At 43.3% G+C, this 56,460-nt stretch carries 49 protein-coding genes; 36 read left to right on the top strand and 13 right to left on the bottom strand.

Features of this window, described 5'->3' with window-relative positions; genetic code table 11:
- Positions 1-183: 183 nt before the first annotated feature.
- The gene (locus IEY42_RS13975) at positions 184-1,485 is read right to left on the bottom strand and encodes a DEAD/DEAH box helicase (protein ID WP_188925817.1); all 1,302 of its coding nucleotides are present in this window, start codon (positions 1,483-1,485) and stop codon (positions 184-186) included.
- 494 nt (positions 1,486-1,979) lie between these two features.
- Here IEY42_RS13975 and IEY42_RS13970 point away from each other — a divergent pair, with 494 nt between their 5' ends.
- The 4 genes from IEY42_RS13970 (at position 1,980) to IEY42_RS13955 (ending at position 5,797) form a co-directional block, all read left to right on the top strand.
- The gene (locus tag IEY42_RS13970) at positions 1,980-2,894 is read left to right on the top strand and encodes a LysR family transcriptional regulator (RefSeq protein ID WP_188925816.1); all 915 of its coding nucleotides are present in this window, start codon (positions 1,980-1,982) and stop codon (positions 2,892-2,894) included.
- 61 nt (positions 2,895-2,955) lie between these two features.
- Positions 2,956-4,953 (top strand): TonB-dependent receptor domain-containing protein, encoded by a 1,998-nt coding sequence (locus IEY42_RS13965; RefSeq protein WP_188925815.1) that lies wholly within the window; start codon positions 2,956-2,958, stop codon positions 4,951-4,953.
- Between the two features lie 104 nt (positions 4,954-5,057).
- Positions 5,058-5,522 (top strand): DUF4405 domain-containing protein, encoded by a 465-nt coding sequence (locus IEY42_RS13960; RefSeq protein WP_188925814.1) that lies wholly within the window; start codon positions 5,058-5,060, stop codon positions 5,520-5,522.
- A gap of 2 nt (positions 5,523-5,524) precedes the next feature.
- Complete coding sequence (locus IEY42_RS13955; RefSeq protein ID WP_188925813.1) at positions 5,525-5,797, top strand: hypothetical protein; 273 nt, start codon at positions 5,525-5,527, stop codon at positions 5,795-5,797.
- A 91-nt stretch (positions 5,798-5,888) separates the two neighbouring features.
- Here IEY42_RS13955 and IEY42_RS13950 read toward each other — a convergent pair whose 3' ends face one another.
- Positions 5,889-7,676 carry an aminopeptidase P family protein gene (locus IEY42_RS13950; RefSeq protein WP_188925812.1) on the bottom strand — a complete coding sequence of 596 codons (1,788 nt, stop codon included), beginning with the start codon at positions 7,674-7,676 and terminating at the stop codon, positions 5,889-5,891.
- Positions 7,677-7,907: 231 nt separating this feature from the next.
- On the opposite strand from IEY42_RS13950, the gene IEY42_RS13945 reads away from it, so the two are divergent.
- Positions 7,908-9,122, top strand: a complete 1,215-nt coding sequence (locus tag IEY42_RS13945) for a M24 family metallopeptidase (RefSeq protein ID WP_188925811.1) — start codon at positions 7,908-7,910, stop codon at positions 9,120-9,122.
- A 287-nt stretch (positions 9,123-9,409) separates the two neighbouring features.
- On the opposite strand, the gene bamJ is transcribed toward IEY42_RS13945, so the two are convergent.
- The 3 genes from bamJ to IEY42_RS13930 form a co-directional block, all read right to left on the bottom strand.
- Positions 9,410-9,880, bottom strand: coding sequence for a BamJ family beta-barrel-assembly machinery protein (bamJ, locus tag IEY42_RS13940; RefSeq protein ID WP_188925810.1), 471 nt, complete (start codon positions 9,878-9,880; stop codon positions 9,410-9,412).
- A gap of 121 nt (positions 9,881-10,001) precedes the next feature.
- Positions 10,002-10,352, bottom strand: coding sequence for a DUF1294 domain-containing protein (locus tag IEY42_RS13935; protein ID WP_188925809.1), 351 nt, complete (start codon positions 10,350-10,352; stop codon positions 10,002-10,004).
- 73 nt (positions 10,353-10,425) lie between these two features.
- Positions 10,426-11,568, bottom strand: a complete 1,143-nt coding sequence (locus tag IEY42_RS13930) for a DUF418 domain-containing protein (protein WP_188925808.1) — start codon at positions 11,566-11,568, stop codon at positions 10,426-10,428.
- Between the two features lie 330 nt (positions 11,569-11,898).
- Here IEY42_RS13930 and IEY42_RS13925 point away from each other — a divergent pair, with 330 nt between their 5' ends.
- The gene (locus IEY42_RS13925; protein WP_188925807.1) at positions 11,899-13,803 is read left to right on the top strand and encodes a methyl-accepting chemotaxis protein; all 1,905 of its coding nucleotides are present in this window, start codon (positions 11,899-11,901) and stop codon (positions 13,801-13,803) included.
- 186 nt (positions 13,804-13,989) lie between these two features.
- Here the strand turns inward: IEY42_RS13925 and IEY42_RS13920 are convergent, their stop codons facing one another.
- Entirely contained in the window at positions 13,990-14,874 is an 885-nt protein-coding gene (locus IEY42_RS13920) for a prohibitin family protein (RefSeq protein ID WP_160054124.1), read from the bottom strand.
- A gap of 66 nt (positions 14,875-14,940) precedes the next feature.
- On the bottom strand, positions 14,941-15,423 hold the full coding sequence (locus IEY42_RS13915) for a hotdog fold domain-containing protein (RefSeq protein ID WP_188925819.1): 483 nt from the start codon (positions 15,421-15,423) through the stop codon (positions 14,941-14,943).
- A gap of 153 nt (positions 15,424-15,576) precedes the next feature.
- Between IEY42_RS13915 and IEY42_RS13910 the strand changes: the two genes are divergently transcribed.
- The 13 genes from IEY42_RS13910 (at position 15,577) to IEY42_RS13850 (ending at position 28,744) form a co-directional block, all read left to right on the top strand.
- Positions 15,577-16,512, top strand: a complete 936-nt coding sequence (locus IEY42_RS13910) for a polyprenyl-phosphate transporter (protein ID WP_478013461.1) — start codon at positions 15,577-15,579, stop codon at positions 16,510-16,512.
- 208 nt (positions 16,513-16,720) lie between these two features.
- On the top strand, positions 16,721-17,683 hold the full coding sequence (locus tag IEY42_RS13905; protein WP_188925806.1) for a YbgA family protein: 963 nt from the start codon (positions 16,721-16,723) through the stop codon (positions 17,681-17,683).
- Positions 17,684-17,694: 11 nt separating this feature from the next.
- Positions 17,695-19,128, top strand: coding sequence for a deoxyribodipyrimidine photo-lyase (gene phrB / locus IEY42_RS13900; protein WP_188925805.1), 1,434 nt, complete (start codon positions 17,695-17,697; stop codon positions 19,126-19,128).
- A 215-nt stretch (positions 19,129-19,343) separates the two neighbouring features.
- Positions 19,344-20,555: an NnrS family protein gene (locus IEY42_RS13895; RefSeq protein WP_188925804.1), complete on the top strand. Its 1,212-nt coding sequence runs from the start codon at positions 19,344-19,346 to the stop codon at positions 20,553-20,555.
- 41 nt (positions 20,556-20,596) lie between these two features.
- The gene (locus IEY42_RS13890; RefSeq protein ID WP_188925803.1) at positions 20,597-22,006 is read left to right on the top strand and encodes an ammonia-forming cytochrome c nitrite reductase subunit c552; all 1,410 of its coding nucleotides are present in this window, start codon (positions 20,597-20,599) and stop codon (positions 22,004-22,006) included.
- Between the two features lie 318 nt (positions 22,007-22,324).
- Complete coding sequence (locus tag IEY42_RS13885; RefSeq protein WP_229780061.1) at positions 22,325-22,723, top strand: nuclear transport factor 2 family protein; 399 nt, start codon at positions 22,325-22,327, stop codon at positions 22,721-22,723.
- Complete coding sequence (locus IEY42_RS13880) at positions 22,723-23,478, top strand: SDR family NAD(P)-dependent oxidoreductase (protein WP_188925801.1); 756 nt, start codon at positions 22,723-22,725, stop codon at positions 23,476-23,478. The genes IEY42_RS13885 and IEY42_RS13880 overlap by 1 nt, the downstream gene beginning before the upstream one ends.
- 25 nt (positions 23,479-23,503) lie before the next feature.
- Entirely contained in the window at positions 23,504-24,772 is a 1,269-nt protein-coding gene (locus IEY42_RS13875) for an NAD(P)/FAD-dependent oxidoreductase (protein ID WP_188925800.1), read from the top strand.
- Positions 24,769-25,593: a DUF1365 domain-containing protein gene (locus IEY42_RS13870; RefSeq protein WP_188925799.1), complete on the top strand. Its 825-nt coding sequence runs from the start codon at positions 24,769-24,771 to the stop codon at positions 25,591-25,593. The genes IEY42_RS13875 and IEY42_RS13870 overlap by 4 nt, the downstream gene beginning before the upstream one ends.
- Before the next feature lie 99 nt (positions 25,594-25,692).
- Complete coding sequence (locus IEY42_RS13865) at positions 25,693-26,928, top strand: SAM-dependent methyltransferase (protein ID WP_188925798.1); 1,236 nt, start codon at positions 25,693-25,695, stop codon at positions 26,926-26,928.
- Between the two features lie 49 nt (positions 26,929-26,977).
- Positions 26,978-27,496 carry a DUF2878 domain-containing protein gene (locus IEY42_RS13860; RefSeq protein ID WP_188925797.1) on the top strand — a complete coding sequence of 173 codons (519 nt, stop codon included), beginning with the start codon at positions 26,978-26,980 and terminating at the stop codon, positions 27,494-27,496.
- Positions 27,493-28,119, top strand: a complete 627-nt coding sequence (locus tag IEY42_RS13855) for a chalcone isomerase family protein (protein WP_188925796.1) — start codon at positions 27,493-27,495, stop codon at positions 28,117-28,119. Before IEY42_RS13860 ends, IEY42_RS13855 begins: the two co-directional genes overlap by 4 nt.
- 124 nt (positions 28,120-28,243) lie before the next feature.
- On the top strand, positions 28,244-28,744 hold the full coding sequence (locus IEY42_RS13850; RefSeq protein WP_229780060.1) for a DUF3833 domain-containing protein: 501 nt from the start codon (positions 28,244-28,246) through the stop codon (positions 28,742-28,744).
- A 62-nt stretch (positions 28,745-28,806) separates the two neighbouring features.
- On the opposite strand, the gene IEY42_RS13845 is transcribed toward IEY42_RS13850, so the two are convergent.
- From IEY42_RS13845 to aptA, 5 genes are all read right to left on the bottom strand, one after another.
- Positions 28,807-29,151: a DUF3634 family protein gene (locus IEY42_RS13845; protein ID WP_188925794.1), complete on the bottom strand. Its 345-nt coding sequence runs from the start codon at positions 29,149-29,151 to the stop codon at positions 28,807-28,809.
- A 261-nt stretch (positions 29,152-29,412) separates the two neighbouring features.
- A complete protein-coding gene (locus tag IEY42_RS13840; protein ID WP_188925793.1) occupies positions 29,413-30,153 on the bottom strand; it encodes a TorF family putative porin in 741 nt (246 codons plus the stop codon).
- A 130-nt stretch (positions 30,154-30,283) separates the two neighbouring features.
- A complete protein-coding gene (locus IEY42_RS13835; RefSeq protein WP_188925792.1) occupies positions 30,284-30,652 on the bottom strand; it encodes a cupin domain-containing protein in 369 nt (122 codons plus the stop codon).
- Positions 30,653-30,661: 9 nt separating this feature from the next.
- Complete coding sequence (locus IEY42_RS13830) at positions 30,662-32,161, bottom strand: CoA-acylating methylmalonate-semialdehyde dehydrogenase (RefSeq protein WP_188925791.1); 1,500 nt, start codon at positions 32,159-32,161, stop codon at positions 30,662-30,664.
- A gap of 33 nt (positions 32,162-32,194) precedes the next feature.
- Complete coding sequence (gene aptA, locus IEY42_RS13825) at positions 32,195-33,547, bottom strand: omega-aminotransferase AptA (protein WP_188925790.1); 1,353 nt, start codon at positions 33,545-33,547, stop codon at positions 32,195-32,197.
- Between the two features lie 291 nt (positions 33,548-33,838).
- On the opposite strand from aptA, the gene IEY42_RS13820 reads away from it, so the two are divergent.
- The 4 genes from IEY42_RS13820 (at position 33,839) to IEY42_RS13805 (ending at position 38,560) form a co-directional block, all read left to right on the top strand.
- On the top strand, positions 33,839-35,335 hold the full coding sequence (locus IEY42_RS13820; RefSeq protein ID WP_188925789.1) for an aldehyde dehydrogenase: 1,497 nt from the start codon (positions 33,839-33,841) through the stop codon (positions 35,333-35,335).
- 350 nt (positions 35,336-35,685) lie between these two features.
- Complete coding sequence (locus IEY42_RS13815; protein WP_188925788.1) at positions 35,686-36,102, top strand: VanZ family protein; 417 nt, start codon at positions 35,686-35,688, stop codon at positions 36,100-36,102.
- A 50-nt stretch (positions 36,103-36,152) separates the two neighbouring features.
- The gene (locus tag IEY42_RS13810; protein WP_188925787.1) at positions 36,153-36,986 is read left to right on the top strand and encodes a sulfurtransferase; all 834 of its coding nucleotides are present in this window, start codon (positions 36,153-36,155) and stop codon (positions 36,984-36,986) included.
- Between the two features lie 365 nt (positions 36,987-37,351).
- On the top strand, positions 37,352-38,560 hold the full coding sequence (locus IEY42_RS13805; protein ID WP_188925786.1) for a sensor domain-containing diguanylate cyclase: 1,209 nt from the start codon (positions 37,352-37,354) through the stop codon (positions 38,558-38,560).
- Positions 38,561-39,234: 674 nt separating this feature from the next.
- On the opposite strand, the gene IEY42_RS13800 is transcribed toward IEY42_RS13805, so the two are convergent.
- Positions 39,235-40,542: an NAD(P)/FAD-dependent oxidoreductase gene (locus IEY42_RS13800; protein WP_188925785.1), complete on the bottom strand. Its 1,308-nt coding sequence runs from the start codon at positions 40,540-40,542 to the stop codon at positions 39,235-39,237.
- Positions 40,543-40,788: 246 nt separating this feature from the next.
- On the opposite strand from IEY42_RS13800, the gene IEY42_RS13795 reads away from it, so the two are divergent.
- From IEY42_RS13795 to IEY42_RS13735, 13 genes are all read left to right on the top strand, one after another.
- Positions 40,789-41,337: a cupin domain-containing protein gene (locus IEY42_RS13795; RefSeq protein WP_188916927.1), complete on the top strand. Its 549-nt coding sequence runs from the start codon at positions 40,789-40,791 to the stop codon at positions 41,335-41,337.
- 453 nt (positions 41,338-41,790) lie between these two features.
- Positions 41,791-42,555, top strand: a complete 765-nt coding sequence (locus tag IEY42_RS13790; protein ID WP_188925784.1) for a gamma-glutamyl-gamma-aminobutyrate hydrolase family protein — start codon at positions 41,791-41,793, stop codon at positions 42,553-42,555.
- A 2-nt stretch (positions 42,556-42,557) separates the two neighbouring features.
- Complete coding sequence (locus IEY42_RS13785) at positions 42,558-43,913, top strand: glutamine synthetase family protein (RefSeq protein ID WP_188925783.1); 1,356 nt, start codon at positions 42,558-42,560, stop codon at positions 43,911-43,913.
- Positions 43,914-44,033: 120 nt separating this feature from the next.
- Positions 44,034-45,419 carry an aspartate aminotransferase family protein gene (locus IEY42_RS13780; RefSeq protein ID WP_188925782.1) on the top strand — a complete coding sequence of 462 codons (1,386 nt, stop codon included), beginning with the start codon at positions 44,034-44,036 and terminating at the stop codon, positions 45,417-45,419.
- Positions 45,420-45,683: 264 nt separating this feature from the next.
- Positions 45,684-46,784 (top strand): polyamine ABC transporter substrate-binding protein, encoded by a 1,101-nt coding sequence (locus tag IEY42_RS13775; RefSeq protein WP_188925781.1) that lies wholly within the window; start codon positions 45,684-45,686, stop codon positions 46,782-46,784.
- A 148-nt stretch (positions 46,785-46,932) separates the two neighbouring features.
- Positions 46,933-48,069: a polyamine ABC transporter ATP-binding protein gene (gene potA / locus IEY42_RS13770; RefSeq protein ID WP_188925780.1), complete on the top strand. Its 1,137-nt coding sequence runs from the start codon at positions 46,933-46,935 to the stop codon at positions 48,067-48,069.
- On the top strand, positions 48,066-48,965 hold the full coding sequence (locus tag IEY42_RS13765) for an ABC transporter permease subunit (RefSeq protein ID WP_188925779.1): 900 nt from the start codon (positions 48,066-48,068) through the stop codon (positions 48,963-48,965). Before potA ends, IEY42_RS13765 begins: the two co-directional genes overlap by 4 nt.
- Complete coding sequence (locus tag IEY42_RS13760; protein WP_188916912.1) at positions 48,962-49,777, top strand: ABC transporter permease subunit; 816 nt, start codon at positions 48,962-48,964, stop codon at positions 49,775-49,777. The genes IEY42_RS13765 and IEY42_RS13760 overlap by 4 nt, the downstream gene beginning before the upstream one ends.
- A 183-nt stretch (positions 49,778-49,960) precedes the next feature.
- Entirely contained in the window at positions 49,961-51,247 is a 1,287-nt protein-coding gene (locus IEY42_RS13755) for an NAD(P)/FAD-dependent oxidoreductase (RefSeq protein WP_188925778.1), read from the top strand.
- A 72-nt stretch (positions 51,248-51,319) separates the two neighbouring features.
- Positions 51,320-52,768, top strand: a complete 1,449-nt coding sequence (gene gabD / locus IEY42_RS13750) for an NADP-dependent succinate-semialdehyde dehydrogenase (protein ID WP_188925777.1) — start codon at positions 51,320-51,322, stop codon at positions 52,766-52,768.
- Positions 52,769-52,779: 11 nt separating this feature from the next.
- Entirely contained in the window at positions 52,780-54,060 is a 1,281-nt protein-coding gene (gabT, locus tag IEY42_RS13745; RefSeq protein WP_188925776.1) for a 4-aminobutyrate--2-oxoglutarate transaminase, read from the top strand.
- A gap of 225 nt (positions 54,061-54,285) precedes the next feature.
- Positions 54,286-54,945 carry an RluA family pseudouridine synthase gene (locus IEY42_RS13740; protein WP_188925775.1) on the top strand — a complete coding sequence of 220 codons (660 nt, stop codon included), beginning with the start codon at positions 54,286-54,288 and terminating at the stop codon, positions 54,943-54,945.
- Positions 54,946-55,060: 115 nt separating this feature from the next.
- Positions 55,061-55,780, top strand: coding sequence for a DUF599 domain-containing protein (locus tag IEY42_RS13735; RefSeq protein ID WP_188925774.1), 720 nt, complete (start codon positions 55,061-55,063; stop codon positions 55,778-55,780).
- The last annotated feature ends 680 nt before the right edge of the window (positions 55,781-56,460 follow it).

Raw genomic sequence — 56,460 nt, 5'->3', positions numbered from 1 at the left:
CGGATCAAGGAACGAGCATTTAGTTCCTTTGGGGAGCTAATTTCTTATCCGAAGCTCAGGTAAGTTACAAAAACAGACCTGTAATGAACAACAATAATTTCATTCACAAGCAAAAAAGACGCCGGAGCGTCTTTTTGTTTGCTGCCCCTTTGCTGCGGGCAGATAAAATATATCGAGTTGAGGTTACTTAATCTTTTTGTATTTTACAGCGCTACTGGTTTTGCCAACTTTAACACGGCGGCCATCCATGTTTTTCTCTGCAATCATTTGTGCACCAACGTTGTCGCTACGCTGTTGCTTTTTAGCAAAGCTACGGCGCTTTTCAATTTGCTTAAGCAACATTTCACGGCTGCCCACTTCATATCCTGGCACTGTCACGCGGCGAATAGGCTGACCGATTAATTTTTCAATGTCAGCTAACGTGCGCTCTTCTTCACGGCTTACAAACGAGATGGCTACACCGGTTTTACCTGCACGGCCTGTACGGCCAATACGGTGAACATAATCTTCAGCCAAAAAAGGTAAGTCATAGTTAACCACGTATTCAAGGCTTGGAATATCAAGACCTCGTGCGGCTACTTCAGTGGCAACTAATACCCGGATTTTACCCTCAACAAACTCACGTAATGCACGGCGACGACTGCCCTGGGCTTTCTCGCCATGCACAACACCCGACGGAATACCGTCTAGGTTTAACTCTTTCACTAACTTATCAGCTGCATCACGAGTAGCGGTAAATACCAATACTTGTTGCCAGTTTTTAGTACCAATCAGTTCAGACAGTAATTCACGTTTACGGCGTTGTTCAACTGGGTAAATAACTTGGCTAATGGTTGCCGCAGTGGTGTTTTGTTTATCTGCGCTGATTACTTTAGGCTTTTCTAGCATGTCGTTAGCCAGTTTTTTCACTTCATTTGAGAAGGTGGCTGAGAACAACATGTTTTGACGTTTTTTGTTTACGGCTTGTAAGATTTTTTTAATGTCAGCACTAAAGCCCATATCTAGCATACGGTCTGCTTCATCAAGTACTAAAAAGTCAACGTTAGACAAGCTTAAGTTACAAGCCACAATGTGCTCAAGTAAACGACCAGGGGTGGCCACAATGACATCGGCACCGCGTTTAAGCTTTTGCGATTGCGTGTCCATTTTTACACCGCCGTAAATGGTTAATACGGTAAAGTTGAGATGTTTGCTGTAGGCGCTGATATTGTCAGCAACCTGTGCTGCGAGCTCGCGAGTCGGCGTCAGAATTAACGTACGAGTATTCGACGGCATTGTCTCTCTTGGGGTTTCGCACATTCTTTGCAATATTGGTAATGCGAACGCTGCGGTTTTACCTGTACCCGTTTGCGCACTAGCTAATACATCTTCACCACGACGAATGGCCGGGATCGCTTGTTGTTGAACTGGTGTCATAGATTGATAACCGCACTCAGCGATCGCGCGTAATATTTCTGGGGCGAAGCTAAAAGATTCGAATTTCATGGTGCAGTTCCTGTATGTACATCAAAACAAGCGATTTAGTTGCGACAAGCTGAATGAGCCGCACAAGGTCAATCTGGATAATTTGGCCTACTAAATTTGGCCTACTACTAGCTAATAACTTGATCAAAATGGCTTATTCATGCTTAACCGCGCTATTAACCACTTAGGATAGTTGAAAAACGTTAAGCCTGAATGATATCCCAAATAAGGCGCCATCGATAAGCGGTCGCGGAGTATAACAAACTTTCGTATAAATCCTGAACTTTATCTGTGTTTAGACATAAGATTTTTTCGGTGAGGGATTTTGTTACTTTGTAGGCATTAAGTCGTTTTTTTCGCATTGTAATAGGCTGGAAAAATCACTTAAAAAAACGAGTCAGTCGAGCGTATTGTGCTCAAAACACTCAGGATAAAAGTGGTTGATAATTTTATAGGGCTATTCAATGATAGAATAATAAATTGACGACGTAATCGACCTAGTTAACAATCCTTTTATGAATATAAATCAACTCGATCTCAATCTTCTGATCATTTTAAAACAGTTACTCGAAGAAAAACATGTCAGTAACACAGCTTTAACGCTAGGCATCAGTCAGCCGTCAATCAGTCGTTCTTTGGCAAAGTTGCGAGCTATTTTTGATGATCCGCTGTTAATTAGAATGTCTGGTGGTTATGAGTTGACCCCCAAGGCTGAGTCGATTTATCACGACTTAAATAGCATTTTAAGCAACGTTGAACGGCTAGTGAACAAGCAAGACTTTGATCCTCTAACCAATGAGGCCACAATTAAAGTGTTTGGCTTACCACCGCAAATGAATCTATTAGTACAAGCTATCATTGGGGCGTTTAGGCATGAAGCACCTAATATGACACTTGATATTGATACCAGCCCTAAACCACAATTTGCCGATTTATTAAAAGGTGATGTGCATTTTGTGGTAACAGGGCATCAACCATCGGTTGCAGAAGATAAACTGTACCGTATCCCTTTATTTAAAAGAGAATTTGTTTTATTGATGGCGAAAACCCATCAACTGGCTAACGGACCATTAACTATTGCACGGTTAAGTCAGTGTCATTTTGGGAAAATTTCGGTTCAGGGTGAAAAATCGTTATCGATTGCCCATTGTTTTGAAGCTCTTGGATTTGACAATATCTCCACGCCAATACGTCTAAAGAACTTTGATAATATCGGTACTATTACCGAAAACAGCGATGTAATTTTTTATGTGCCTAACCATTTTGCTGATGAACTATGTCAACATTATTCACTCATATCACGTCCTGCACCCAATGAGCTTAAAATCAACCAATCACAAGTTTGCTTATATTGGCATCAACGCTATCACAACGACCCTGTATGCAAATGGTTCAGGAGTTTAATAAGTGAACAGTTATTCAATAATTAAATAGTAATTATGCAGTCAGGGTATTCGTTCTTGATTGCATAACACCTCAATGATAAGTCTAATGGCAACCATTCTCATTAAGGTTGGTGTTGTTAAACTAATGCAAACGACTTATTCTTTTCCTTTAGCTCGAACTCATTTAGCCATTGTCATCAGTACCTTGTTAACTGGTTTTTCCTTTAATGCTATTGCTGCCGATACCACTGACGATATAGAAAAAATTGAAGTGTGGGGCACCACCATTACCAATGGTTCTTTATTACAAGATGATATTGAAAAAAGGCAAGCAGACCATTTAAGTGATTTATTACGCGACCAAGCTGGTATTGATGTCGGCGGCTCACATTCAATGGTGCAAGGCATCAATATTCGTGGCGTTGATGAATTAGATTTAAATATCACTGTTGATGGTGTTACTCAAAACAACAACATGTTTCATCATTCAGGAAACCTGTTAATCAATGCAGATATTTTAAAAGCGGTCGATATCAACGTTGGTACCAATTCGGTACTCACTGGCGGTTTATCTGGTGGTGTGGCGTTTGAAACCAAAGATGCAGCCGATTTACTTGATCCGCAACAAGACTTTGGTGCCCGTTTACATGCTGATTATTCAAGCAATGATTCCGTCGGCGGTTCTGCGACTGTTTACGCTCAGCTAACCGACAGTATCGACGCCTTAGGTTATCTTACTTATACCGATCGCCATAACTTTGATGATGGTGATGGAAACGAAGTTCAAGGAAACGAAGGGGAAATCACTAACGGTATAATGAAATTAGGCTGGGATGTCGATGACCATAATCGTTTTGAGTTGTCTTACGACAAGTATACTGATGAAGGTGATTACTACATCAAAACTAACTTTGGTAGTAACTATAACGAAAGTCATGAACTCGAAACCCAAGAGATTGAATATACCCGTACCACAGTATCATTAGCCTATGAGCTTGACCTAGGTGACATGTTAAATCTTCGCTCCAGCATATATCAAAATGAACTCAGCTACATGCCAACAGATAAGGAAGGGCAGTCTAAGCATACAGGTTATACCGTGCTGGCAGAATCGGTTGTACAGGGCGATTTAGTTCACACACTGCGTTATGGCGCGGAAGGTTACGAGCAAACATCAAAGCTTATTGAACAAGGTATTACCAGCAACGAAGAAACTGCAGACTCTCATGCCATTTACCTTGAAGATGAAATTGCATTAACCAACAAGTTGTCGGTCACCCCAGGGATTAGATATAACCACTACAAAGTCGATATGTTCTCGCCGGGCACGGGTGATTCTCTTGATAAAACATGGACCGACTTCACTTTTGGCTTGGCTACAAAATACTTAGTTAACGATCAATGGACCGTGACAGCCGCTGCCACTGAGTTATTTCAAGGCCCAGGCCTACGTGAAACATACACGGATTACGACACCACTTTTGACAAAGATTTAAAAGCCGAAACGGGTGTCAACTATACGGTTGGCGCAGCGTATCAACAATACAATGTGTTCGGGCTAGACCGCTTAGGTTTTTCTGTTGATGTATTTAGAACTGAAATAAACGATTACATTGATAATTGGTCAGTGGGTAAAGGGAGACCGATAGGCGAATATGTCAATTCAGGTGACTATGTCATTAAGGGTGTTGAATCAACGCTAACCATGCGCAAAGATGATTTTAATGCGCGTTTAACTTACTCAAGTTCAAACTCTGAAAGCCAAGAAACCGGTGAAGTATTACGCTACGAAGTGGGTGATAGCTTGTCACTCGGCCTAGGTTATGAATTTACTGAATACGACGTTAATGTTAACTGGACAACCCTCGTGACCTTAAGTGATGACGTGGTGTACGGCGGTGCTGACATTAATAAAAAAGGTTACGACGTTCACAACATCAGTGCTCAGTGGCTTCCTGCTAGCGCGCCAGACTTAACCTTAACTTTTGGTATCGAAAACTTGTTGGATGAGCAATATTACTCACATGCTTCATACACCAGTGATACGGTTCAAGATTATGAGTCGGGTCGTAATTTTAAAATTAGTGCGTCTTATATTTTCTAGCCAAAACTATTGCTAATGGCAGCAAATTTACAACCGACTCTAGGGTAGTTTATTTGCTGTCTAATCGGCTCAATAAATATAAGTGATTTAAAGGTTATAAAATCATGTCGGATTGGAAACAAAACTTACAGAAAACCCGCTATGTAATGGATGCCCTGTTACTGGTGAGCTTTATGATTGTGTCAGCCCCTCAAGCTACCGGCGTGCCATTACATGAATGGTTAAGCTTGTTGTTTATTGTGCCATTTGCAATCCATTTATTGTTGCATTGGGACTGGATAAAACACAGCTTTAAGCGATTGTTTTCAAAAATTTCCGCTAAAGAACGCTTTAATACCGTGTGGAATTACCTGCTGTACTTAATGATGTTGCTAGCAACTGTCAGTGGTTTTCTGGTGTCGGTAGCGCTGTTACCCACACTGCAAATTGACATTAATATTCAAGACTTTTGGTCTAAAGTACATCATGACTCCGCGACGCTAATTATGCCAATGATTGGCATTCACCTCGCGTTACACTGGAACTGGATGGTGCAACTGACTAAGCGCATGGTAAGCAAAAAGGCATAACGATGAAATACCTACAATATCAATGGAAGCCACGTTTATTTTATGTGTTAGCCATATCCATTTTAGTGAGCGTGATGCTGGTATCACTTGAGTGGACCAGTTGGGCAGAGCAGATAAACTCGCAGGGTTATACCCATGGCGAGGGTGAAGGTAAAATGCCCTCTATACTGATGTACATATTGCCCTTTGTGAAAGAGCTGATTTTGATTGGTGTGCCTATGTTAATCACGGTAGCGCTAGCAAAATTAATCGGACGCTTTAAAAAACGTAAATAAGCGGATTGGTATTATTTATTAAACCGATAATAAAAAGGCTTAGTGTGATCATCTCACCTAAGCCTTTTATGCCTTTATTGAATGCTAGCGCTTAAATAGCCACTGTGACTTTATTTAACCAGGCTAGCTCGTCGCCTTGCATTAATGGCGCAAGGGTTTGACGCACTTTTTGCTGGTATTGATTAAACCAATTCACTTCAAAATCAGTTAATAATGACTTGTCGATTAAGCGGGCATCCATTGGGATGTGAGTTAATGCATCAAACTCATACATTTCACGTTCAGCACCTTGCAATGCGAGGCATGGTTGTACCGCCACTAAGTTTTCAATACGAATACCAAAACCGTTGGCGCGGTAATAACCCGGCTCGTTTGACAACACCATGCCAGGCAATAAGGCGACGCCATTGACGTTTTTACCAATACGCTGCGGGCCTTCATGGACACTTAAAAAATGGCCCACGCCATGGCCAGTGCCGTGGTCATAGTCAAAACCATGTTGCCATAAGTATTGGCGTGCAAAAGCATCGAGTTGCTGACCAGAAGTGCCCTTAGGAAAGCGTGCAGTATCTAATGCAATATGGCCTTTTAATACTAAGGTCACCATTTTTTTCTGCTCATCTGTCACTTTGCCAATGGCGATAGTGCGGGTCACATCGGTAGTACCATCGATATATTGTGCGCCAGAGTCAACCAAATAAATACTGTCCATGGTCATGGTGCTTGGGGTGCCATTATTGTGATTGTAATGACACATGGCAGCATTGGCACCTGTGGCTGAGATAGTGTCAAAACTTGGTTCGCGATACAGTGGGTCTTGCAGTCTAAAACTCTCTAATTTGTCTGCCAGTTGCGCTTCATCGTGCATGATGTGTTGCTCAACTTGGTTGTCTAACCAGGCTAAAAATCGGCTAACGGCAACACCATCACGGATATGACAGGCGCGCATACCCGCAAGTTCTGCGCTATTTTTTTGCGCCTTAGGTAAGGCAACTGGATCGGTACCAACAATCAGCTTAGCACCACTTTTTTGTGCCAGTAATTGTGAGAATGCATTGGCTGAATGCGGGTCGGCTAATAACTTAACGCCTTCCATTTGGGTTAACACAGTGGCTAATTCAGCTTCATCTTTAAAGCTCACACCAGCGCCCACATGCTCTGTTACGTTTTGCGGTACTTTGGCCAAATCGGTAAAAAAGGTCATGTCGCCATTGGCCGATAATAGGCCACAGCCCAGTATGACGGGGAAGCGTGGCACATCGTTTCCGCGGATGTTCAATAACCAGCAACATGAATCTAATGCCGCGATAAGTGCCACGTCAGCACCTTGTTTTTTAACTAAGGCCCCAATTTGTTGGCGCTTCTCAATACTATTGCGCCCAGCACCCTCATGGCTAAATAAAGTCATGGTCGTTGCAGATGCTGCAGGGCGATCTAACCAACTCACATCAATGGGGTTGTCATTCACTTCAACCAGGTTGATTTGGGCTTTATCAAACTGCGCTTTAGCCTGTTGATACCAGGCAAGAGTGTGTAAACGGCTATCGATACCGACGCTAGCGCCAGCGGGTAATGTGTCAATGAGCCAGTCAATTTGCGGGTCGTCATACAGGCTTAAATACTCAAATAAATTGCCATCAACTTGCTGGCGAACCTGCACCGTGTAACGCCCGTCGGTAAAAATAGCGGCACGGTCTTTTAATACAATCGCCATACCAGCAGAACCGGTAAAGCCAGTAGCCCAATGTAAACGCTCATTACGCGCAGGCACGTATTCACCTAAGTATTCATCGGCACGGGGAATGATAAAGGCATCTATGTGGTTCACTTCAAGTTGTTGGCGAATGGCATTGAGGCGCGTAGCAATAATATTGGACATGGTTTCTCCGTGGGAGGCGACTGATGAACTCAGCTCTGTAAATGAAGTGCAATTATCGCAAGGGCAACACAAGCCTTGCAAGCGAAGTCGTTAAGATTAGGCAAGCTAAAATTGTAAACTTATATTGTAAACAGATATTGTATGCATGGTAACAATGACAAACAGACGGTATCCTAGCCCGGAGTAAATGCTTTATTTAAACGTAATAATAACAATAATCAAGGAAACGTTATGACAATCGGTGTTGGTGGCGTGAGTCCACAGCAAGCGTTAGCTAAATTAACCCACATGGCTGACGGTGTGGCAACAATAAGCGATGATGAATTTACGCTGCGTATTTCGCGCGCGCAGCAATTAATGGCGCAACATGGTTTAGATGCCATTTATGTTAATGCAGGCACAAACTTGTACTATTTTAGTGGCACGCGTTGGTTTTCAAGTGAGCGCATGGTGGGCGCGATTATTCCTGCCGTGGGCGCGATTGAGTACATTGCACCAGCATTTGAACTCGATACCTTGCATGGGTATATGGCCATTAAAGGCCAAGTAAACACCTGGCACGAAGACCAAAGCCCTTATCAATTATTTGCCGATGTTGTTGATAAAATGGGCCTTAAGCAAGCCAAGATTGGCATTGATGAATCGACGCCCTTTTTTATTAGCGACGGCATCGCTCAAGCGGCATCTCAGCATCGCTTTACCAGTGCAACAACCGTGACTGCGGGTTGTCGTATGATTAAATCCACTGCCGAAATCGCTTTAATGCAACGCGCTAAAGACATGACGCTTGAAGTGCATAAAGCCGCTGCGAGTATATTACGTGAAGGTATCACCACGGCAGAGGTCGAAAGCTTTATCGATCAGGCACATTATGCCGTTGGCGCGGCACAAGGTTCATATTTTTGCATTGTGTTATTTGGCGAAGACACCGCCTATCCGCATGGGGTTAAGTCGCCAAAATCATTGGCGATTAACGACACAGTGCTGATTGATACCGGCTGTCAGTTGCACGGCTATAACTCAGACATTACCCGTACTTATGTATTTGGTGAGCCCAATGAGCGTCAACGCCAGTTATGGCAGTTAGAGCAAGATGCACAAATTGCCGCCTTTAATGCCGCGCAAATAGGCACGCCATGTTGTGATGTTGATATCGCGGCGCGCAAAGTATTACAAGATGCAGGCTTTGGCCCAGGTTACCAGGTACCAGGCTTACCGCATCGTACCGGACATGGCATAGGGTTAGACATTCATGAATGGCCGTATTTAGTCGGTAATGACGCAACGTTACTGGCCTGTGGCATGTGTTTTAGTAACGAGCCTATGTTGTGCGTGCCGGGTGAGTTTGGTATTCGTCATGAAGATCATTTTTACATGACCACCGAAGGGCCTAAATGGTTTACCCAACCAGCCAAATCGATTGATGATCCGTTTTACTTAACCTGAGTTCGGGATAAGGGATAAACTTATGCTGTTTAAAATCAACAGATTACCAATTTCTCACTTTCAAGCTTGTCATTTGTTCTGCTAAAAAAGGTGAATTGACGCGTCAATAGCTAACCTATTGCAAGTCGATTTAACGCAGTTAGCAGGGCAAAGGACTGTTTGAAAGGCGTTTATTATCCCGAAATCGGGTTACTTAGGCTGAGCATAGTCTGAAGCTGATTCATTAAAACCAAAAGGCCTCCGTGATGGAGGCTTTTTAGATTAATAGCTGTTTATCTGCACTGAGGCTAGTTAATCGCAAACAACTCAACATCAAATATCAGTACTGAACCACCCACGATTTTACCGGTTGAGCGGTTACCGTAGGCAAGCTGGCTTGGGACATAAAAACGGAACTTATCGCCAACACTCATTAATTGCACACCTTCAGTCCAGCCTTTAATCACCTGGTTTAAGCCAAAGCTAATGGTCTCGCCACGCTCAACCGAGCTGTCAAATACAGTGCCGTCGATTAAGGTGCCATGGTAATGCACTGTCACTTTGCTGTTGGCTTTTGGGTGTTCAGTATTGTCGCCTTTGGTGAGGATTTCATACTGCAGGCCTGACAAGGTTTGTACTACACCTTCGCGCTTAACGTTCTCGGCTAAAAACAGTTTGCCTTTTTCGATGTTTTCTTTTGCTGCCTTGGAGTTATTCATCTGGCTAAAAAAATAAAATATTACTCCAGCAATGACCACAACGGCCAAAATCATACGCATAATTGTTCTCAATAAAATAGGTTTAGTGGCATGAGTTTACCGCAAAATGATAAACGCTATCAAACAACGCCAAATCTATTTTGCCAACGGGTTATTGTTTGGCGACAGGCGGTTTAACACCTTATGACATTTGCACTGTAGTCCAATCAAAATAGACATAGCCCGCAGCGCTTATCACGGCAATATTAACCACAATGCAGCACCACAGTAACCGAATAAAAGGTTTCTTTTGGGTCTTATGACGAAAATGAAATTGACCTAACAGTGCCGCAGGCCAACCGCCCAATAACGCACACAGTTGTAAGGTTTTTTCACTGATGCGACGAGCGCTATTGATTGCCGCACGTTTATCGAGGTAATACAAACTGATGGTCAGCAAGTTAAGGGCTAAAAAAACTGCGGTTATCCAGGGGTGAATCAATGCGCTCACCGTGGTGAACACGGTTAACATTAGCCAAGCAAATTTATTCATATGGGCGTTTTTCACTTTTCAGATGATGTGGTTATAGATGACGAGGTGTTGTTTCTCTCAATGCCTACACCGATTAGCCACGTCTTAGTACTAAATAACGCCACAGCTTTTCCAATGGGCCTTGTTTAAAATAACGTAAATACCAATGCGCGAGCAATAGTTGCACTATGGTGTAAAAGACTGCGATAGACATATAGCCCGTTCTATCAAGCTGTTGCTGCCATTCAGGGGCAAGGTAGCGTAGCAGTATAATCCCGACAATGGACTGAAGAATATATAAACTAAACGCCAACTTACCGACGTTTTGTAGTGCGGTAAAACGCTGTGAGCTGTTTTGACATAATAAGCAAATGATATGGATATACACCAAAGCACAGGCGAGGGCACTTAACAGTAATACCACGTCCGAGAGCGCCACTAATATTGTATTACCGCTAAAGCTCAATACTGAATCGACTAATGATAACGTCAGAGCCCAAAATAGGCTTTGTTTGAGTGTATTGGCGTCTAATCCCTTGCTAAATACCTCGCGTTTATACAGCGCCATACCGATTAACATTAGCCCGGCAATAAACCACATCAGCGTCAGTGGGATCACCAAAATCATGTAACCAAACATCGTCAGGTGCATTATTAATTGATCTGAATAACTGCCAGTCCAAGCTGATAGTTGCTCCATAAATAACGTTGAGTCACGCAAGTATACTTGGTCGCCTGGCGAGAGCGATATCAAGGTGATTGGAATAAGCGACATAAAAATAAACCATTTTGCCTGCCTAATTAACGCATCAGCATCGAGGTAGCGATACTTAAAAGCCAGCAATCCACTGACGCCATACGACAGTAAAATATCGCCCGGGAAGATAAAAACTCCATGAATAATCCCAAATAAAATCAGCCAATATAAGCGCCACTTTTGTTGTTTGAGGTGCTTCTGTGATGATGGCTGTGCTAACTGAGATTGGTATTTTTGAAATTGAATGAACATACCCGCGCCAAACAACATTGCGAATAAGCTAAAGAAACGGCCTTCCAGGAAAAAGTTACTTAACAGCTCAATCGTAATGTCGCTAATCGGCTGCACAGCATGCGGCGCATAGCCAAAAAAGCTATTGCCCATAAAGTAGATGTTTAAAAAGAAAATACCCAGCACGCCAACACCACGAATGGCGTCAAGATTGGCTAAGCGTCGAATTGGAGTTACGTGTTCATCCATGAGTTTTGCGCTGTTAATGGTTGAAATCCTTTTTATGTGCTGTTTAAAAAGCATCTATATAAGCAGAAATTACTCTTACTGCGGATAGTGCAAATAAATATTCTATTATTCAACCATAACTAACTATTGTGTTGTGTCACATTTATACTAATAAGTTGAGATAATTTAAGTTTGCTAATGTTCGATGTGTGTTGATGTAACATATTGTTTCTTTTGTTTAGAAAGTATTTAACCATCCAAATTTTCTTGTGAATTCATCGTTTCATAAACGAGTACAGTATTTTTTACATGTTATCATTAAAATAACGTTAACTTGGTGGGTGGTAAAGCATGAAAAATTTGGGCCTTAAAAAATTATTATTATTTTCAATAATATTATTAGTGGGATCATCGGTTTCCATTTCAAGTTGCATCCTCTATTTACAAGAGAAAGGCACCCTCACAGAAAATATTATGCGTGAAAGTAACAATTACGTAGCAGCTAAAGCTGCGAATATTGAAACGCTAATTAATGAAAAAGTAGGGGGGATAAACAAACTTGCTGACCTGTATAAGACAAATAAAATTGAAGGGACAGAGCAAGAAATTATCGCCCAGACTAAATTTTTAGCCAGTGCAATGAACCTAAACAGTGCTGTGTTAGCTTTTGAAACTGGTGATGCTTATTGGAGTAAAAGCACACCCACCTGGCCTGATCATAAATATGATACTGATGTGACTACTGCATCTTGGTATCAAGATGGCCGTAAAGGCAATGATGTTACCATGACAAACCCTTATATCGGTTCAGATGGTGGTTACTATATTACCATTATTGAAAAAATAAAGGGCGGCACCATATCTGTCGATATGACGCTTGATTTTCTTAACAAAATGGTCAATGAGTCTAATGATATTCCTGGTTCAATAGCCGTAATCCTTAATCACGACACCACCATTCTTGCTTCGTCTTCTAAAGTCGTCAAACTTGGTGAGAAAGCAACCAAGTTTCCATGGTTTAAAAATGCTGTTCAGGAGGCTGTGAGTAAGGAAAGTAATGTTGTTGATTATTCTGTTGATGGTCAAAATAAGATATTTTTCTCCCATATCATCAACGCTGGTGATAAAAATTGGTACTTCGCGATTGGTTTAGATAAAGAGGTCGCATTCGCCAAATTAAAGGAATCTCGTAATGTTGCTATTTTTATTACGCTTATTGCCACACTAGTGAGTGTGCTTATTGCCTTTATGTTAATTCAAATACTCTACCGTCCTATATTAGCGCTTAAAGACACGGTGCTTGGTTTATCAAATGGTGATGGCGATCTAACCCAACGTCTACAGGTTGATACCAATGATGATTTAGGACAAATAGCACAAGGCGTAAATCAGTTTATTGAAAACCTCCAAAATATGATGTTGGAAATTCAGAACGCCAGTACTACCCTTCAATCTAACATCAATCGAATGCGTGAACATTCACAAAGAAATAGCACCATTATACAAAATCATGTTTGTGAAACTGAACAGGTGGTTACCGCTATTGAAGAGATGAATTCAACTGCAGAGTCAATGGCAAAAGATGCTGCAAACACTGCGAACCTCACTCAACAAGCGAATGAAACCAGTAAAGAGTCTCGAGAAAAAGTACATAAATCTCAAGTCACTGTCTCAGCCCTTGTTGGCGATGTTAATAAAACCACTGACGATATTGCAAAAATGACAGAAGTGACCCAAAGCATAAATGGCATTCTGAGTGTGATTGGTGAAATAGCTGGACAAACAAACCTGTTAGCGTTGAATGCGGCAATTGAAGCCGCAAGAGCGGGTGAGCAAGGTCGAGGGTTCGCTGTTGTTGCCGATGAAGTGAGAAACTTGGCGAGTCGGACTATGTCGAGTACCGAAGAAGTTGAATCCGCCCTTGAGCGTTTATTAACAGGCACTCAGGTTGTGGTTGATTCAATGGATAATACTAAAGCACGCTGTCAAGAAACTGCTGTCGATACCAGTAATGTTGAAGCTAGCCTAGATACCATGACTCAATATGTAAATGACATTAATGATTTAAGCACTCAAATTGCAACGGCTGCCGAAGAACAAAGTTGTGTCACTCAGGAGTTGAGTCGCAATATGTCTGCAATTAACGAGATTGTCCGGGAGTTAGATGCGAATGGGCAACAAGCATTAACAGAGGCGGATGATATTAATATTATTAATAATCAACTAGCTGATATCGTTGGTCGCTTTAAATTATAGTGTTGTTGGCTGTATTAAGTATGACGGTTTAAATAAGCTTAGTAGGATTATTTGAATTGAAAATGGGTTAAATTGAGTTGAAGTTAAGCCATAAAAAAACCAAGCATTGTGCTTGGTTTTTTTATTGTTAATCAATTTGTTGCTACACACACCTATGACGCCTTTAACAAGGTGTGATGTGATTGATTATTTTTTCTGTACTTCTAAAAACGGAATGGTCCCTGTCGGTAGCATGGTGGTTGGCAGCTTACCGTCCCAGCGCTCAGCTTTGGTTAATTCAACCAGGTTTTGGTTTTGTGCTAAAGCTTCGGCACGGATTTTAATTGCCGAGGCTTCAGCATTACCTTTAATTCGAATACTTTCGGCTTCTGCAATAGCACGCGCTAACTGTGAGTCAGCTTCTGCTTGTGCTTGAGTCACCGCAATTTGCGCGCTAACACGTTCTTTTTCAAGATTTTGCAATTGGGTTTGCACTTCAACTTCGGCGCGCATTCTGTCTTCTACCGATTTCTCATAAGCATTAGAAAAATCGATATTTTCTATCTGTACCGAGGTAATCGTTACTGGGCCTTTAATTGACTTGGTAATGGCATCTGTCACGTCAATACCAAACTTAATACGCTCTTGTACTGCCGAGATAGCAGTGTATTTACCAAAAATATTCTCTACTTGAGTCGGCACCTGGCGGTCGAGCAAGCGTGAAACCATAGAGTCGATACCTTTAAACTTGGCATACACTTCTTCAACGCGATCGGGCGGCACGCTAAAGGTCACTGATGCGCGCAAGGTTGCTGGTTGTTGATCGCGGCTATAGGCTTGCAGCGCCTGATAACTTGCGGTGTGTGTTTGAGTTGAGATTTTAACCACGGTATCCATTAATGGAATTTTAAACCCAAGCCCGGGTTCTGCGGTATCGATGATTTTACCATTACGTAATAACACGCCGCGTTCACCCTGATCGACGGTATACCAGCTGCCATATAAGCTGATGAGAATAATCAGTAATATCGATACCGGAATAATTTTACCTAGGTGATTGTTGCTTGCGTTTGCGAGATCGTTTTTTAACATTATGCTTCCCTAGCAAAAAATAAAATAAAGATAATCCTATGATTATCTTACGATTGTTTTATGATTTTATGACTGCTTTTTTGGTTTTTCAGAAATCCACAGCTTAATGTGGCCTTGTACCACTACCACACCATTAGTATCGTAGGCTTTAACGTCGACTAACATATCACCGACTTGCCACTGCTCTGGTGTTACCTCTGCAACACACAGAATATCAGTCCCTGCTTTAGCGGTATAGTCAACCGACATGCCTTTAGGGATCCAGCGTAAATGAGCTGGGATAGAGGCCTCTGCCATGGTACCCATTGCCATTTCTAATCCATTACAAATCGCAATCACATGCACGGTACCAATATGGTTTTGCACTTTTTTACGTTTTTTAATTAAACACTCGCAACGATTCACCTTTAGCTCGTTAATGTAAGGATGAACCGTGCCAAAATAGGGCGCCATGCGGGCGACCATTTTAGAAAATATATGTTTGCCAAATGGATATGAGGTCACTTTTTTATACAGTGACATGACTTTATTAGGTTTTGTAGGTGTCATATGAAAACTCGGGTTATGGTATAAATGATTTGTCTGGTCGGATGAGATTAACATTGTTGCAACCTTGGGTGAAGTGCTGGCCACTCTTTTTGATCGCTCATTTGCGCCGTGACAGGTATAATTTTGTCCGTGATGAATATTTAAGGATAAATTTTGAAATCGAACTTGTTGTTGAATTATATCAAAGGTATGGCCATGGGCGCGGCAGATGTTGTCCCGGGTGTATCTGGTGGAACCATTGCCTTTATTACCGGAATTTTAGACCCACTATTAGACGGTATCCGCAAAATCAATTTATCTTTGTTTGGCATGATTAAGCAGCAAGGGGTTAAGGCGGCCTTTATGCACATTAATGGGCCTTTTTTGTTGTGCGTGTTTGGCGGCATATTAACCAGTATTTTTACTTTGGCTAAATTGATTTCGTGGTTATTAGCAACCCATCCTATCCCGGTATGGTCGTTCTTTTTTGGCTTAATTATTTACTCTGTGGTGCACATGGTAAAACAGGTCGAAAAGTTTACCGCGTTAAGAATATTGATGTTTATTGGCGGCGTGGCCTTTGCGTGGGCCATTACTGTATTGCACCCCATTGAACTGCAGATTACCTATCTTAACTTCTTTTTTTGCGGCGCCATTGCAATATGCGCGATGATTTTACCGGGGATTTCTGGCAGCTTTATTCTGCTTCTACTAGGCATGTATCCAGCGGTATTGGCGGCAGCAAAAGGGTTCGATATTGTCTATTTAGCGTGTTTTGCCATCGGCGCAGCTATCGGTTTACTCAGCTTTAGCCATGTGTTGTCGGCCTTGCTGCGTAAGTTTCACGATGCCACAGTGCTATTTTTAACCGGATTAATGCTTGGCACATTAGGTAAAATTTGGCCCTGGAAAGAAGTGATTAGCTGGCGCGAAAACAGTAAAGGCGAGCAAGTGCCTTTGTTGGAGCAAAACTTATCGCCGTTTCAGTTTGAGCAAGTCACTGGTGAGTCGTCGCAAATTGTTATGGCGATAGTATGTGCACTTGTTGGAATTGGGCTCGTGTGGACCTTAGAGTACGTTGGCCGAAACGCCAAAGTACAGGCTGCTTAATACGCAATACCTTAGGATTTAATTAAATCAAAAGCAGAATCTCGGTTCTGCTTTTTTGTGCTTCAAATTTAAGTAAAAACATTCTATAAATAATGAACTTATTTGATTTAAGTTTCGTATTATCAGCCATAATAAATATATTATTTAGAATCATAAAATTATTTGCCAACCATAGGCAAAGATTATTCGGTCTCAGGAGTATCAAACCATGCCAAATACAGTCACATTTGTGCCAGAGAAAATCCAAATTGGGATCAGCAGTTGCCTATTGGGCAATCAAGTTCGTTTCGATGGCGGCCATAAAAACTCTTACTACTGCAAACAAGAAATAGAACCGTTTTTTGAATACACCACGGTTTGCCCTGAAATGGCGATAGGCATGGGCGCGCCACGCAAAAGTATTCGTCAAATTCGCGACGGCGATATTGTGCATATCCGCAGTGCAGATGGCTCGTTAGACGTGACTGACAAACTGAATGAATATTCTAAAAACAAAGTAGAAGAGCTCGACTATTTAGGCGGTTATATTTTATGTGCAAAGTCGCCTACTTGCGGAATGGAGCGGGTGACTGAGTATAAAATCGGTACCAATAATGGCTCTAAAACCGGTGTGGGTGTATTTGCTAAAGCGTTAATGGAACGTTACCCATTATTGCCAGTAGAAGAAGAAGGCCGTTTGCATGACCTTGCACTACGAGAAAACTTTTTCACTCGGGTATTTGCTTATAACGACTGGAGAATAATGAATCAGTCGGGCTTAACCAAGCACAAGCTGATGCAGTTTCATTCGCGTTATAAATACTTACTTATGGCGCACAGCCCAAAGTGGTATCGCGACTTAGGCCCAATGCTGGCCGACATTCAAGATTTAGAGCACACAGCACAGCAGTATTTTGAAGGCTTTATGACGGCACTTAAAATCATTGCTACGCGTAAAAACCACACCAGTACATTGCAGCACATTCAAGGTTATTTTAAGAAGCAATTAAGTGCGGATCAAAAAGAAGAGTTGAGCGAGTCGATTTTAAAATATCGCCAAGGACTCTTACCTTTGTTAGTGCCAATCACCTTAATTAACCACTATGTTCGTGAGTTTCATACTCCATACATTGAAGAGCAAGTGTATTTAAATCCACATCCAGAAGCGCTTAAGCTTCGTTATGCTTACTAGGTCGAGTATCAATGAGTACTATGAATAGCGTGATGTGGTTTAGACAAGATTTGCGCGTTGCCGACAACCCTGCGTTGGTGGCGGCTTGTGAATTTGCCAGTCAACATCAAGGTAAGGTGAGGGCACTTTATATTGTGACCCCGTCCCAATGGATGCTGCATGATGTTGCGCCAATCCAAATTGATTTTATTGAGCGACATGTCAATTTGTTAGCACAGTCGCTGGCGGCGTTAGGTATTGCTTTAGATGTGCTGCACTTACATTCTTTTACTGATACCGAGGCTGCATTAACTGACTATATACAGCAGCACCACATTGATGCGGTATTTGCTGGCAGCGAACCCGAAATTAACGAACGGCGTCGTGATGCCCTGTTAATTGACAAAGGGGTACCACTGACATTAATTGACCAAGATTGCCTGCTAGCGCCAGGGCAAGTGCTTAATTTGTCTGGTGATATGTACAAGGTGTTTACCCCGTTTTCAAAAAAATGGAAAAGCATTGCGAGCCAACGAGCCATAGTGCCAGTTGCCGCACCGGCCTCAGTCGCCGCAGCATTAGCGCACCCAGAGGCGATTGTGTTTGAGTGCAACAAGCGCAGTAGTGAGCAATGGGCAGCAGGCGAGGGTGCGGCCAAGCGGATTTTAGATCAATTTTTAGCAACTCAAGTGGCAGACTATCAAACCGATAGAGATTTTCCAGCTCTTGACGGAACCAGCCGTTTATCGCCTTTTTTAGCCCTTGGGGTGATAAGCTCGCGCCAATGTGTTGCCGCCATTTTAGCGCGCTACCCTGAAGCATTAGTTGATGATACCTGCCCAGCGAAAACCTGGCTTAACGAGCTTATTTGGCGAGAGTTTTATCGTCATTTGCTGGTGGCGTTTCCAAAGTTGTCGATGGCACATAACTTTAATGAGTTAGGTGATGGCATTGCATGGCGTAATAACCTTGATGAGTTTCAAGCCTGGTGTGAAGGGAAAACCGGCTACCCGATAGTCGACGCCGCAATGCGTCAGTTAAATCAAACAGGCTGGATGCACAATCGTTTACGCATGGTCGTGGCGAGCTTTTTAACCAAACATTTACTGGTCGATTGGCGTTGGGGTGAGCGTTACTTTAGGCAGCAATTGATCGATGGTGATTTAGCAGCCAATAACGGCGGCTGGCAATGGTCGGCCGGAACCGGTTGTGATGCCCAGCCATACTTTAGGGTGTTTAATCCGATGACCCAAAGCAGCAAGTTTGACCCCGATGCCAGCTTTATTAAACGCTATATTCCAGAGCTGGCAACTTGGTCATTTAAAGATATCCATGAGCCTAAATCGGTTAACGTACACGACTTATTTGCCCAACCGGATAATCAAGGTTATCCCAAGCCGATTGTTGAACACAAAATGGCGCGCTTAAGAGCCATTGAAGTATTAAGTGCGTTAAAGCGCGGTTAGTCTCCTCAATATATTGTTTTACCTAAAAGCCAATGCCGTTATTCGGTGTTGGCTTTTTTGCGTTAGATCACAGTATGGCGAGCTTGGTTTGCATTAGCGAAGGGTAATGATTGAAGTAATAAGATGGGCAGCATACAATAAACCTAATTAAAGATTTATTTATTATGCATGTTTAAGTCTTCTTGTTCTTAACTCACTAAATGAGTGTGCTGCTTATGCTAAATATTGATGACCCTGCTGAAATTGATAACACCCCAGCAATCTGGCGTTTAGGTTTTAGGCCGTTTTTTCTTGGCGGCGCAGTCGTGGCTGCTTTATATATTCCGTTGTGGTTAATGGGCTGGTTTACCCCACAATATAGCTTATTTAGCGCTGAGTTTTGGGCCAATGTCGTGCCGTTATGGTGGCATCCGCATGAAATGCTATTTGGTTTTGCCATGGCTATCGTGTGTGGTTTTTTACTGACAGCAGTGCAAGCATGGACTAATCAACCCACCATTAAAGGCCGCAGTTTGATTGTCACCTTTGCATGCTGGCTCATCGCCCGATTAACACTGTTATTGCCAATGAACATTCCGCTCGTAGTGCCAGCGTTATTTGACAGCTTATTTTTAGGGTTAAGTGCTTTTGCCTTGTGGCGCTGTATTTACCCAGTAAAACAGTGGCGCAATATCGGCTTTCCGTTGTTACTTGTGGTGGCATTAGTGGTCAACCTTGCAAGTTACTATGCGCTACAACAACGTGACTTTTCGCTTTCAACTCAGTTATGGCAAGGTATGATTTGGTGGGTTGCCATGATCATCACCATTGTGGGTGGTCGGGTTATTCCATTTTTTACCGCCATGCGTATTCAACAACCTAAGCCAGATCCCATTAGTATATTAGAAAATGCGTTATTATTAGTTATGGGAGTCTTGTTTATACAAGCAATAACTCATTGGATGCCTAAAGGGATTGAGCAAGTTTTATTGGCTGTGGCCGGTGGATTGCATTTTATTCGTTTTGCCCGTTGGCAAGCGCACAAAACCTTAAAAGAGCCCATGTTATGGTCTTTGCATTTGGCGTATTTATCATTGCCTGTCACGTTAGTCTTAATGGCAATAAACATTGATAACGAATATGCCTATCGCACGTTATTGCACCTCTTTGCCGTAGGCGGCATAGCGGCACTGTGTTTATCGATGATCTCTCGTGTTTCGCTTGGCCATACTAGTCGTAATATTTACCAAGGCCCCAATATGGCATTTGCGTTTTTAAGTATTGCGATCGCGGCAATATTTCGAGCGATTATGCCACTGCTAATGCCTGAGAACACCCAAATGTGGTTATGGATTGCTGGGATGTTTTGGTTTATTGGCTTTGGTTTGTTTGTGTGGTTTTACGCCCCTATTTTAACCCGCCCAAGACTTGATGGTCGTCCTGGGTAGCATTCTTTTGATTTGAGTAAACTTCTGTTTAAGGTAAGAATATGATTAATCCAATAATAGACGTGATGATGAAAGCCACTCGTCCTTTACGCAGTAAAACGGGCTTAGGTATTATTGTTAGTGGGCTGGCATTATTGACATTGACCTCCTGGTCACTGCAAAGCGCTGAAATTGACCCAAATCAGATCAAATTTCCCAATCAATTTTCTTCTTGGGAGGCAACCGTAGAGCAGGAAGAACGCGAAGATATGTTGGCGCAATATCCTGCCAGTATTATTTTGTGGGCCGGCTCATCGTTTGCAAAAGAATATCATAGTCCGCGTGGCCATCAGTTCGCGGTAGCCGACGTCACTCATACTTTACGTACTGGTGTTGCAATAGCTGAAGGCGATAAAGGGCTATCTGCCAGTTGCTGGACCTGTAAAACTCCAGACGCCCCAAGACTGATGAAAGAAATGGGTATTCAAGGTTATTCAGGTGCTAATTTTGTCGACTTAGGCCGCGAGATAAAATCGGTAGTGTATTGTAGTGATTGCCATGTTGATGGCAGTGCGGAGTTAGCTTTACCTCGTCCTCATGCTCAAGATGCGATGGCAAAAATTAAACTGCCATTTGATAAACAAGACAGCACCATGCAAGGCGCACAAGTGTGTGGGCAATGTCATGTGAGTTATTATTTTCAACCAGAAAACAATAACAAGGTTAATATCCCGTGGATTTTTGGCAATACCGCTGACACCATTGAAAAGTATTATGACACCCGTCGTTTTTACGAATGGATCCATCCGATTTCGAAAACCCCGATATTAAAAGCGCGTCACCCAGAATTTGAACACTGGAGCCGGTCTACTCATGCTAAAAAAGGCGTGACTTGCATAACCTGTCATATGCCAGAGACCAAAGACGAGCAAGGTAATGCATTTACCGATCATAAAGTGGCTTCTGCCATGGATAACTTTGAGCAAGCTTGTTCTAGTTGTCATGGTAGCAAAGCGGCTATGGTCACAAAACTCGATAAAATCAAAGCCAATATTGATGCTAAAGCGCGCAATGTAGAGTCTTTATTAGTTAAAGCCCATTATGAAGCTAAGGCGGCTTGGGACGCGGGTGCAACATGGCCACAAATGAACGATTCTATTATGGCGATTCGCCATGCGCAGTGGCGTTGGGATTTTGCCATGGCTTCACACGGTTTATTTGCCCATAACCCTAAAGAAGGTGTTGAGTTACTCGATATGGCAACCGAACAAATTACTTATGGCCGTGAAGCATTAGCCAGGGTATTGAGCCAACTGTCGGTTGAAAAAGTCGAATATCCAGACTACAGCACTAAAGAAAAAGCCCATGCCGCCATTGGATTTGTTGAGGCCGATGCTGTTAAAGCTAAGCAAGCCTTTATTAAACAAGAAGTGGAGAAACATTGGCATCCGGTGGCTAAAACCGGTTATTAATTTGTTTTGTTGAGCCATTGAATCACAAACGCCCAGGCCTTAGCCTGGGCGTTTTGCTTTTTACCTACCATAGTGATCTGCATTTTACCTTACCTCGTATCATCTCTTAATTGAATAAGTCTGAATTTGAAAGCACGAAACACTTTTATCTTATTGTGATATAAGGCATTGTTGTTTTTATGCTCACAAAGTTGGCATAAGAGGAGTTTGTTAATGCAAGGTGCACAGTCGATAGTTGATACTTCAACTGAACCATCAAATGGCGTAAACACAACGTCTAGTCATGGCCATCCTGCGATTGTAGATGCATTTATTAATATGTATCAGCAACTTAATAAAGATAACTTACATTTACTACAACAAGTGTATCGTGACGATATTGGCTTTCGCGATCCTATGCATCAGGTTAATGGCATCGACGACCTCACGCGTTACTTTGCCAACATGTACCTTAACGTCACCCACATTGAGTTTGATATTAAAGAAGTGGTCGTGAGCCACAGCAATAGCCAGGCAGCGTTATATTGGACCATGACTTACGCGCACCCTAAGTTAAATAAAGGCCAACATATTCAGGTAGAAGGTATGTCGCAACTCAAGTTTGACGACAAAATCTATGCCCATCGAGACTATTTTGACCTTGGGCAAATGTTGTATGAGCAAGTGCCGTTTTTAGGTGGTTTGATTAGCTTGTTAAAAAATAGGGCAGCTAAGTAATGGTAATGACAACAACTAAAACGCCTGCAGTGTTAATTACTGGCGCCAGTTCGGGCATCGGCCTTGCGTTGGCTGAGCATTATCTTGCTCAAGGCATTCAAGTGATTGCCTGTGGCCGTAACCGCGAGGCGCTGCAAGGCATTAGAGGCGCGACGCCACTTGATTTTGACATTACCGACAGTGCGCAAGTGCAAACCACAGCTACCGATCTTAAACAACTGCTGTTCGATAATCACTGGCAATTACAACAGGTAATACTTAATGCGGGCAGCTGTGAATATATCGACGATGCATTGCATTTTGACTCGGCATTATTTGCCCGAGTCATTAACACCAATGTGGTTGCAATGGGTTATTGTCTGGAACATTTTTTGCCATTACTCAGCAGTGGTGCCCAACTTGGCTTAATGAGTTCAAGTGCCACCTATTTACCCTTCCCTCGAGCTGAAGCCTATGGTGCATCAAAAGCCGCCATCAGTTATTTAGGCCGCAGTTTGCGGGTGGATTTAGCTGAACATGACATCGGCGTGAGTGTCATTTGTCCGGGCTTTGTTAAAACCCCATTAACCGATAAAAACGATTTTGCGATGCCAATGCAAATTACGGCTCAGCAAGCCGCCGTCGCCATTTTTAAAGGCATGCAACGCCAACGTAATGAAATTCACTTTCCGGGTAAGTTTACCTGGCTACTTAAATTGGCTTCGTTATTACCTGAGTCATTGCTGGTGTCTTTGCTAGCAAAGAAAAATAACTAAAATAGCTTTCAGTAAGGATGATTAAATGAAAAATATCGCCGTGATTGGTACGGGCATATCAGGCTTAACTTGTGCACATTTATTGAGCCGTGAACACAAGGTTACCGTGTTTGAAGCCAATGATTATATTGGTGGGCACACCGCAACGGTCGATGTCGAAGTGGCAGGAAAGTCGTACGCAATTGATACCGGTTTTATTGTATTTAATGACCGAACTTACCCACGATTCGAAAAGCTCATGGATCAGCTTAAGGTTAAATCCATACCCACAGAAATGAGTTTTAGCGTGAACAACGCCATTAGCGGGCTCGAATATAACGGTCATAATTTATGGAGCTTGTTCGCCCAGCGCCGTAATTTATTTCGCCCCAGCTTTTACAAATTTCTTGGCGAAATTGTACGGTTTAACAACGGCTGTAAAGCGATTTATGAAGCCGACAAATACCCCAATACCACGCTGGGTGAATACCTAGACCAAAATGACTTTTCTGCCTTTTTTTGTGAGCATTATATTTTGCCCATGGGCGCAGCGATTTGGTCGTCCAGTATTGATGACATGCGCGGCTTTTCATTGCGATTTTTTATCCGCTTTTTTCAACACCACGGCTTACTCAACATTAACGACCGCCCACAGTGGCATGTGCTTGAAGGTGGCTCACGCAGCTACATTCCAGCATTAACCGCACCGTTTAAAGAGCGTATTCATCTTAACTCGCCTGTCACCGGGATTAAACGCAGTGAAGATGGCGTGCAGGTACAGGTGTCTAATGGCGAGTGGCAACAGTTTGATGATGTGGTGCTGACGTGTCATAGCGATCAAGCACTCGCCATGCTTACCGATCCAAGCCAGGACGAGACAGAAATATTAGCCCCGATGGCTTATCAAAATAATGAGGTCGTACTGCATACTGATATTAATGTGCTGCCAAAACGCAAAGCCGCGTGGGCCAGTTGGAACTACCGTTTAGACGGTGAAAACGAACTTGATATCACCCAGCGCCCTGCGAGTGTCACTTATAATATGAACATTTTGCAGCGTTTACCTAAAGATGCGCCAACCTTTTGTGTCACCTTAAATCAAACTGATTTAATTGACGAAACTAAAATTTTACGTAAATTTAATTATGCCCATCCGGTGTTTAATGACGCCAGCATGAAGTCGCAAGCTAAAAAAGCGCTAATCAACGGCAAGCGCCATACTTATTATGCGGGCGCATATTGGCACAACGGTTTTCATGAAGACGGCGTGCGCAGCGCGGTAGACGTGTGTAATCTTTTTGGGATCACCTTATGACATTAACTTCATCGCCACAGACCCTACATAGCGGCATTTATACCGGCACCGTGAGCCATCGTCGCCACGTGCCTAAAGTGCACAGTTTTGGCTACAAGCTGGCGATGATGGCAATTGATTTAGACGAAGTCGATGCCATATGTGCCACCAGTAAATTGTTTTCTACAGACCGATTTACCCCACTAAAATTTAAGCCTAGCGACTACTTAAATGAATTGGATAAGCAATTTGCTGATGCATTAGTGTTGCCACCAGCTTGCCATGGTGATGACGCTAGCGCGTTAAAACAACGGGTGTTAGCCACCATTGCGCATTTAGGTGCAGACCAAGTGTGCGATAAGGTGATTTTTTCAGGGCAAATTCGCCATTGTGGGTTTTATTTTAGCCCGGTGAATTTTTATTTTTGTTATCACAATGACGAAATGGTTTATATGCTGGCTGAGGTCAGTAATACCCCCTGGAATGAACGCCATTGCTATCTCGTGGATATGGCCAATACGACCCACACCGACAAGGTGTTTCATGTATCGCCATTTATGAATTTAGACATGCATTACTTATGGCGAATTACCGCGCCAGCTAAGTTTCTAAAGGTCACTATTGAAAATCGTAATGAGAGCAACGATAAACTATTTGATGCAGGCGTGGTGCTTAAACGCCAGGAGATCAGCGCGAAAAGTATGCGAGGTTTTATGCTGCACTTTCCGCTCATGACAGCCAATATTATGTTGGGTATTTATTGGCAAGCACTCAAGCTGTTTGTTAAACGTATTCCCTTTGTGAGTAAGCAGCCGACAAAACCATCTAATCAACATAGTTAACGAGTAAGTAAAAGCAATTGTAAACCAAATGGACTGACGTAACGTATTGACTGTGAATAAGGTGATTTAGCCTACGCAGTGATGAACTGGAGACAAAAAATGGAAAATACAGCCACACAAAGTAGCATGGCTCAAGCTGGTTTATCAGACAGTCTGGCAAGAAAAATTTTATTACGTGCACTCGCACATCTTGCAGAAGGTCATTTAACGATTGTAGACGGCAACCAGACTGCTGAGTTTGGCGATGCCAAAAGTGATGTCCATGCAACGATGCAGGTCATGCACCCTAATTTTTATCGTCAGGTGGTGTTTGGTGGTTCAATTGGTGCCGGTGAAGCCTATATTCAAGGTCATTGGTGCAGTCCTGATTTAACTAAAGTGGTGCAAGTTTTTGCGCGTAATTTAGCTTTACTCGACAATATTGAGCGGTATTTTTCATGGTTAAGTAATGGGGTTAGCCGCTTAAAACATGTATTAAATCGAAATTCTGAAGCGGGTTCTAAACGCAATATTTTAGCGCATTACGATTTAGGTAATGACATGTATCAGCAGTTTTTAGATCCAGAAATGATGTACTCAAGTGCGCTATACCCTAATGATGACAGTACGTTAGATGAGGCGCAAATCCATAAGTTGCACACTATCTGCGAACGTTTAGATTTAACGCCAGGGCAAACCCTACTTGAAGTGGGTACCGGCTGGGGCGCATTGGCCATTTATGCCGCTAAGCACTTTGGCGTTAATGTCACCACTACAACCATTTCAGACGCACAATACGATTATGCCGTTGCACGCGTTAAGCAAGAAGGCTTAGAAGACAAGATTACTTTACTTAAGCAAGACTACCGACTGCTCACCGGTGAATATGATCGCGTAGTATCAATTGAAATGATTGAAGCAGTAGGTCATGAATACCTAGGCGGCTTTTTTGAAAAGCTGCAGCACTTACTCAAACCTAATGGTCGCATGCTCATTCAAGCTATTACTATTGCCGACCAGCGTTATAACAGCTACCGCAAAAGCGTTGATTTCATTCAACGTTATATTTTCCCAGGTGGTTGCCTGCCTTCGGTTAGCGAAATGACCAAACACATCGCTAAAAAGACTGACATGGTCACCTGGTCAGTGAGTGATATGGGCAAAGACTATGCGCGGACATTAAAGCACTGGCATGAAAACTTTGATGTGGCATACGACAAGATTAAAGCATTAAATTATGGCGATGACTTTATAAGGATGTGGAAGTTTTATTTAAGTTACTGCGAAGGCGGCTTTTTAGAACGCACCACGAGTACGGTCCATCTGGTTGCCGTTAGACCGCAATATCGCTCATGATGCGTTGCTCGCATCCTGCGAGCAAGCTTGCTTATGCGACGAGGTAGTTATGCCTAATCCAAAGCTATTTATCATCTTAAATGCGTTATCGTTTCAGTTAGTGTGGTGGGCTGGCGTTCTTGCTGGCAACCAACTGCTGTTATTGTCTATTGTGCTGGTGGTGAGCCATTTTTTATTGTCTCAATCGCAGCGACTCGATTTTCAATTAATGTGTTTGTGCGCCGTGATTGGCATGAGTGTTGACACTTTGCTTACTTGGGCTGGTGTGTTTGTATTTGCCGACACTCCTTATTGGTTAGCGTTGTTATGGTTAGTCTTTGCCCTAAGCCTTAGATACAGTCTGGTGTTTTTTCAACGGATAGCCGTAAGCTTACAAGCCTTATTTGGCGCGGTGTTTGGTACCTTAAGTTACATTGCGGGTGCTGAGTTTAATGCAGTTGTTTTGCCTTATGGTCAGTGGGTGAGTGCAATTGTGCTGGCAGTGATCTGGAGTGTGTTGTTTCCCGTATTGTTAATGGTAAGTCGCGGTGAATACACCAGAGGTCTAACCCAGGAGAGTCGGCAATGAAAACGTTAAACCGGGCGGTAAACGTCAGTAGCAATGCTTATCAATGGTTGGTCGAACTGCTTTTTGGTGTCGTCGGTGCGGCAGTAGTGATATTGATTTTAACGCTCAGCATGAGTAATGCTATGGCCAATCAATCGTCAACAACGCACAGCACTGAAGCACTGCCGGTTTTAACGATACAGCAGCCATCTGCAACGCTTATTCAAGTCGGTTCAGCCAGTATGAGCATGATGTGGTTCGACATTTACAGCGCAACATTATATTCAATTGACGGTAAGTATCAGGCAGAACAATGGCCATTAAAGCTTGAAATTGAATACCACCGTGACATTGACGCTGAAGACTTAATTGATGCCACTGTCGACCAATGGTTGCACCTAGGTTTATCTGAGCAACAAATTGACCAATACCGTGAACAGCTCGTTAATGCTTGGCCCGACGTAAAAGAGGGCGACAGGCTAACATTTATGGTCAATAACCGCGCACAAGCTGAGTTTTTGTTTAATGATAAACCGTACTTTCAAGTCAGTCATATCGAGTTTCCGCAAGACTTTTTAGCGATTTGGTTATCTGAAAACACTAGCCGTCCTAAACTGCGTCAGCAGCTTATTGGTATGAACTAACTCCAACTAAGGTTGAACGATGTTATCGAAATTATCCTCTGTATTTACCGCCAGGCACTTGTTGACAAAAGGGCTTAAGCCGTTAGGTAAAACCATTGTGCTGGCATTATTGGCTCTCGGGTTAATGTCATGCTCATCGGCATCAATTGATGACTATGCCAACACCACCCCAAAGCTTGATTTAGCCGAGTTTTTTGATGGCAAATTAACTGCTGCCGGCATAGTGCAAGATTTCTCTGGCAAGGTGACGCGCAAATTTACCGTGACCATGGAGGCGCATTGGAGTGATACCCCGCAAGGTAAACAAGGGGTGATTAACGAGTGGTTTGTGTATGATGATGGCGAAAAACAAACTCGAGTGTGGACTATTATCGACCAAGGTGACGGTAGTTATTTAGGCACCGCGAATGACATTTTAGGTATCGCACAAGGTGAATCCAAAGGCAGTGCACTGCGTTGGCGCTACGACATGCTATTGGCGGTTGATGATAGCGAATATGAAGTACATTTTGACGATTGGATGTTTTTAGTCGATCAAAATACCATTATTAATAAAAGCGATATTATCAAGTTTGGTATTACGGTTGCCGAAGTCACTTTGGTGATTTCTAAGCAAGCTGATTAACCTTATATTCAATAACAAAAATGGACTCGAATGAGTCCATTTTTGTTGGTGGTCAATAACGATTAACCCTTCAATTTTGATGAGTCTTGTTGTTTTTTATCGTAATACTCAAACGGAAATTGATTGCGAATTTGCTGAATTAAATTATCACCCACATTAGCGGACACATGCAGACGTACATGACCTGATTTTTCAGCTCTAATGGTGCAGGTCAGTTTGTTTGATTTTGCAATTGCCCGACATTCGCGTTCAAAGCGTTCTGGAATTTTGCCTTTGTGATTTGTTAGCTTGCCATCTTTAAAGTGCATTTCGAATAATGTTAATCCACGGCTGCTGGTAAAAATCAGTTTATAGGCGAGAAAAAACAACCCCACAATGATCAGTATTTTGATGATATTGTCTGCCATGGTGCACTCCTTGGTGGCGATTAATGTTATACAGTCTATGGCGTTAAGATACTCCGGTCATGCTTGTATGCAACGCTATTTTGTTGAAATCTATGAGCAAGGTCTAATCCTTGATCAAACTGTACTGTTAAAAGCCTTGCTGAGCATTGTTTAAGCTTATTGTGGCATTGCGGATAATAAAAAACCGCCAATGGCGGTTTTTTATGGTTAGCGCCCCAGCGCTAAGCTAGGTCTTAAAGCCCGTTTATAAACTTTAAGTATTTAAAATGCGTAACTTACGCTAGCTAATAAGGTGCCAGAGTTTTTATAAACCCCAGAATTAACCTCATTATCACCATCTATGTCGGTGTCTAAATAAGCCATTGAAACACTAAAGCCACTAAACTCAGTTGATACGCCAATCGAATAATCTGAGTAGCTGTCAAAGCCTTCTCCATCGTCAAAGCCTTCTCCATCGTCAATGCCGTCTCCAAAGTTATAGCCATAATGTAAATCTAGGCTCCAATCTTCGGCAAATCCCCAGCTGTAGTTAATTTCAGTGTAATGCAGGGCTAAATCACTTCCACCATAATCGTCGGTATACCAATACGCTGCTCTAAATCCGCTATAATCGATACCCGCGCTGACTTCGAGATAATCTAACTCACTGTCTCCAGGGTAGTTATAACGATACAAGGTGAAGTCATAACTGGTGTCGTCGTTAATTTCACCATAGTAACCGGCGTACAAATCTATTTCGACGTCTGGGCCGTTATAACCTGGCTCATCAAAGTCGACATTGCTGCCCCAAGCACCCACAAAGAAGCCAGAATCATGGCTCCAATCAATATTGGCTTGTAGGGCTGGATCGCCAGCGGTTTGTGATACACCACGAAAGCGGTAATCATTAGTTACACTTACTGCGCCAGAGACTTCTGCCGTCGCTAACGGAGCGAGTAGGGTAGCTGATAATGTTAATCCGCTTAACAGTGCAATTCGCGTTCTTTTTAATGTGTTCGACACGATATCATCTCCATTTACATATAATACAGTGGCTCGTTATTACACTATTCAGTCACTGCGTATGCCATTTATCAGAGTCAAAACCAATAGGTTTTGCCTGTACCGCATGGCGGTTAAACACTATGTTTGATCAAGCTTGCTGTTCAAACATAACGTAAATCTTTTTACACAATCCAACGACCTCCCAAGTACCTGTAAACCCAGATGGAATAACAAATTTATCGCCAGCCTTAACCGTTAAACTGTGGCCCTCACTGTCGGTAATAATGCTACTGCCTTCAAGAATGTCGCAATACTCATACTCGCTGTAACTCACAGACCAGCTGCCTGCTTCACTTTGCCAAACCCCAACGTTAAATTGTTTACAAGGGCTTTCGAAATGATTTTGCACCGATTGCAGCGGGTTACCCGTGATTCTTTTTTCATCGGCTAAGTGGTACGACTCAACCTTGGTAGATTGAGCACTAAATAGGGTGATATCACTGATGCTTTTATTCATGATGCTCACTTATTTCATGGTTGGCATAATAAAGGCCGACGGTTCGTTCGCGTCGACTTTAGCTTGTGGCCAACGGGCGGTAATGGCTTTACGCTTAGTGTAAAAACGCACGCCATCAGGACCATGCATATGCAGTGGACCAAATAGTGAACGCTTCCAGCCACCAAAGCTATGAAAGGCCATTGGCACCGGGATGGGTACGTTAACGCCCACCATACCCACTTCAACATGATGGCAAAAATGCCGTGCCGCTTGCCCATTTTGAGTAAAAATTGCTGTGCCATTACCAAACTCATGTTGGTTAATGAGCGCTAATGCTTCGGCATAAGTGTCGACTCGCACAATGGCCAGCACAGGGCCAAAAATTTCTTGTTGGTAAATGCTCATTTGCGGTGTCACATGGTCAAACAAGCAGGCACCTAAAAAGTAGCCTTGCTGATGGTTGCTAATACTAATATCGCGGCCATCGACAACCAATTTAGCCCCTTCATTAATGCCTGTTTCAACATAGTTACGCACTTTGGCTAAATGTTGTGCTGAAATAAGTGGCCCCATGTCCATTTCTGGAGTGATACCGCTGCCGACCTTTAATGCACTAATCTGCGGTAATAATTTATCGACCAGTTTGTCGCCGATATCACCCACCGCCAATACCACAGAAATGGCCATGCAACGTTCACCCGCACTACCATATGCTGCACCCATTAATGCATTAACAGCTTGATCTAAATCAGCATCGGGCATTAATAACATATGATTTTTAGCTCCGCCCAATGCTTGTACTCGCTTGCCGTGGGCAGACGCTGTGGTGTAGATGTATTCCGCAATAGGGGTTGAGCCAACAAAACTGACGGCTTTAATGTCTGGGTGGGTGAGCAAAGCGTCTACCGCTTCTTTATCGCCGTTGATGACGTTAAATACTCCGTCAGGCAAGCCTGCTTGTTTGAGTAACTCAGCAATGAGCATGACCGAGCTTGGGTCTTTTTCAGACGGTTTCATAATAAAGGTGTTACCACAGGCAATGGCAATCGGGAACATCCACATCGGCACCATTACCGGGAAGTTAAACGGTGCAATACCGGCTACAACACCTAATGCTTGATTAACAGACCAAGCATCAACACCACCACCGACTTGCTGGGTGTGTTCGCCCTTTAATAAGTGCGGTATACCACAGGCAAACTCAACCACTTCGAGGCCTCGAGTAATTTCGCCTTTGGCGTCATCAAGCACTTTGCCATGCTCTAGGGTAATCAGTTCTGCTAATTTATCGACATGCTGCTCGACTAACGCTTTAAATTTAAATAACACGCGAGCACGGTTGAGTGGAGTCACTTGTGACCAAGTGTCAAACGCGGTTTTAGCCGCAGCAATGGCAGTGTCGACTTCATCCTGGCTGGCTAATGACACCTGGCCGCGGGCTTCACCGGTTGCAGGATCGTAAATCGTTTGTTGGCGCTGGCTGGTTTGAGTCAGTTGTCCATCCACAAAATGGGTCATGTTAAGCATGCTTGCAGTCCTTTCTTATAAACTAAAAATGAATTAATCCACGGCGTTAATGGCATCGGTTAGTTGATTAACCATGTCATCTATTTGTGATTTTTCGACAATTAGTGGTGGAGATAGGGCTATGATGTCAGCCGTTGCCCGCACTAATGCGCCGTTTCTAAAGCAATGGTCAAATATGGCATAACCACGTTTACCCACGCCTTTATCACTTGGGGTAAACTGAATGCCCGCAACCAAACCTGTGTTGCGAATATCAATCACATTTGGCAAGCCTTTGAGGCTATGTACTGCTTGTTCAAAGTAAGATTCAAGCTCGCGCGCGCGTTCAAATAGTTGTTCATTTTCATAAATAGACAAGGTTGCTAGGGCTGATGCCGCTGCCACTGGGTGACCTGAATAAGTGTAACCATGGAAAAACTCAATTAACTCGTCTGGGCCATTCATGCAGGTATTATGAATACCATCACTAACAAATACCGCCCCCATAGGAATAGCGCCATTGTTAATGGCTTTTGCAGTGGTGATCATGTCTGGCGTCACTTGCCAGCGCTCACTGGCAAAAGCGGCTCCAACGCGGCCAAACCCGGTAATAACTTCATCAAATATCAATAAAATACCGTGTTTTTGGGTGATTTCGCGTAAGCGTTTAAGGTAGCCCTCTGGCGGTAAAATTACCCCAGCAGAACCGGACATGGGCTCTACAATAACAGCGGCAATGTTTTCTGCGCCGTGTAACGTTATGAGCTGCTCAAGCACTTCAGCCTTGTCTAAACCGTGTGGCGGCAGACCATGACTAAAGGCATTGTTGGCAATGTCGAGTGTATGGGGCAGGTGGTCAACACCTTGTAGCAATTGTTGGCTAAAGGTTTTGCGATTATTACTGATACCGCCAACCGAAATGCCGCCAAAACCAACACCGTGATAGCCTAATTCGCGGCCAATAAAGCGTGTACGGCTCGCTTGACCATTGGCGCGGTGATAACAAAGCGCCATTTTTAATGCGGTATCGACAGACTCTGAACCCGAGTTAGTAAAAAATACATGGTCCAGTCCATCAGGGCTTATTTCACTGAGTTTGTGGGCCAATTCAAACGCCAATGGATGGCCCATTTGAAAAGACGGTGCAAAGTCCATCTGGTTAATTTGTTTGCTTACCGCTTCAGATATTTCAGCCCTGCCGTGACCGGCATTACAACACCATAATCCTGCGGTGGCATCGAGCACCTTGTTACCATCAATGTCGGTGTAATACATACCTTGTGCCGACACTAACAAGCGTGGGTTTGTTTTAAATTGCTTATTGGCAGTAAATGGCATCCAAAAATGCGCCATATTCGGCCATGTTTGCGATGAGTCGCCCGTTCCTTTGCGCTGAATTTCGTTCATAAATAGACTCTACATAGGTAACAAATTAGTCAGTTGGCCAAATCATAATGGTTAAATTATGAGTGATTGATATTTGCTATGCTATGTCAAAAATAATGAACATAAAAGGGGTGTGTGCATTTATTTATACTAAATTAGACTATTTTGTAAAATATATTGAAAACTTCTTGCTGTTTAGCCTCATCAGGTGACAATATTCACAGTAAATATATTGAGTAGCACAAGCTAATTACGTTGTTTAGCATCACATGGAGTGGTGCTTATCAATCCATTTATTAAATCGAGGTCACAATGAGTACTCCAACAAGTCTTAGCGATTGGCAAGCATTGGCAGCCAGTCTGCAAATTAATGGAAATGCATTTATTAATGGTCAGTATCAAGGCGCAGCATCTGGTGAAACCTTTGATTGCATTAGCCCGATTGATGGCAAAGTATTAGCCAAAGTGGCAAGTTGTGACTTAGTTGACGCCAATGTAGCCGTTGCCAATGCTCGTGAAGTTTTTGAGGCGGGTACCTGGGCTAACTTGCCGCCGGTACAACGTAAGCAAATCATGATTCGATTTGCTGATTTGCTAGAAGAAAACGCAGACGAGCTTGCACTGCTTGAAACTCTCGATATGGGTAAACCCATTCAACACTCAAAAGGCGTTGATGTGGTGGGTGCCGCGCGCGCCATTCGTTGGTCTGGCGAAGCCATTGATAAAATTTACGATGAAATTGCACCAACAGCACACAACGAAATTGGCATGATCACCCGCGAAGCGGTTGGTGTTGTAGCAGCCATTGTACCGTGGAACTTCCCCATGATTATGGCGTGTTGGAAGCTTGGACCATCGCTTGCAACCGGTAACAGTGTGATTTTAAAACCTTCTGAAAAGTCACCATTGACGGCCATTCGTATGGCGCAGTTAGCGCTAGAGGCTGGTATTCCTGCTGGGGTATTAAACGTGCTGCCTGGTTTTGGCCACACAGTGGGTAAAGCATTAGCATTACACATGGATATTGATACGTTGGTGTTTACCGGTTCAACCAAAATTGCCAAACAGCTGATGATTTACGCGGGCGAGTCGAACATGAAACGCGTGTGGTTAGAAGCGGGTGGTAAGAGCCCTAATATTGTGTTTAACGATGCGCCTGATTTAAAAGCCGCCGCAGAAGCCGCCGCAGTTGCCATTGCTTTTAACCAGGGAGAGGTGTGTACCGCAGGCTCACGGTTATTAGTTGAATCTGGTGTTAAAGATGAGCTCATTCAGCTTATTATCAAAGAAATGCAAGGCTGGCAGCCTGGGCATCCACTTGACCCTAATACCACGTGTGGCGCGGTGGTCGATCAGCAGCAATTAACCAATGTGCTTAACTACATTAAAACGGGTACCGAACAGGGTGCAACGCTCGTTGAGGGTGGCAAGCAGGTGATGGCAGAAACCGGCGGCATGTTTGTTCAGCCGACCATTTTTAGTAATGTCAAAAATGACATGCGCATCGCCAGCGAAGAAATTTTTGGCCCTGTGTTATCGGTAATCGAATTTGATGGTATGGACGAAGCGATTAAGATTGCTAACGACACCATTTATGGATTAGCCGCAGCAGTGTGGACCTCAAACTTAAGCAAAGCACATAAAACCGCAAAAGCATTACGCAGTGGTATGGTGTGGATTAATCACTACGATGGCGGCGATATGACCGCACCTTTTGGGGGTTATAAGCAGTCGGGTAATGGCCGTGATAAGTCATTACATGCGTTTGATAAATACACCGAATTAAAAGCCACCTGGATTGCTTTATAACGGTAATTATCTCAGTGATGTAAACAAAGCCCTTTAGCAATAAAGGGCTTTTTTATTAAGTAACCTCAACTCGGGATAATAAACGCCTTTCAAACAGTCCTTTGCTCCGCTAACTGCGTTGAATCGACTTACAATAGGCTAGCTATTGACGCGTCAATTCGCCTTGTTTGCATAACAAATGACAAGCTTGAAAGTGAGACGGGTTAACATGTTGATGTTAAATAGCATAAGTTCATCCCTTATACCGAGTTCAGGTTAAGTAAAATTAACGCCTCTTTTTGCTCTTTTCGCGTAGACTGAAATCTCGAAAATCACTTACAAATTCCACCGTCATACATGGAAGATGCTACATGACTCATACTCTATTTTCTCGATTCGCCATCTTTATTGGCGCTGGTTTTTTCGGTTTTATTTTATGGATCATTTATTTAGCCAACACAGGCGGGAACAGTATTTTTTTCGACTTAATCCGTCATATTCCTTATGGCGATAAAGTTGGCCATATGTTGTTATTTGGTTTATTAACTTATGTAGCCAATTTAGCGTTACTGAGTCGACACTTTCTGCTTGGACGTATTCCGCTTTATTACGGTGCTGTGCTAGTGTCAATATTCGTCTTGAGTGAAGAAATCAGCCAGGGCTTTATTCCATCAAGAACATTAGATATCGTCGACTTAATTGCCGATGCTGTTGGTATTATTTTATTTAGTTATTTAAGTGGCTTAACTCAACGCATTCTCGACAAAAATCGAGGTGTCAAAACTTGAGTTAAGATTAATTTGACTGAGTTTTATCGTAAATAATAGAGAGGTTTAATGTGAATTCTCCTTTAGTGACCACAGATTGGTTAGCGTTACATCTTGAAGATCCAGATCTCGTCATACTCGATGCCAGCATGGAAGTTGTGCTAGGTAAAGAACCCCTCGTTTACGATGAGCTTTATGTTATCCCCGGTGCGGTATCGTGCCAAATTGATAAGCTACTTTTTGATCATCACTCTCCACAAACTCATGCTATGCCAACCCCAGAGCAATTTACAGAGGCGGCACAAACCTTGGGCATTACTCATAACAGCACATTGGTTATTTACGATGATCAGGGTATCTATTCTGCGCCACGCGCCTGGTGGACCTTTAAAGCGATGGGCTTTGAAAAAGTGTTTGTGCTTGACGGCGGCTTACCGCAGTGGCGTGCAGAAGGTAAAGACACAGTACGCCAATTTGCCAGCCCAACTCAGGCTGGCGATATAAAAGGGCGTTTATTACAACATAAAGTATGTGACACTGAATTTGTATTAACTCACCTTGGCCATGCTAATGTGGATATTATTGATGCCCGCGCAGCAGGGCGCTTTAATGGTACGTCACCCGAGCCACGCGTTGGCATGCGCAGTGGTCATATTCCTGGTTCGTTAAACTTGCCATTTTCTCAGGTACTCAAGGGTTTTAAAATGAAATCGACTAAAGAGCTACACACGATTTTTGCCAACCTTGATACCAGCAATAATGCCCAGCGCGTGTTCAGTTGCGGCTCTGGAATCACCGCATGTATTTTGATTTTAGCCTCGTATGTTGCAGGCCATCATCAAGCCGCGTTATACGATGGTTCATGGGCGGTGTGGGGCGGAGATGCGGCACTGCCTATTGAATAATAGGGTTAATTTTTTATGGCCTGTGGCATTAAGGTCGTGGCACTTCGCCCATCCTTGATTAAGGCTGTAAGTTGTCAACTTACACAGGTTAATTAAATCGTCGTCCCGGCAATGCTTCGAAACCGGAACGACGAGAGGCCGTTAAAAAACATTTACAATAACGCTTGAATGCAAAAAATAAACTAGGACCCTGTAACTGATTCTTTTTACACTCCTACGCTTTATTTTTCATCTAAGCTAGTCAAAGTGATATATTAAAGTTGTTATCTTTGATTGGTGAGTCGTGTAGACAAGGTTGTCATTATTTTAATCATGGGTGAACAACTGACTTTTTGACTTTATCTACATGTTTAGGATCTGCACTGGTGCTTATTTTTCTTGTTATTATTCTGTTGGTTGCGACAATCGTTATTTATCTTGTGGTTGTAAAACACCTTAAAGAAGTTACTTCATTAAGACATACTCGCGATCGCCACGAGACCATCAATAAAATTACCAAAAGCATCAATGCAGGCATGTCTTCAGACAAAATCATTGAGATTGCGCTCAAAGAAATCTTCATTAAATTCCCTCATTACCGAGTTTCTTATGCAACGGTATCAGCGCAAGGTCTACTGTCGATTAAAGATTGTTGTACTCCCGAAAATATGCCAAATATTCAAGGTTTGAATGCGGATTTGAGTGTGGCTGATGATTACTTAAAGGCGCTTTTAGAATTAAAAGTATTAGCCATTAGTGATGTCATGAATGATAACCGACTCACACCCTTGAGGGGCGAGTTGATGGTGGGGAAGACCCTTGCCATATTAGACATTCCAATTTCTCATAATGACGGATTTGTCGGTTTGTTTTGTATGGACGCAGAAGCAGTGCATGTATGGTCTGAACATGAGGTTAACATGCTCATAGACACAGCTGGATACTTGGAGATTGCGATTAGCCAGGCTGAGCATCTTAGCCAGCAAGATGAAATGGCTTTGCAAATGGAAAATTATAACAAGTCTCTAGAAGCTGAAGTGTTAGAGCGCACCCAGGAGTTGCAAGAGGCTAAACACAAAGCTGAGCAACTTTCTATGACAGATGAATTAACTAAACTGCCCAATAGAAGGGCATTTTTTGCAATGAGTGAAAAATTGCATTCGCAGGCAAAACGTAATAACCATACGTTTAGCATTTTGATGTTAGACATTGATGATTTTAAAAAGATTAATGATGATTATGGCCATGAGGGAGGCGATGCTGCATTAATATCAATGGGCAAAATATTATTATCAACTCTTCGCAATACTGACGTAGTCGCCCGTATTGGTGGTGAAGAGTTTGTGTTTTTATTGACTGATACTGATTTAGACGGAGCAATACAGTTTGCTAAGCGTTTACGAATACTTGTTGAAGACAATAGTATGAGCACAGCCAATGGAATCATTCGTTTTACGGTATCAATCGGTGTTGCTGAATTCTATAACAAAGAAGACTCGCTGCAAGCAACCTTATCACGAGCAGACTCAGCGCTCTATATCGCCAAAGCCAACGGCCGCAACCGCGTAGTTTCGCAGCCGCAAATCAAACCATGATGATTATTAGCAGTAGACCATAAGTAAAAAGCACCAGTCTAAAAAGCATTGCCGGGACGACGAGAAGGTTGTTAACAAGTTTTGTCCGCAATGATTTGGTCTTCGCTTTCAAATGCCCAAATTCAACTCTAAACTTGAGGGCGTTGAAGAAAATGACGTGAGCTAGCCATGGATGTCTGTCTAGCTTTGGAGGGGAAGGGTCGTTCCTTGGCATCTGACCCATATGGATATGGGAAATGTCATTACGATGTCGGGAACATCATTGACCATGCCACCACGACATTTGTGAATCCATTCACATCAGACTCCCATCTGAAGCGTTAGCATTTTCATTCTTTACCATACAGAGGTGGCCGAGGAACACCGACACGCGGTCAAAAGCTGGATCCAACCACGTCGAGAAATTATCGCTTTTCAGATAATTTTGATTTGGCGGCTGGGAGTTCCAAGAGGGAATAGCCGTTGATTTCCTCTTGGTCAGGTGTGGGTGAAGCGCCACGACGTTAGTGGCCGCAGGCCATAAAGTTCAAAGCAAAAAAAACACCTGGATTCCGGCTCAAAAGCATTGCCGGAATGACGCAGCATATGGCCCCTGCAAGGTGGAACCTTGCTATCTTACTTCAAACGAAGTTTGAAAACTCTAGCTTGGGCGCAGGCCATAAACAGACTCCAACCTATAGCAAATCTTTCATTCTGTGGTACAACATCCCAGCCGCTAGCATGGGCGATCTAAACATGGGTCCGCCTGGGAAGGTCATGTGTTTAATGTCATTAAACACATCAATACGTTGTGATTGCTGGCTAATCGCTTCGGCAATCAATCTTGCGGCCATGTGGGTGGCGTTAACACCATGACCAGCATATGCCTGGGCAAAATAGATATTGGCTGCATCGGGTAATCGACCAATTTGTGGCATACGGTTAGCGCCGATACCCATCATGCCGCCCCATTCATAATCAATTTTAATTCCCTTAAGTTGCGGGAACACCTTTTCAAGATTAGGTCTTAATGCGGCTTCAATGTCTTTAGGGTCTTTACCTGAATACGTGCACAAACCGCCGAATAATAAACGACGATCGGCCGACAGATGGAAGTAATCTAAGGCAACACGCATGTCGGCAAAAGCCATATTTTGCGGGATGATTGTGGCACATTGTTGTTCGGTTAATGGCTCTGTGGCGAGTAAATAAGTGCCTGTCGGTAATACTTTACCGCCTAAATAGGGGCTGAGTTTATTGCCAATGTAGCCGTTGCCAGCCATGACTAAATAATCGCAAGTCACTTGACCCTGTGCGGTGATGACTTTGGGTTTATCACCTTTTATTATTTTTTCTGCGGCGCTGTATTCAAATAATTGAGCGCCTAGTTCTCGTGCGACTCGGGCTTCACCTAAGGCTAAATTAAGTGGGTGTAAATGACCGCTGCCCATATCAACCAGTGCACCTTGATAAAAGTCAGACCCAATGACCTCACCAATTTGGCTGCGATCAAGCAGTTTGATCGGCTTTTGATAACCCTGAGATTTAAGGTCTTGATACTCTTCAGCTAATTCATCCATGTGTCTGGGTTTTACCGCTAAATCGCAATAGCCCATTTGCAAGTCGCATTCAATGTTATGTTCGCTAATGCGCTCGGTGACAATATCAACAGCTTCAAAGCCCATTTGCTGAATTGACTTAACCCCTTGCTCGCCAATTTCATTTTTAAATTGTGTTGCATCATGGCCAATGCCGCGGATAAGCTCGCCGCCATTGCGACCCGACGCGCCCCAACCTATGCGTTTGACTTCAAGTAGTGCCACACTGTAACCGCGTTGCCTAAGTTCAATCGCGGTGTTAATCCCGGTATATCCGCCGCCCACAATACACACATCGACTGTGATGTGTTCTGTCAATTTAGGGTGTTCAAATAATCCATTCGCGCTGGCAACATAAAAAGAGTCTGGATAGTGCTTGCTATGGATAGGGGATTTTACTGACATAATGGCTCCAGATTATTGAACAAAGCGATAGCAATAGCGGCTAAACATAAGTACAGAGCTTAAATACGCCGTAAGTGTGCATTTTATTTAACACTCATTTGATGTAAAATACAATTTGTTTGATTTAAACGTGTCACGTGATTAATTAATTTTACATGTTGTTTATATGTTACATTTTATGTATTAATCATGGTCGTCAACACTCATTATGTTAAGCCACTGAGTTATCACTCTAGGAGAATGAATTTGGATATTGGTGCAAACCTAAAAGCAGTCCGTAAATTAAAAGGTTTATCTCAACGTGAGTTGGCTAAGCGGGCTGGGGTGACCAACAGTACAATTTCAATGATTGAAAAAAACAGTGTCAGTCCTTCAGTGAGTTCGCTTAAAAAAGTGCTTGGCGGGATCCCGATGTCGTTGGTGGAGTTCTTTTCAATTGATGACGGATCCATTGGCGATCAAAAAGTGGTTTACCGGGCTAATGAGCTGCTTGATATTGGCACCGGCGAGTTGGTGTATAAATTAATTGGCCGTGATTACCCTAACCGAGCCATGTCGTTAATGAGTGAAATGTATCCCGTTAACGCCGATACTGGTGCAGAAATGCTGCAACATGAAGGCGAAGAAGGTGGGGTGATTGTTGAAGGTAAATTAGAAGTCACCGTTGGCGAAGAAGTGTTTATTTTAGAAAAAGGTGACAGTTATTACTTTAGCAGCCAGCAACCACATCGCTTTCGTAATCCGTTTGACGAGCCATGCCGCCTAGTGAGCGCAACCACACCAGCCGATTTTTAATCTACAACCTTACCTCATAATAGCGGGATGCATTGCTAGATTTAGCTGAATGTGTCCCATTACCTACCGCTTAAAATCCTTTTTCTGATTGTCCATTTTGCTGTGATATCGATATTTAAGCGAGTTGTCGGTACTCCTAGCGAGATTTGCCAAACTTGTGTAGCACTCGTGTAAATAATATAAAGCATAAGATTCACTTTTCTTGTGCAGTCATCGCTCTAAATTGGTGCAAGAAGGTTGATTTTTAACCGCTCGTAAGGCCGTTATCACTTTTTATCGTCACACTGTTATTTTTGGTTAATTCATTGTTTTTAATTTGTTTTATTTGTTTTTCGTTAAAAGTTGTTTTTATCATCAGTTATCCTCTTGCCTAGCTAAAAAATACCGTGTAGTGTGTGAAAAAATGAACACGTAAAACAATAAGTTCATCACACTATTGGCTAAAGGTGAGATATGTCTCAATCAGGTCTTCCCCTCATCGGGGTAATAGCATGCAACAAACAACTCGGCCAGCATCCGTTCAATATAGTGGGCGAAAAATACCTACTGAGTATCGTCGATGGTGCCAAAGGCTTCCCTTTAGTGATTCCATCATTAGGTATTGATTTACCAATAAAAGATCTGCTTTTACGCCTTGATGGCATCATGTTTACTGGTTCACCATCGAATGTAGAACCACACCATTATCAAGGTAAAGCTAGTGAAGAAGGGACTCACCACGATCCTAAACGCGACGCCACCACATTGCCACTTATTAGGGCGGCAATCGATATGGGGATCCCGTTGCTGGGTATTTGTCGTGGTTTTCAAGAAATGAATGTCGTTTTTGGCGGGAGTTTGCATCAAAAACTCCACGAAGTTGGCACATTTATTGAACATAGAGAAGATAAAGAAGCACCCTTAGATGTGCAATATGGTTTATCGCATCAAGTTAACCTTGTTGCCGGCGGACTTCTTCACGATGCATGGGGCTGTGACACTGCAGAGGTTAACTCTGTTCATACTCAAGGCGTGGAGCGTCTAGGTGAGGGGTTACAGCCAGAAGCATATGCTCCGGACGGATTAATCGAAGCATTTTCAGTGAAAAATGCGAAAAATTTTGCATTAGGTGTTCAGTGGCATCCAGAATGGAAAGTCACCGAAAATGCGTTTTATAGCGCTATTTTCGAGGCATTCGGACAAGCCTGTAGACATCATGCGGCAACACAAGTGAGATAAAAATGGATAAGTTAATCGCTTTTTTGAAAGACAATAAAATTACCGAAGTTGAATGTGTTATTAGTGACATGACAGGCATAGCGCGTGGAAAAATCGCCCCTGTAGACAAGTTCATTGATGAAAAAGGCATGCGCCTGCCTGAAAGTGTTTTATTACAAACCGTCACAGGCGACTACATCAATGATGAGGTTTTTTACTCATTGCTCGATGATGCAGATATCGACTTTGTATGTGTACCTGACGACAGCGCCGTGTTTATGCTGCCTTGGACAGTAGAAGCCACTGCACAAGTGATTCATGACTGTTATGACCGAATGGGTAACCCTATTGAACTGTCTCCACGCAACGTACTCAAAAAAGTTTTAAAACTTTACGAAGACAAAGGGTGGGAGCCTGTTATTGCCCCAGAAATGGAGTTTTATCTTACTAAGCGCTCTGACGATCATGATTTACCACTTAAGCCACCTATAGGTCGTTCTGGTCGCCCAGAAGCTGGACGTCAATCATTTTCAATTGATGCAGCTAACGAGTATGACCCACTATTTGAAGACATGTACGACTGGTGTGAAGCCCAGGGTTTAGATATCGATACCTTGATCCATGAAGATGGTCCAGCACAAATGGAAATCAACTTCAGCCATGGCAACCCATTGGCACTTGCTGACCAGGTGTTTGTATTTAAACGCACATTACGCGAAGCTGCATTAAAGCACGATGTGTGTGCCACGTTTATGGCTAAGCCCGTGACCGACGAGCCAGGCAGTGCAATGCACATTCACCAGAGTATTGTGGATAAGAAAACCGGTAAAAACATCTTCACTAAAGAAGACGGTACCCAGAGCCAATTATTTTTAAATTATATTGCTGGCTTACAAACTTATATCCCTGAGTTATTACCGCTAATGGCGCCTAATGCTAACTCATTCCGCCGTTTTCTTCCGGGCACTTCTGCGCCAGTTAACTTAGAGTGGGGCATTGAAAACCGCACTTGTGGTCTACGTATTCCTGAGTCATCGCCACAAAATCGCCGTATTGAAAACCGTATTCCAGGTGCAGATGCCAATTGCTATTTAGCCATTGCCGCTAGTTTATTGTGCGGGTTTATCGGTATAGAGAGAAACCTACGTCCGTCAACACCGGTGAGTGGTCGTGCAAATGAAAGCCGTACCAATAATGAAAACTATTTGCCAGTGACTTTAGAAGAAGCGCTAATGGCTATGCAAGAGAGTGAAGCGGGTGTTGAGTATTTAGGCCAATCATTTATCACTGCATTTGTAGCGGTAAAACAGGCTGAGCTTGAAAACTTTAGACGCGTAGTCAGCTCGTGGGAACGTGAGTTTTTATTACTTACCGTTTAACGAAGTACCTAGCCCTGTCGTCATTAAAATGTAGTGCAATGGTTTTGACCTAGCACTTAGGTAGTGGATAAACAGGCAGCAAATACCTTTTGTTTGCTGCCTGCTTGAAAGGATAAAAGTATGCAAGATGCATTAACTCAGCAACAACAAAAACTCGATAGTTTACAAACTGCCGACAAGCAGCATTTTATCCACCCATTTACTGATTCAAAAGACTTAGCAGAAAAGGGTACTCGGGTTATTGACCGTGCAGAAGGCGTCTATTTATGGGACATCATGGGCGATAAATTACTCGATGCCATGGCAGGTTTATGGTGTGTGAATGTGGGTTATGGTCGCCAATCTATTGTTGATGCCGTTGCTAAGCAAATGCAGCAGCTGCCATTTTACAACAGCTTCTTTCAGTGCTCACATCCACCGGCAATCGAACTGGCGCAAAAAATTGCATCTCTTGCTCCTAAACATATGAACAATGTGTTTTTTACCGGTTCAGGATCAGAGTCTAATGACACCAATTTACGCATGGTGAGACGCTACTGGGATCTTAAAGGTAAGCCAAGCAAGAAAACCATTATCAGTCGCGACAATGCCTACCATGGTTCTACCGTTGCGGGTGCCAGCTTAGGCGGTATGTCGGGCATGCATGAACAGGGTGATTTACCCATTCCTGGCGTGGTGCATATTGCTCAACCTTATTGGTACGGTGAAGGTAACGGTTTATCACCAGAAGAATTTGGTTTGCAAGCGGCGCAAGCTCTTGAAGCTAAAATTTTAGACGTGGGCGAAGACAATGTTGCGGCGTTTATTGCCGAACCGTTTCAAGGTGCGGGTGGAGTGATTATTCCTCCGTCAACTTACTGGCCCGAAATTAAACGTATTTTAGCTAAATACGATATCTTATTTATTTTAGATGAAGTGATCAGCGGTTTTGGCCGCACTGGTAAATGGTTTGCTGCTGAATACTTCGATTTACAACCCGATTTAATCACAATAGCCAAAGGCATGACCTCAGGTTATGTGCCTATGGGCGGCGTGATAGTGTCAGACAAAGTGGCCGACGTCATTAAGCAAGATTGTGGCGAGTTTACCCATGGTTTTACTTATTCCGGCCACCCTGTTGCCGCTGCGGCAGCATTAGAAAACATCCGTATTATTGAGCAAGAGCAACTTATAGAACGTGTTGAATCTGATATAGCCCCTTATTTACAGTCTCGTTTACAAGAACTTGCCGAGCATCCCTTAGTGGGCGAGGTGCGTGGCTTAGGCATGGTTGCGGCAATTGAACTGGTAAAAGATAAAGAGTTAAAGCAAAAGTTTGACTCTAAAACAGGCGTTGGCACGTTTTGTCGCGATGCCTGTATAAAGCATGGTTTGGTGATGCGCTCTGTTGGCGACACCATGATCATTTCACCACCATTAATTATGACTCACGGGGAAATTGACGAGTTAGTGGCTAAGGCAACGTTGGCGCTAAATGACACATATCAGTATGTGCAAGGACAATAACCACTGCATTTTTAGGTGAATGAATATTATAAAATAGTGATTTTTTAACCAAAAGCATTTCAATGTCTAGTAATCGAATATGTTTTTGATAAAATCCGCAAAATTATGGGAGCGCATGCCGTTGCTGTAATCATACCGATGCATAGTTAAGTTGTAGCATTGGATAATTTCTTTCAACAGAAAGAAGATTTTACACGCTGGTATAGCTAGCGAAAAAAACTAACGTCAGCGTCGCTCTGACCATTATCCAAAAAGGGAGAAAGTATGAAGCTACTAAACAAACTATCCACATTGGCCCTCATTACAGCAAGTGTATTTTCAAGCACTGCACTTCAGGCCGAGGAAGTGGTCAAAATGTATAATTGGTCAGATTATATCGCCGAAGATACATTAGCTAACTTTGAAAAAGAAACCGGCATTAAAGTGATTTATGACGTATTTGACAGCAACGAAGTACTTGAAGCTAAGCTTTTGTCTGGCCGCAGCGGTTACGACATTGTGGTACCTTCAAACCACTTTATGGCCAAGCAAATTATCGCCGGTGCGTTTCAAAAGTTAGATCGCGCTAAATTGACTAATTATGCTAATTTAAAAACCGATTTAATGAAGCAGTTAGAAAAAGCCGATCCAGGTAACTTATATTCTGTGCCTTATTTATGGGGTACTAACGGTATTGGTTACAACATCGATAAAGTCAAAGCGGCCATTGGTGAAGATGCTCCGTTTGATTCTTTAGAGCTTATTTTTAACCCTAAATATGCTGAAAAAATTGGTTCATGTGGTTTTGCTATGCTCGATTCAGCGGACGATATGTTGCCACAAGCGCTAATTTATTTAGGATTAGACCCTAACAGCAAAAACATTGCTGACTATGAAAAAGCGGCTGAAGTATTAGCCAAAATACGTCCTTATGTGACTTACTTTCATTCTTCACGCTACATTTCTGATTTAGCCAACGGTGACATTTGTGTCGCGTTTGGTTTCTCGGGTGACGTATTCCAGGCAGCTGCTCGTGCTGATGAAGCCGGTAACGGTCACAAAATTGGTTACTCAATCCCTAAAGAAGGCGCTAACTTGTGGTTTGATATGTTAACCATCCCTCAGGATGCCACTAACGTTGATAACGCCCACAAACTAATCAACTACTTGCTACGTCCAGATGTAATTGCACCAATCAGTAACTATGTTGCTTACGCTAACCCTAACGTTCCTGCTCAAGAGCTTGTCGACGAGGCTATTCGTAACGATCCAGCCATTTACCCACCTCAGTCGGTAATTGACAATTTATACATTGGTGACATTCGTCCTTTAAAAGTTCAACGTGCTGCAACTCGCGCTTGGACCAAAGTGAAGTCAGGCCAATAACCTTACGCAAGGGCGAGGACACTCGCCCTCATTTTTTACATTTGTTTATCTAGTTATGATGGCTATTTGGCCACTATAGAACGGTTAAGTGTGCGCATAACAACGTCATTGTTGTGATAGTCATACTTCAAAAAGGCGGAGCAGTATTATGGGAAACACCTCAGGCGTCACGAATAAACCAACCACAAAGACGCAAGATGAAGTCCTGGTCAAAATTGAGCGCGTAAGCAAGCTGTTTGATGACGTGCGTGCTGTAGATGATGTGTCACTTACCATTAATCGTGGTGAGATATTTGCTCTGCTAGGTGGTTCAGGTTCGGGTAAGTCAACGTTATTACGCATGCTAGCTGGGTTTGAAAAACCAACAGAAGGACGTATTTTACTTGATGGTGTCGACATTACAGATATGCCGCCATACGAACGTCCAATTAACATGATGTTCCAATCTTATGCTTTGTTCCCGCACATGACGGTAGAGCAAAATATTGCTTTTGGCCTTAAACAAGACAAAATGCCAAAAGCAGAGATTGAAATGCGTGTAAAAGAAATGCTCAAACTGGTGCACATGGAAAAATACGGTAAACGTAAACCGCATCAGTTGTCTGGTGGCCAGCGTCAACGTGTCGCGTTAGCACGGTCATTGGCTAAGCGCCCTAAATTGTTGTTGCTCGATGAGCCAATGGGCGCGTTAGACAAAAAACTGCGTACTCAAATGCAGTTAGAAGTGGTTGATATTTTAGAAGCCGTAGGCGTAACGTGCGTGATGGTGACTCACGATCAAGAAGAAGCCATGACCATGGCTGATCGTATCTCCATTATGCATGAAGGTTGGATTGCCCAAACCGGTAGCCCAATGGATATTTATGAGTCGCCAGCCAGCCGCCTAGTGGCTGAGTTTATTGGTACCGTGAACTTATTTGACGGTGAAATTATCGCTGATGAAGTGGATCACGCTGTGATTAAGTCATCAAGCCTAGAGCGTGAGTTTTATATCGGCCATGGTATTTCAACCAGCTTAGAAAACAAAAACATCTTTTTAGCGCTACGTCCTGAAAAAACCATTATAACCCGTGAAAAACCAGACTCTGAATACAACTGGGCCCACGGTGTTGTACATGATATTGCTTACCTTGGTGGCTTATCGGTGTACTACATTAAGCTGAAAAACAAACAAATTGTACAATGTTCGATGATTAACCGCGAACGCCGCGCCGACCACCCAACGTGGGAAGACGAGGTGTATATCAGTTGGGAAGACAGTAGCGGGGTTGTATTACACTCATGAAGAATCCACTGAAAATAATCAAAGGTCGTTATTTGACCATGGGGGTGCCTTACCTATGGTTATTGATGTTCTTCGCGCTGCCGTTTGCGATAGTGTTAAAGCTGAGTTTTTCGTCTGCGGCGATTGCGATTCCGCCATACGAAGCCACCTTTAGCTACGCGGATGAAATGCTTAATATTGCACTGAATTTTGGTAACTACTTATTGTTACTGCAAGATTCTATGTATTACATGGCCTATCTCACCTCGCTTAAAATGGCGTTTGTGGCCACGCTAGGTTGTTTAATTTTGGGCTTTCCGATGGCGTATGCCATTGCTCGCGCACCGGCTCGGTTACAAACCGTATTGCTATTGTTAGTGATGCTACCATCGTGGACCTCATTTTTAATCCGTATTTATGCCTGGATGGGGATTTTAAGCAACAACGGCTTAATCAATAACGCCTTAATGTGGTTAGGGGTTATCTCTGAACCCATTCAAATGCTCAATACCAATTTTGCTGTGTATATCGGGATTATCTACGCGTATTTGCCGTTTATGATTTTGCCCTTATACGCCACCCTGGTGAAACTGGATTTAAGCTTAATTGAAGCGGCTTCAGATCTTGGCTCGCGCAGTATCAACACCTTTTGGAAAATCACCTTGCCATTGTCGATGGGCGGTGTAATTGCCGGCTCGATGTTGGTATTTATTCCTGCGGTAGGTGAGTTTGTTATCCCTGAGTTATTGGGCGGTCCAGATTCATTGATGATTGGTAAAGTGTTGTGGCAAGAGTTCTTTAATAACCGCGACTGGCCAGTAGCGTCGTCACTTGCGATTGTGATGCTAGCACTGTTGATTATCCCTATTACCTTATTCCACCGTTATCAGTCACGTAATATGGAGAACGACGTATGAAGAAGCTCAGTTTCTCTAAAGTGATGCTATGGTTTGGCTTACTGTTTTTGTATGCGCCGATGTTTATTTTGGTTATTTATTCGTTTAATGAATCAAAGTTAGTGACGGTGTGGAGTGGGTTTTCACCTAAATGGTATGGCGAGTTATTTAAAGATACCCAAATACTCGAAGCCGTGTGGACCAGTTTGCGTATCGCATTCTACAGTTCAACCATGGCGGTGATTATCGGCACCATGGCAGCGTTTGTCATGACACGTTTTCGCCGTTCTTGGGCAAAATTGACACTGTCTAACATGATTACCGCGCCACTGGTTATGCCAGAAGTGATTACCGGTTTATCATTGTTACTGCTATTTGTTGAAATGGCCGACCTGCTTGGTTGGCCAGCAGAACGTGGCATGTTAACCGTATGGATTGCGCACTCTACTTTTTGTGCGGCTTATGTTGCTGTGGTGGTGTCGTCAAGGCTGCGTGAACTTGATCTGTCGATTGAAGAAGCGGCGATGGACTTAGGTGCAACGCGTTTTAAAACCTTCTTTTTAATCACAGTGCCGATGATTTCTCCGGCGTTAATTGCCGGTTGGTTCTTGTCGTTTAGTTTATCGTTAGATGACTTAGTGATTGCCAGCTTTGCCTCTGGACCAGGGTCTACCACGTTACCTATGGTGGTGTTCTCATCGGTGCGTTTAGGGGTTTCGCCTAAAATTAACGCCTTAGCCACCATTATTATTCTGAGTGTATCTTTGGTCGCGTTCTTGTCGTGGTATTTAGCCCGACGCTCAGAACGTAAAGCTAAAGAAGCAATGGAGTAATCAGAGCGAACCATTGCTAAAGCCACGCTTTTTAAGTGTGGCTTTTTTTTACCAAGGTGACGTTATGGTGTTAAATATATTCTACAAAGTGTAAAAAATTACACTTTAAATGCTAGTTTTTAAATATGCTTAAGTGTACGATGATCATGTTGTATTTCGTCTCGAACCTATAAAGGAAGCGCTATGTCCGCCACACCTCATGCTAGTTCATATTATGCTGCGTCGGCTAATGATAAAGTCGAACGCCCACGCTTAGAATCTTCAATAGAAACGGATGTTTGTATCATTGGTGCGGGATATACAGGGTTGTCATCTGGGCTGCATTTATTAGAAAGCGGCATGAAAGTGGTTATCCTCGAAGCGGCCCGAATTGGCTGGGGCGCATCGGGCCGAAATGGCGGGCAAATTGTTAACTCATTTAGCCGCGATATCGACAGTATCGAAAAAGTGGTGGGTAAAGAGCAAGCCAAACTTTTTGGCCAAATGGCATTCGAAGGTGGTCAAATCATTCGCGACCGTATTGCCAAATACAATATCGATTGTGACTTAAAAGATGGCGGTGTGTTCGCTGCTATGAATGCTAAGCAAATGGGCCATTTACAATCGCAAAAGAAGCTATGGGAAACCCATGGTCATAACAATCATTTAGAGATGCTTGATAAAGACGGCATTCGTAATGTGGTGAATACCGATTTATATGTCGGTGGTTTGCTTGATAAAAGCGGCGGCCATATTCACCCGCTTAATTTAGCGTTAGGCGAAGCTCGTGCTGTTGAATCGCTCGGCGGACAAATTTTTGAAGACTCAGCTGTGATTAACGTTGATGACGGTGAGTCGCCAATTGTGCGCACCGCACAAGGGCAAGTTAAATGTAAGTTTGTGGTTGTAGCGGGTAATGCCTATTTGGGTAAATTATTACCAGAGCTACAAGCTAAATCAATGCCGTGCGGTACTCAGGTTATAACCACTGAACCACTGTCTGACGACATGGCTGCCAGTTTATTACCGCAAGACTATTGCGTAGAAGACTGTAACTACTTATTAGATTATTACCGCCTTACTGGCGACAAGCGACTTGTCTTTGGTGGTGGCGTGGTCTACGGCGCTCGCGATCCGGCGAACGTCGAAGCCTTGATTATGCCTAAGCTGCTAAAAACATTTCCGCAGCTAAAAGGCGTTAAAGTGGATTATGCCTGGACGGGTAACTTTTTAATGACCTTGTCACGTTTGCCTCAAGTGGGCCGAATTGGACACAACATTTATTATTCTCAAGGCTGCAGTGGTCATGGGGTTACCTATACTCATTTAGCGGGCAAGTTAATTGCCGAAATGCTCAATGGCCAGGCGACCCGTTTTGATGCCTTTGCTGCTTTACCTCATTATCCATTCCCCGGCGGTCACGCCTTACGCGTACCGTTTAGTGCATTAGGGGCCTGGTATTACACCATGCGCGACAAGTTTGGTATTTAGTCTTAGCGAGCAACTAAGTTGAGATTACATACAGGGAATTAAGTTGTTTATCAAATTGAGTAGGAGTGCGTTGTGATTTTAAATGATCCAAGCTTATTGCACGAGCAATGCTATATCGATGGTTTATGGGTAAGTGCTAACAGCGGTGAAACCGTTGCTATTGCCAACCCAGCCACTCAAGAGTTAATTGGCCATGTGCCAGTGATGGGCACGGCTGAAACCAAGACGGCAATCACAGCAGCCAATAAAGCGCTGCCAACTTGGCGTGCGTTGTCAGCAAAAGAGCGCAGCCAAAAGCTACGCCGTTGGTTTGAACTGATTAACCAACATGCTGATGACCTTGCGTTGATGATGACCACAGAACAAGGCAAACCCCTAGCTGAAGCCAAAGGCGAGGTGACTTATGCCGCCTCGTTTATTGAATGGTTTGCTGAAGAAGCTAAGCGCATTTATGGCGACACGATTCCTGGGCATCAAGCAGATAAAAGGCTGACAGTGATTAAACAACCTGTTGGCGTTACCGCGGCGATTACACCGTGGAACTTCCCAGCAGCAATGATTACCCGTAAAGCGGCGCCAGCGCTTGCTGCGGGTTGTACTATGGTGGTTAAGCCTGCACCGCAAACGCCATTTACCGCATTAGCGTTAGCTGAACTGGCTCATCGCGCGGGTATTCCTGCGGGGGTATTTAGCGTGATCACAGGTGATGCCATTGCCATTGGTAACACCTTATGTGAAAGCCCCATTGTGCGTAAGTTATCGTTTACTGGCTCAACAGCTGTTGGCATAAAGTTAATGGAGCAATGCGCACCGACACTTAAAAAACTGTCGCTTGAACTTGGCGGCAACGCACCGTTTATCGTGTTTGACGATGCCGACATTGACGCCGCAGTCGAAGGCGCCATGATTGCTAAATACCGCAACGCAGGCCAAACCTGTGTGTGTGCTAACCGCATTTATGTGCAAGCCGGTGTGTATGAGCAATTTACTCAAAAATTTGCTGCCGCCGTCGCTAAGCTCAATGTGGGTAACGGCGCTGATGATGGGGTCAATATTGGCCCGTTAATCAATCAAGCTGCTGTGGCAAAAGTGCAAAGCCATTTAGCTGATGCAGTCGCAAAAGGCGCCAGTGTTGTAGCGGGTGGTAAAGCTCATAGCCTAGGTGGATTGTTTTTTGAACCCACCATTTTACGCGATGTTGATAAGTCGATGTTGGTGGCCAAAGAGGAAACTTTTGGCCCATTAGCCCCGTTATTTAAATTCGACACCGTTGATGATGTGATTAAGCAGGCCAACGATACCGAGTTTGGTTTAGCGGCGTATTTTTACGGTCGCGACATTTCGCTAGTCTACAAAGTGGCTGAAGCACTTGAGTACGGCATGGTCGGGGTGAATACAGGATTAATTTCGACCGAAGTAGCACCCTTTGGTGGCATTAAATCGTCAGGATTAGGTCGCGAAGGCTCTAAATTTGGTATCGAAGAATACCTTGAAATGAAATATATCTGCATGTCAGTTTAAGAGAGTGGGCAATGACTAAAACAAATAATGGATTAATGGCTCGTCGTCAGGCGGCAGTAGCTCAAGGTGTGGGACAAATTCACCCAATCTTTACTGAACGCGCTGAAAACGCCACAGTATGGGATGTCGAAGGCCGTGAATATATTGATTTTGCTGGAGGTATTGCGGTACTGAATACTGGTCACTTACACCCTAAAGTCAAAGCGGCGGTTGCGGCACAATTAGATGCCTTCTCGCACACCTGCTTTATGGTGTTAGGCTATGAAAATTATATTGAAGTGTGTGAAAAGCTTAACCATTTAGTGCCAGGTGATTTTGCTAAAAAGACCGCGCTGTTTACCAGTGGTTCAGAAGCAGTTGAGAACGCCGTAAAGGTCGCTCGTGCTTACACTAAACGAGCAGGGGTGATTGCCTTCACTTCTGGATATCATGGCCGTACGATGGCGGCATTGGCTTTAACCGGTAAAGTTGCGCCGTACAGTAAAGGTATGGGCTTGATGTCGGCTAATGTGTTCCGCGCTGAGTTTCCGTGCGAAATGCATGGCGTATCTGAAGATGATGCGATTGAGTCAATTGAACGTATTTTTAAAAATGATGCAGAGCCTGCAGATATCGCCGCCATTATTTTAGAACCAGTGCAAGGTGAGGGTGGTTTTTACGCTGCAACGCCATCGTTTATGAAACGTTTACGCGAGTTGTGCGACAACCATGGCATCGTGCTTATTGCCGATGAAGTACAAACTGGCGCAGGGCGTACCGGCACCTTTTTTGCGATGGAACAAATGGATGTTGCCGCTGACATTACCACTTTTGCTAAGTCTATTGCCGGCGGCTTCCCGCTATCTGGTATTACCGGTAAAGCCGACATTATGGATGCGGTTACAGCTGGTGGTTTAGGCGGAACTTATGGCGGCAGCCCATTAGCGTGTGCCGCAGCACTTGCGGTGATTGAGGTCTTTGAAGAAGAGCAGCTATTAACTCGCGCTAATGATGTAGGTAATAAGCTTAAAACGGCATTAACCGATATGCAGGCTAAATACCCGCAAATTGCAGATGTGCGTGGTTTAGGCGCGATGATTGCCATTGAGCTGATGGAAGATGGCGTGCCAGCGCCACAATACAGCGCTAAAATTTTGGCTGAAGCACGCAATCGTGGGCTGATTTTATTGTCTTGTGGTACCTACGGTAATGTGATTCGTGTACTCGTGCCGTTAACGGCGCCAGATGCGCAAATTGATGCCGGTTTAGCCATTATGGACAGTACATTTCAAGCTGTGTTTAGCGAAGTTTGAATATCGCTTAAAACCGTAAAATAAAATCCCGCAGCGAGCGGGATTTTTTATGTGTCTTTGCGACAGGATTTAACAGCAGACCGTTTTACCGTCGAATAAAGTTAAATGGAAGCAGGATTTAAATCAACGATTTTGTTATGGGCAACACTGTGGTCAATAACATCAGTGTTGTTTGCTAGCGCCTTTGTGATTATGATCAGTGCTTGATTTGAAAATGAAGATTGTATGGCTGAATTTATTGCGCCACCCTGTGACGGTGTTATCGAAATATTATACCAAGATGAACACCTATTGCTGATTAACAAGCCCTCTGGGCTGCTGAGTCTGTCGGGTAAAAATCCACTCAATAAAGACTCTGTGCATTATCGCTTAGTGCAAGATTTTCCCACTGCAACCTTATTGCATCGCCTCGATTTTGGCACCTCTGGCATTATGCTGGTGGCGTTAAATAAACAGGTTAATGGTTTGCTCACTCAACAATTTCAGCAACGTACCATTGGTAAAACCTACACAGCAGTACTATACGGTGATCTGTCCAATGAGCAGGGGGAAATCGATTTCCCCATCACCAAAGACGTTGAACATTTTCCGCTGATGAAAATTTGCCATGACACGGGCAAACCAGCTAAAAGTCATTACCAGGTGATAGAGCGGCATCCTCAAGGGTTATCAACCCGAGTACGTTTTACCCCCATGACGGGTCGAACACACCAGTTACGTATTCATAGCCAGCAGATTGGCCATCCAATACTGGGCTGTGATTTGTACCATAATCAGCAATCCCAACAGCTGGCACCTCGATTATTATTGCATGCTACAAGCCTTAGCTTTATTCATCCTATTACACTTGAGAAGATCAATTCTCTTTGTCCAAGCCCGTTTTAAGCTCTCGCTGAGTCATCACTTATCTACGGTGAACGGTTTTAGACAAAAACTGATTTAAGGGTGATGAAAACTAATGCATAATCAAGCCATTAATATATGTTAAAAGGTTATTAACATGATGATTGCCTGGATAGACTCGTTAGCCTTTATTGTGTTTTTAATTGCCTGGATTGGCTACACCAGTTTTGCACGGCGTAAAGCAAAGACCACAAATTGTATTGCGAGAGTAATGCATCAGCAGCGAATTATGTGGATGTCGCAAGTGATTGGTAAAGAAAACCGAGTCGGTGAAGCGGCATTACTGGCTAATCTTGAACGCAATATCGCTTTCTTTGCATCAACCACGCTACTGGTTTTAGCAGGTGTACTGACCTTGTTTTCGCAAGTTGAAAAGCTCGAAACAGTTATCGCCTCCATTCCTTTTACCGCACCACCTAATCACGCTTTAGTACAAGTAAAGCTCGGTTTGTTGGTAGGCATTTTTGTATTGGCGTTTTTCCAGTTTACTTGGTCAATGCGCCAGTATGGTTTTGTTAACGTGATGATTGGCGCTGCGCCATTAGATAAGAGCGGCACCGACACAAACCTCATCGCTTACGCAAAGCAAATGGCAGTGGTGCAAGATCAGGCCGCTCATTCATACAATTACGGCCTACGTTCATATTATTATTCAATGGCTGCCCTGTGCTGGTTTTTCAATCCATGGATGTTTATCGTAGCCAGCTTATTTGTGGTGTATACCTTGTACCAACGCGAATTTAACTCTAAAGCTGTGGTTGCTATCACCGCCGCCCAAAGCCATTTAGAAAAAAGCCCACTGCATATAAAAGAATAACTCATCTTGTTACTCACCACGCCATGTTGAGCATGGTGTGGTGAATTACATCAACTCGATAGCACACCGTTAAAGCTTGGCACCCATCAAAATCCTAAACCCCAGATATTAAAAAGCCGCAGCAATGAAACATTGCTGCGGCTTATCTTAATTGGTGACCCTCCCAGACTCGAGCTGGGGACCTGACGATTATGAGTTTCTTAAAATCAGGTAATTACTAGCCAAATTCAAGCCACGTTTCCCCGCAGATACCCTACCAAAAATTCATAAAATCATACCTGTCTTGACGGTGTAGACGTAATGCAATCCGACGACGCTGACGAGGTTCGGGGGTGAAATTTGGTGGTGAGTTGGTGAGGTTGAGGGGAAGTGACTGTTGTGGCTAAAGATCCGCTAGGGTTTCTGATTGAGTTAGTTAAAGGTTAGGAAGGGGGCGTATTCACAATACCTAGATCCTAGGAAAGGCTCTAGGTAGGCCATACGAAGAAAACCTTTGATCGAATTAAGAAAATAGCTGGAATATATAATGGTTTCTGGATTCAGAAATAGAGGCATAACCTTGACTCGTTTTGGATGAATAGCATGAATATCCCACTCAGTGATATTTGGCACTTTTAAGAGGGTGTAACAGATTCTGTGTAACTGCAATTTAGTTAATATACTTCACAATTCTGTCTTCG

It is taken from the genome of Shewanella algicola (assembly GCF_014648035.1).
Taxonomy (GTDB): Bacteria; Pseudomonadota; Gammaproteobacteria; order Enterobacterales; family Shewanellaceae; genus Shewanella; species Shewanella algicola.
This window is presented reverse-complemented; position numbering and strand designations above follow the sequence as displayed.

What these genes read in the sequence shown, in the direction of transcription:
- IEY42_RS13975 (WP_188925817.1), bottom strand. Translation starts at nt 1,485, where the DNA reads ATGAAATTCGAATCTTTTAGCTTCGCCCCAGAAATATTACGCGCGATC.
- IEY42_RS13970 (WP_188925816.1), top strand. Translation starts at nt 1,980, where the DNA reads ATGAATATAAATCAACTCGATCTCAATCTTCTGATCATTTTAAAACAG.
- IEY42_RS13965 (WP_188925815.1), top strand. Translation starts at nt 2,956, where the DNA reads ATGGCAACCATTCTCATTAAGGTTGGTGTTGTTAAACTAATGCAAACG.
- IEY42_RS13960 (WP_188925814.1), top strand. Translation starts at nt 5,058, where the DNA reads ATGTCGGATTGGAAACAAAACTTACAGAAAACCCGCTATGTAATGGAT.
- IEY42_RS13955 (WP_188925813.1), top strand. Translation starts at nt 5,525, where the DNA reads ATGAAATACCTACAATATCAATGGAAGCCACGTTTATTTTATGTGTTA.
- IEY42_RS13950 (WP_188925812.1), bottom strand. Translation starts at nt 7,676, where the DNA reads ATGTCCAATATTATTGCTACGCGCCTCAATGCCATTCGCCAACAACTT.
- IEY42_RS13945 (WP_188925811.1), top strand. Translation starts at nt 7,908, where the DNA reads ATGACAATCGGTGTTGGTGGCGTGAGTCCACAGCAAGCGTTAGCTAAA.
- bamJ (WP_188925810.1), bottom strand. Translation starts at nt 9,880, where the DNA reads ATGCGTATGATTTTGGCCGTTGTGGTCATTGCTGGAGTAATATTTTAT.
- IEY42_RS13935 (WP_188925809.1), bottom strand. Translation starts at nt 10,352, where the DNA reads ATGAATAAATTTGCTTGGCTAATGTTAACCGTGTTCACCACGGTGAGC.
- IEY42_RS13930 (WP_188925808.1), bottom strand. Translation starts at nt 11,568, where the DNA reads ATGGATGAACACGTAACTCCAATTCGACGCTTAGCCAATCTTGACGCC.
- IEY42_RS13925 (WP_188925807.1), top strand. Translation starts at nt 11,899, where the DNA reads ATGAAAAATTTGGGCCTTAAAAAATTATTATTATTTTCAATAATATTA.
- IEY42_RS13920 (WP_160054124.1), bottom strand. Translation starts at nt 14,874, where the DNA reads ATGTTAAAAAACGATCTCGCAAACGCAAGCAACAATCACCTAGGTAAA.
- IEY42_RS13915 (WP_188925819.1), bottom strand. Translation starts at nt 15,423, where the DNA reads ATGACACCTACAAAACCTAATAAAGTCATGTCACTGTATAAAAAAGTG.
- IEY42_RS13905 (WP_188925806.1), top strand. Translation starts at nt 16,721, where the DNA reads ATGCCAAATACAGTCACATTTGTGCCAGAGAAAATCCAAATTGGGATC.
- phrB (WP_188925805.1), top strand. Translation starts at nt 17,695, where the DNA reads ATGAGTACTATGAATAGCGTGATGTGGTTTAGACAAGATTTGCGCGTT.
- IEY42_RS13895 (WP_188925804.1), top strand. Translation starts at nt 19,344, where the DNA reads ATGCTAAATATTGATGACCCTGCTGAAATTGATAACACCCCAGCAATC.
- IEY42_RS13890 (WP_188925803.1), top strand. Translation starts at nt 20,597, where the DNA reads ATGATTAATCCAATAATAGACGTGATGATGAAAGCCACTCGTCCTTTA.
- IEY42_RS13885 (WP_229780061.1), top strand. Translation starts at nt 22,325, where the DNA reads ATGTATCAGCAACTTAATAAAGATAACTTACATTTACTACAACAAGTG.
- IEY42_RS13880 (WP_188925801.1), top strand. Translation starts at nt 22,723, where the DNA reads ATGGTAATGACAACAACTAAAACGCCTGCAGTGTTAATTACTGGCGCC.
- IEY42_RS13875 (WP_188925800.1), top strand. Translation starts at nt 23,504, where the DNA reads ATGAAAAATATCGCCGTGATTGGTACGGGCATATCAGGCTTAACTTGT.
- IEY42_RS13870 (WP_188925799.1), top strand. Translation starts at nt 24,769, where the DNA reads ATGACATTAACTTCATCGCCACAGACCCTACATAGCGGCATTTATACC.
- IEY42_RS13865 (WP_188925798.1), top strand. Translation starts at nt 25,693, where the DNA reads ATGGAAAATACAGCCACACAAAGTAGCATGGCTCAAGCTGGTTTATCA.
- IEY42_RS13860 (WP_188925797.1), top strand. Translation starts at nt 26,978, where the DNA reads ATGCCTAATCCAAAGCTATTTATCATCTTAAATGCGTTATCGTTTCAG.
- IEY42_RS13855 (WP_188925796.1), top strand. Translation starts at nt 27,493, where the DNA reads ATGAAAACGTTAAACCGGGCGGTAAACGTCAGTAGCAATGCTTATCAA.
- IEY42_RS13850 (WP_229780060.1), top strand. Translation starts at nt 28,244, where the DNA reads ATGTCATGCTCATCGGCATCAATTGATGACTATGCCAACACCACCCCA.
- IEY42_RS13845 (WP_188925794.1), bottom strand. Translation starts at nt 29,151, where the DNA reads ATGGCAGACAATATCATCAAAATACTGATCATTGTGGGGTTGTTTTTT.
- IEY42_RS13835 (WP_188925792.1), bottom strand. Translation starts at nt 30,652, where the DNA reads ATGAATAAAAGCATCAGTGATATCACCCTATTTAGTGCTCAATCTACC.
- IEY42_RS13830 (WP_188925791.1), bottom strand. Translation starts at nt 32,161, where the DNA reads ATGCTTAACATGACCCATTTTGTGGATGGACAACTGACTCAAACCAGC.
- aptA (WP_188925790.1), bottom strand. Translation starts at nt 33,547, where the DNA reads ATGAACGAAATTCAGCGCAAAGGAACGGGCGACTCATCGCAAACATGG.
- IEY42_RS13820 (WP_188925789.1), top strand. Translation starts at nt 33,839, where the DNA reads ATGAGTACTCCAACAAGTCTTAGCGATTGGCAAGCATTGGCAGCCAGT.
- IEY42_RS13815 (WP_188925788.1), top strand. Translation starts at nt 35,686, where the DNA reads ATGACTCATACTCTATTTTCTCGATTCGCCATCTTTATTGGCGCTGGT.
- IEY42_RS13800 (WP_188925785.1), bottom strand. Translation starts at nt 40,542, where the DNA reads ATGTCAGTAAAATCCCCTATCCATAGCAAGCACTATCCAGACTCTTTT.
- IEY42_RS13790 (WP_188925784.1), top strand. Translation starts at nt 41,791, where the DNA reads ATGTCTCAATCAGGTCTTCCCCTCATCGGGGTAATAGCATGCAACAAA.
- IEY42_RS13785 (WP_188925783.1), top strand. Translation starts at nt 42,558, where the DNA reads ATGGATAAGTTAATCGCTTTTTTGAAAGACAATAAAATTACCGAAGTT.
- IEY42_RS13780 (WP_188925782.1), top strand. Translation starts at nt 44,034, where the DNA reads ATGCAAGATGCATTAACTCAGCAACAACAAAAACTCGATAGTTTACAA.
- IEY42_RS13775 (WP_188925781.1), top strand. Translation starts at nt 45,684, where the DNA reads ATGAAGCTACTAAACAAACTATCCACATTGGCCCTCATTACAGCAAGT.
- potA (WP_188925780.1), top strand. Translation starts at nt 46,933, where the DNA reads ATGGGAAACACCTCAGGCGTCACGAATAAACCAACCACAAAGACGCAA.
- IEY42_RS13765 (WP_188925779.1), top strand. Translation starts at nt 48,066, where the DNA reads ATGAAGAATCCACTGAAAATAATCAAAGGTCGTTATTTGACCATGGGG.
- IEY42_RS13760 (WP_188916912.1), top strand. Translation starts at nt 48,962, where the DNA reads ATGAAGAAGCTCAGTTTCTCTAAAGTGATGCTATGGTTTGGCTTACTG.
- IEY42_RS13755 (WP_188925778.1), top strand. Translation starts at nt 49,961, where the DNA reads ATGTCCGCCACACCTCATGCTAGTTCATATTATGCTGCGTCGGCTAAT.
- gabT (WP_188925776.1), top strand. Translation starts at nt 52,780, where the DNA reads ATGACTAAAACAAATAATGGATTAATGGCTCGTCGTCAGGCGGCAGTA.
- IEY42_RS13740 (WP_188925775.1), top strand. Translation starts at nt 54,286, where the DNA reads ATGGCTGAATTTATTGCGCCACCCTGTGACGGTGTTATCGAAATATTA.
- IEY42_RS13735 (WP_188925774.1), top strand. Translation starts at nt 55,061, where the DNA reads ATGATGATTGCCTGGATAGACTCGTTAGCCTTTATTGTGTTTTTAATT.